At 53.9% G+C, this 57066-nt stretch carries 58 protein-coding genes (1 of these 58 only partly in view); 28 read left to right on the top strand and 30 right to left on the bottom strand.

The genetic code is table 11. The features are described from left to right. The 3 genes from V0288_RS05590 to V0288_RS05580 form a co-directional block, all read left to right on the top strand. Positions 1-584: the 3' portion of an MBL fold metallo-hydrolase gene (locus tag V0288_RS05590; RefSeq protein ID WP_332864051.1), read on the top strand. Its footprint begins 193 nt before the window's first position; the window shows 584 of its 777 coding nt (coding positions 194-777); its start codon lies off the left edge, out of view; it ends in the stop codon at positions 582-584. 206 nt (positions 585-790) lie between these two features. Continuing rightward, positions 791-1087, top strand: a complete 297-nt coding sequence (locus V0288_RS05585) for a YkvA family protein (RefSeq protein WP_332864050.1) — start codon at positions 791-793, stop codon at positions 1085-1087. Positions 1088-1136: 49 nt separating this feature from the next. Then, entirely contained in the window at positions 1137-1376 is a 240-nt protein-coding gene (locus V0288_RS05580; protein ID WP_332864049.1) for a hypothetical protein, read from the top strand. A gap of 22 nt (positions 1377-1398) precedes the next feature. On the opposite strand, the gene V0288_RS05575 is transcribed toward V0288_RS05580, so the two are convergent. The 4 genes from V0288_RS05575 to V0288_RS05560 form a co-directional block, all read right to left on the bottom strand. Next, entirely contained in the window at positions 1399-2214 is an 816-nt protein-coding gene (locus tag V0288_RS05575; RefSeq protein ID WP_332864048.1) for a hypothetical protein, read from the bottom strand. A 5-nt stretch (positions 2215-2219) separates the two neighbouring features. After that, positions 2220-2717, bottom strand: a complete 498-nt coding sequence (locus V0288_RS05570; RefSeq protein WP_332864047.1) for a type IV pilin-like G/H family protein — start codon at positions 2715-2717, stop codon at positions 2220-2222. A 167-nt stretch (positions 2718-2884) separates the two neighbouring features. Next, positions 2885-3424: a type IV pilin protein gene (locus V0288_RS05565; RefSeq protein ID WP_332864046.1), complete on the bottom strand. Its 540-nt coding sequence runs from the start codon at positions 3422-3424 to the stop codon at positions 2885-2887. A gap of 162 nt (positions 3425-3586) precedes the next feature. Beyond that, positions 3587-4759 carry an FtsW/RodA/SpoVE family cell cycle protein gene (locus tag V0288_RS05560; protein WP_422661906.1) on the bottom strand — a complete coding sequence of 391 codons (1173 nt, stop codon included), beginning with the start codon at positions 4757-4759 and terminating at the stop codon, positions 3587-3589. A 465-nt stretch (positions 4760-5224) separates the two neighbouring features. Between V0288_RS05560 and V0288_RS05555 the strand changes: the two genes are divergently transcribed. Beyond that, complete coding sequence (locus V0288_RS05555; protein ID WP_332864045.1) at positions 5225-5659, top strand: hypothetical protein; 435 nt, start codon at positions 5225-5227, stop codon at positions 5657-5659. A 79-nt stretch (positions 5660-5738) separates the two neighbouring features. Here the strand turns inward: V0288_RS05555 and V0288_RS05550 are convergent, their stop codons facing one another. After that, on the bottom strand, positions 5739-6821 hold the full coding sequence (locus tag V0288_RS05550) for an ATP-dependent 6-phosphofructokinase (RefSeq protein WP_332864044.1): 1083 nt from the start codon (positions 6819-6821) through the stop codon (positions 5739-5741). Positions 6822-7059: 238 nt separating this feature from the next. Between V0288_RS05550 and V0288_RS05545 the strand changes: the two genes are divergently transcribed. Together V0288_RS05545 and pnuC are read left to right on the top strand one after the other, a co-directional pair. After that, positions 7060-8088: an AAA family ATPase gene (locus V0288_RS05545; RefSeq protein WP_332864043.1), complete on the top strand. Its 1029-nt coding sequence runs from the start codon at positions 7060-7062 to the stop codon at positions 8086-8088. Positions 8089-8283: 195 nt separating this feature from the next. Next, positions 8284-8928: a nicotinamide riboside transporter PnuC gene (gene pnuC, locus V0288_RS05540; protein WP_332864042.1), complete on the top strand. Its 645-nt coding sequence runs from the start codon at positions 8284-8286 to the stop codon at positions 8926-8928. Between the two features lie 47 nt (positions 8929-8975). Here pnuC and V0288_RS05535 read toward each other — a convergent pair whose 3' ends face one another. Then, complete coding sequence (locus tag V0288_RS05535) at positions 8976-9707, bottom strand: hypothetical protein (RefSeq protein ID WP_332864041.1); 732 nt, start codon at positions 9705-9707, stop codon at positions 8976-8978. Positions 9708-9973: 266 nt separating this feature from the next. On the opposite strand from V0288_RS05535, the gene V0288_RS05530 reads away from it, so the two are divergent. After that, a complete protein-coding gene (locus V0288_RS05530) occupies positions 9974-11548 on the top strand; it encodes a hypothetical protein (protein WP_332864040.1) in 1575 nt (524 codons plus the stop codon). A gap of 12 nt (positions 11549-11560) precedes the next feature. Here the strand turns inward: V0288_RS05530 and V0288_RS05525 are convergent, their stop codons facing one another. From V0288_RS05525 to dnaA, 6 genes are all read right to left on the bottom strand, one after another. Beyond that, positions 11561-12115, bottom strand: coding sequence for a DUF4126 domain-containing protein (locus V0288_RS05525; RefSeq protein ID WP_332864039.1), 555 nt, complete (start codon positions 12113-12115; stop codon positions 11561-11563). Positions 12116-12206: 91 nt separating this feature from the next. After that, positions 12207-13421 (bottom strand): efflux RND transporter periplasmic adaptor subunit, encoded by a 1215-nt coding sequence (locus V0288_RS05520; protein ID WP_332864038.1) that lies wholly within the window; start codon positions 13419-13421, stop codon positions 12207-12209. A gap of 89 nt (positions 13422-13510) precedes the next feature. Continuing rightward, the gene (hisB, locus tag V0288_RS05515; protein WP_332864037.1) at positions 13511-14140 is read right to left on the bottom strand and encodes an imidazoleglycerol-phosphate dehydratase HisB; all 630 of its coding nucleotides are present in this window, start codon (positions 14138-14140) and stop codon (positions 13511-13513) included. 42 nt (positions 14141-14182) lie between these two features. Beyond that, the gene (locus V0288_RS05510; RefSeq protein WP_332864036.1) at positions 14183-15943 is read right to left on the bottom strand and encodes an energy transducer TonB; all 1761 of its coding nucleotides are present in this window, start codon (positions 15941-15943) and stop codon (positions 14183-14185) included. Positions 15944-16200: 257 nt separating this feature from the next. Continuing rightward, a complete protein-coding gene (gene dnaN / locus V0288_RS05505; RefSeq protein ID WP_332864034.1) occupies positions 16201-17349 on the bottom strand; it encodes a DNA polymerase III subunit beta in 1149 nt (382 codons plus the stop codon). Positions 17350-17660: 311 nt separating this feature from the next. Further along, positions 17661-19001: a chromosomal replication initiator protein DnaA gene (gene dnaA / locus V0288_RS05500; RefSeq protein WP_332864033.1), complete on the bottom strand. Its 1341-nt coding sequence runs from the start codon at positions 18999-19001 to the stop codon at positions 17661-17663. Positions 19002-19124: 123 nt separating this feature from the next. Here dnaA and def point away from each other — a divergent pair, with 123 nt between their 5' ends. Further along, positions 19125-19694: a peptide deformylase gene (gene def, locus V0288_RS05495; protein ID WP_332864032.1), complete on the top strand. Its 570-nt coding sequence runs from the start codon at positions 19125-19127 to the stop codon at positions 19692-19694. Positions 19695-19735: 41 nt separating this feature from the next. Here the strand turns inward: def and V0288_RS05490 are convergent, their stop codons facing one another. The 4 genes from V0288_RS05490 to V0288_RS05475 form a co-directional block, all read right to left on the bottom strand. Continuing rightward, positions 19736-20305: a 1,2-dihydroxy-3-keto-5-methylthiopentene dioxygenase gene (locus tag V0288_RS05490; protein WP_332864031.1), complete on the bottom strand. Its 570-nt coding sequence runs from the start codon at positions 20303-20305 to the stop codon at positions 19736-19738. A 67-nt stretch (positions 20306-20372) separates the two neighbouring features. Then, entirely contained in the window at positions 20373-20972 is a 600-nt protein-coding gene (locus tag V0288_RS05485; protein WP_332864030.1) for a chromophore lyase CpcT/CpeT, read from the bottom strand. A gap of 12 nt (positions 20973-20984) precedes the next feature. Continuing rightward, positions 20985-21164: a hypothetical protein gene (locus V0288_RS05480; protein WP_332864029.1), complete on the bottom strand. Its 180-nt coding sequence runs from the start codon at positions 21162-21164 to the stop codon at positions 20985-20987. Positions 21165-21198: 34 nt separating this feature from the next. Beyond that, positions 21199-22443, bottom strand: a complete 1245-nt coding sequence (locus tag V0288_RS05475) for a YcjF family protein (RefSeq protein WP_332864028.1) — start codon at positions 22441-22443, stop codon at positions 21199-21201. A 53-nt stretch (positions 22444-22496) separates the two neighbouring features. On the opposite strand from V0288_RS05475, the gene V0288_RS05470 reads away from it, so the two are divergent. Next, the gene (locus V0288_RS05470; protein WP_332864027.1) at positions 22497-23675 is read left to right on the top strand and encodes a DUF4336 domain-containing protein; all 1179 of its coding nucleotides are present in this window, start codon (positions 22497-22499) and stop codon (positions 23673-23675) included. Positions 23676-23689: 14 nt separating this feature from the next. Here the strand turns inward: V0288_RS05470 and V0288_RS05465 are convergent, their stop codons facing one another. Together V0288_RS05465 and V0288_RS05460 are read right to left on the bottom strand one after the other, a co-directional pair. After that, positions 23690-23938: a hypothetical protein gene (locus tag V0288_RS05465; RefSeq protein WP_332864026.1), complete on the bottom strand. Its 249-nt coding sequence runs from the start codon at positions 23936-23938 to the stop codon at positions 23690-23692. A 2-nt stretch (positions 23939-23940) separates the two neighbouring features. After that, complete coding sequence (locus tag V0288_RS05460) at positions 23941-24348, bottom strand: hypothetical protein (protein ID WP_332864025.1); 408 nt, start codon at positions 24346-24348, stop codon at positions 23941-23943. A 224-nt stretch (positions 24349-24572) separates the two neighbouring features. On the opposite strand from V0288_RS05460, the gene V0288_RS05455 reads away from it, so the two are divergent. Together V0288_RS05455 and V0288_RS05450 are read left to right on the top strand one after the other, a co-directional pair. Beyond that, complete coding sequence (locus V0288_RS05455; RefSeq protein WP_332864024.1) at positions 24573-24761, top strand: NAD(P)H dehydrogenase subunit NdhS; 189 nt, start codon at positions 24573-24575, stop codon at positions 24759-24761. A 74-nt stretch (positions 24762-24835) separates the two neighbouring features. Next, positions 24836-25507 (top strand): HAS-barrel domain-containing protein, encoded by a 672-nt coding sequence (locus tag V0288_RS05450; protein WP_332864023.1) that lies wholly within the window; start codon positions 24836-24838, stop codon positions 25505-25507. A gap of 15 nt (positions 25508-25522) precedes the next feature. Here the strand turns inward: V0288_RS05450 and mnmE are convergent, their stop codons facing one another. After that, the gene (gene mnmE / locus V0288_RS05445; RefSeq protein ID WP_332864022.1) at positions 25523-26893 is read right to left on the bottom strand and encodes a tRNA uridine-5-carboxymethylaminomethyl(34) synthesis GTPase MnmE; all 1371 of its coding nucleotides are present in this window, start codon (positions 26891-26893) and stop codon (positions 25523-25525) included. A gap of 54 nt (positions 26894-26947) precedes the next feature. Here mnmE and V0288_RS05440 point away from each other — a divergent pair, with 54 nt between their 5' ends. The 3 genes from V0288_RS05440 to V0288_RS05430 all read left to right on the top strand — a co-directional run bounded on the left by V0288_RS05440 (position 26948) and on the right by V0288_RS05430 (position 29518). Then, complete coding sequence (locus V0288_RS05440; protein ID WP_332864021.1) at positions 26948-27469, top strand: DUF2062 domain-containing protein; 522 nt, start codon at positions 26948-26950, stop codon at positions 27467-27469. A 106-nt stretch (positions 27470-27575) separates the two neighbouring features. Then, positions 27576-28811 (top strand): DUF4388 domain-containing protein, encoded by a 1236-nt coding sequence (locus tag V0288_RS05435; RefSeq protein ID WP_332864020.1) that lies wholly within the window; start codon positions 27576-27578, stop codon positions 28809-28811. A 266-nt stretch (positions 28812-29077) separates the two neighbouring features. Next, the gene (locus tag V0288_RS05430; protein WP_332864018.1) at positions 29078-29518 is read left to right on the top strand and encodes a hypothetical protein; all 441 of its coding nucleotides are present in this window, start codon (positions 29078-29080) and stop codon (positions 29516-29518) included. On the opposite strand, the gene V0288_RS05425 is transcribed toward V0288_RS05430, so the two are convergent. From V0288_RS05425 to V0288_RS05400, 6 genes are all read right to left on the bottom strand, one after another. After that, complete coding sequence (locus tag V0288_RS05425) at positions 29515-31635, bottom strand: putative bifunctional diguanylate cyclase/phosphodiesterase (protein WP_332864017.1); 2121 nt, start codon at positions 31633-31635, stop codon at positions 29515-29517. The genes V0288_RS05430 and V0288_RS05425 overlap by 4 nt on opposite strands. A 248-nt stretch (positions 31636-31883) precedes the next feature. Beyond that, positions 31884-33428, bottom strand: coding sequence for a bifunctional pantoate--beta-alanine ligase/(d)CMP kinase (locus tag V0288_RS05420; protein ID WP_332864016.1), 1545 nt, complete (start codon positions 33426-33428; stop codon positions 31884-31886). A gap of 81 nt (positions 33429-33509) precedes the next feature. Further along, on the bottom strand, positions 33510-34247 hold the full coding sequence (locus V0288_RS25075; protein ID WP_422661905.1) for a septal ring lytic transglycosylase RlpA family protein: 738 nt from the start codon (positions 34245-34247) through the stop codon (positions 33510-33512). Positions 34248-34813: 566 nt separating this feature from the next. Beyond that, complete coding sequence (locus V0288_RS05410) at positions 34814-35521, bottom strand: phosphate ABC transporter permease (RefSeq protein WP_332864015.1); 708 nt, start codon at positions 35519-35521, stop codon at positions 34814-34816. 247 nt (positions 35522-35768) lie between these two features. Further along, entirely contained in the window at positions 35769-36599 is an 831-nt protein-coding gene (gene dapB, locus V0288_RS05405; protein WP_332864014.1) for a 4-hydroxy-tetrahydrodipicolinate reductase, read from the bottom strand. A gap of 145 nt (positions 36600-36744) precedes the next feature. After that, positions 36745-37872, bottom strand: coding sequence for a THUMP domain-containing class I SAM-dependent RNA methyltransferase (locus tag V0288_RS05400; protein WP_332864013.1), 1128 nt, complete (start codon positions 37870-37872; stop codon positions 36745-36747). Positions 37873-38382: 510 nt separating this feature from the next. Between V0288_RS05400 and V0288_RS05395 the strand changes: the two genes are divergently transcribed. The 3 genes from V0288_RS05395 (at position 38383) to V0288_RS05385 (ending at position 40282) form a co-directional block, all read left to right on the top strand. Beyond that, positions 38383-38922 carry a response regulator gene (locus V0288_RS05395; protein WP_332864012.1) on the top strand — a complete coding sequence of 180 codons (540 nt, stop codon included), beginning with the start codon at positions 38383-38385 and terminating at the stop codon, positions 38920-38922. 110 nt (positions 38923-39032) lie between these two features. Further along, the gene (locus V0288_RS05390) at positions 39033-39215 is read left to right on the top strand and encodes a hypothetical protein (protein ID WP_332864011.1); all 183 of its coding nucleotides are present in this window, start codon (positions 39033-39035) and stop codon (positions 39213-39215) included. Between the two features lie 17 nt (positions 39216-39232). After that, positions 39233-40282, top strand: coding sequence for an AI-2E family transporter (locus tag V0288_RS05385; protein WP_332864010.1), 1050 nt, complete (start codon positions 39233-39235; stop codon positions 40280-40282). A 332-nt stretch (positions 40283-40614) separates the two neighbouring features. Here the strand turns inward: V0288_RS05385 and V0288_RS05380 are convergent, their stop codons facing one another. Continuing rightward, on the bottom strand, positions 40615-42009 hold the full coding sequence (locus tag V0288_RS05380) for a serine/threonine protein kinase (RefSeq protein WP_332864008.1): 1395 nt from the start codon (positions 42007-42009) through the stop codon (positions 40615-40617). Between the two features lie 79 nt (positions 42010-42088). Between V0288_RS05380 and V0288_RS05375 the strand changes: the two genes are divergently transcribed. The 3 genes from V0288_RS05375 to V0288_RS05365 all read left to right on the top strand — a co-directional run bounded on the left by V0288_RS05375 (position 42089) and on the right by V0288_RS05365 (position 45562). Continuing rightward, positions 42089-42925: an SDR family oxidoreductase gene (locus tag V0288_RS05375; RefSeq protein ID WP_332864007.1), complete on the top strand. Its 837-nt coding sequence runs from the start codon at positions 42089-42091 to the stop codon at positions 42923-42925. An 8-nt stretch (positions 42926-42933) separates the two neighbouring features. After that, positions 42934-45267, top strand: a complete 2334-nt coding sequence (locus tag V0288_RS05370) for a glycoside hydrolase family 31 protein (RefSeq protein ID WP_332864006.1) — start codon at positions 42934-42936, stop codon at positions 45265-45267. Between the two features lie 106 nt (positions 45268-45373). Continuing rightward, the gene (locus V0288_RS05365) at positions 45374-45562 is read left to right on the top strand and encodes a hypothetical protein (protein ID WP_332864005.1); all 189 of its coding nucleotides are present in this window, start codon (positions 45374-45376) and stop codon (positions 45560-45562) included. On the opposite strand, the gene V0288_RS05360 is transcribed toward V0288_RS05365, so the two are convergent. Then, positions 45559-46797 carry an FGGY-family carbohydrate kinase gene (locus V0288_RS05360; RefSeq protein WP_332864004.1) on the bottom strand — a complete coding sequence of 413 codons (1239 nt, stop codon included), beginning with the start codon at positions 46795-46797 and terminating at the stop codon, positions 45559-45561. The genes V0288_RS05365 and V0288_RS05360 overlap by 4 nt on opposite strands. Before the next feature lie 622 nt (positions 46798-47419). Between V0288_RS05360 and V0288_RS05355 the strand changes: the two genes are divergently transcribed. The 3 genes from V0288_RS05355 (at position 47420) to V0288_RS05345 (ending at position 50410) form a co-directional block, all read left to right on the top strand. Further along, on the top strand, positions 47420-48547 hold the full coding sequence (locus tag V0288_RS05355) for a DegT/DnrJ/EryC1/StrS family aminotransferase (RefSeq protein WP_332864003.1): 1128 nt from the start codon (positions 47420-47422) through the stop codon (positions 48545-48547). Positions 48548-48892: 345 nt separating this feature from the next. Then, positions 48893-49642 carry a class I SAM-dependent methyltransferase gene (locus tag V0288_RS05350; protein ID WP_332864002.1) on the top strand — a complete coding sequence of 250 codons (750 nt, stop codon included), beginning with the start codon at positions 48893-48895 and terminating at the stop codon, positions 49640-49642. 9 nt (positions 49643-49651) lie between these two features. Then, on the top strand, positions 49652-50410 hold the full coding sequence (locus V0288_RS05345) for a class I SAM-dependent DNA methyltransferase (protein WP_332864001.1): 759 nt from the start codon (positions 49652-49654) through the stop codon (positions 50408-50410). An 83-nt stretch (positions 50411-50493) separates the two neighbouring features. On the opposite strand, the gene V0288_RS05340 is transcribed toward V0288_RS05345, so the two are convergent. After that, positions 50494-52020, bottom strand: a complete 1527-nt coding sequence (locus V0288_RS05340; protein ID WP_332864000.1) for a glycine betaine ABC transporter substrate-binding protein — start codon at positions 52018-52020, stop codon at positions 50494-50496. A 123-nt stretch (positions 52021-52143) separates the two neighbouring features. Here V0288_RS05340 and V0288_RS05335 point away from each other — a divergent pair, with 123 nt between their 5' ends. The 3 genes from V0288_RS05335 to V0288_RS05325 are packed head-to-tail and all read left to right on the top strand — an operon-like array spanning position 52144 to position 54740. Next, positions 52144-53127, top strand: a complete 984-nt coding sequence (locus tag V0288_RS05335; protein ID WP_332863999.1) for a CHAD domain-containing protein — start codon at positions 52144-52146, stop codon at positions 53125-53127. Positions 53128-53160: 33 nt separating this feature from the next. After that, a complete protein-coding gene (locus V0288_RS05330) occupies positions 53161-54594 on the top strand; it encodes a bifunctional orotidine-5'-phosphate decarboxylase/orotate phosphoribosyltransferase (RefSeq protein WP_332863998.1) in 1434 nt (477 codons plus the stop codon). Beyond that, on the top strand, positions 54570-54740 hold the full coding sequence (locus tag V0288_RS05325; RefSeq protein WP_332863997.1) for a hypothetical protein: 171 nt from the start codon (positions 54570-54572) through the stop codon (positions 54738-54740). The genes V0288_RS05330 and V0288_RS05325 overlap by 25 nt, the downstream gene beginning before the upstream one ends. Positions 54741-54879: 139 nt before the next feature. Here V0288_RS05325 and V0288_RS05320 read toward each other — a convergent pair whose 3' ends face one another. Further along, complete coding sequence (locus V0288_RS05320; RefSeq protein WP_332863996.1) at positions 54880-55149, bottom strand: hypothetical protein; 270 nt, start codon at positions 55147-55149, stop codon at positions 54880-54882. Here V0288_RS05320 and V0288_RS05315 point away from each other — a divergent pair. Together V0288_RS05315 and tatA are read left to right on the top strand one after the other, a co-directional pair. After that, positions 55052-55504: a DUF29 domain-containing protein gene (locus tag V0288_RS05315; protein WP_332864102.1), complete on the top strand. Its 453-nt coding sequence runs from the start codon at positions 55052-55054 to the stop codon at positions 55502-55504. The two genes, V0288_RS05320 and V0288_RS05315, sit on opposite strands and share 98 nt — an antisense overlap. Positions 55505-55535: 31 nt before the next feature. After that, on the top strand, positions 55536-55700 hold the full coding sequence (gene tatA, locus V0288_RS05310; RefSeq protein ID WP_422661904.1) for a twin-arginine translocase TatA/TatE family subunit: 165 nt from the start codon (positions 55536-55538) through the stop codon (positions 55698-55700). On the opposite strand, the gene V0288_RS05305 is transcribed toward tatA, so the two are convergent. Continuing rightward, positions 55697-57066 (bottom strand): ShlB/FhaC/HecB family hemolysin secretion/activation protein (locus tag V0288_RS05305; protein ID WP_332863994.1); only part of this gene is annotated, 1370 nt, incomplete at its 5' end. The genes tatA and V0288_RS05305 overlap by 4 nt on opposite strands.

Genomic DNA, 57066 nt, shown 5'->3' with positions numbered 1-57066 from the left:
TCCGTCTCCCGCGGGTCGAGGCGGATCTAGTGCTGATCAGCAGTCAACTCTGGGACGAGGGGGCGGCGGAAAATCTACCGGGTAATCCGAAAGTGTTATTTGAACCCGGCGCTTACGAGATCGATGGTTTCAAGATCCAGGGGATCAGTATCGACCACGATCGACAGGGAGGAAAACGTTTCGGCAAAAACGTCATCTGGCGTTGGTCGCAAGCGGGAATGAATATCGTGCATCTCGGCGGCGCGGCGGCCCCCATCGGGCTGGATCAGAAAATTCTTCTCGGCGTTCCCGATGTCGCCCTGATTCCCGTCGGGGGCGGGCCGAAAAACTATACTCCGGAAGAGGCCAAAGCGGCGATCGAGGTCTTGCAACCGCGGATCGCCATCCCGACGCAGTATTTCACGGGCGCCGCCGATTCCCAGGCCTGCGAACTGGTTTCCGTGGACGAATTTCTCAAGTTAGTCAAGGATAAAAACGTGCGGGTTATCCAGGACGATCGCCTACGGGTGCGAAAAGCGGATCTGCCGAAACAGGGAACCCTGATCCGGGTATTTGACTATCGAAAACTCCTGCAAAAAACCTAGCGATCGGGTCTCGCGCTCTCGGGGGCGATCTTTCCCACCTCACGCGCTAATTCTCTCGGGTTAATCCGGTCGGGTGATTCTCGATCGCTCCCCCCCGAACCGAGCGAATCCGACCGGAAAACCCTACCGAGTCGGGGGAGATCCCTACCGCGCGTTCCGGGGGAAACCTGACAAGATCGAAAGTGAAGTCAACGAGGAACCCCCCCATGCAACCGATCGTCGAATCTTTTTACAACTGGTATAGAGGGAAAATTAGCCATCCTAAATATCGCTGGTTAATCATTCTCGGAACGCTCGCCTATCTTATCAGCCCGATCGATATTTCTCCCGACGTTTTCCCGATTATCGGTTGGATCGACGACGGGATCGTGGTGACTCTTCTGACCACCGAGTTAACGAGACTGGTTCTCGACTATCGTAACCGTCGCAAGGGGGTAACGGACACCAAAACCGAAAAACCCGTCGAGGTCGAGACCGAGGCCGTGGAAGTTCCCCTACCGTAATTTTCTTTCTTCTCGCTCCCACCGTATTGTTATCGCGACCGAACTATCGATGATCACCTTCACCCGTACTTTCGTTCTTCCCGTCGATAATCGGGAGACGGCGATCGAGAAAATCCAACACCTGTATACCGAGGTCATGCCGGTTCGCTCGGGATTTATCGCCTCGAAATTGAAGTTTAGTGACGATCGTTCCCGCGTGGTAGCGATCGCCAACTGGGAGAGCGAGGCGGGATTTATCGCCCTACAAGAAACGGAAGCGTTCCAAGACCTAGCCCGTCAGATCGGTTAGGGAATCTCGATCGATACCGGATCTATTTCCCGCCGGATTTCCCGCCGGAAACGGAATCCTTCGGCGGGATCGCGATGAGTTTATTTCCCTCCACCACTAATTTCCCGCCTAATTTTTCAATATTTTCCGCCGCCAGTTTCCGAGTTTCTTCATTCTGGCTGTTAGCCCAAACGAGCAACCACGCGCCCACCCGCGCCGCGCGACTATCGGGGTTGGTGGACAGAAAATGCACCGTACCGCGGGCGGATTTTTCGATGAAAGAATCGCCCGCGATTTTCGCCCATTCCGCGGCCATTTCATTGGAATGTTTGGCCGCCTCGATATCGCCCATAAATAATAACTCGTCCACGCCTTTATAAAGCCAGACATAGTAAGCGTCCGGAATATCGGGAGTCAGTTTTTTCAGCCCCTCGTTCGTGATAGCGATCGTTCTCTCCGGCTTTCCCGCGTTCACCGAGGAGGCGATAGACATTAACATATAGGCTCGGGTAAATTTGGGATCGTTTTTGACAACCGCTTGGAGAAAATCGGGACTCAGGTTGTAATTGGTTTGTTTGCGAGCGTCCACATCACCGTAATACTGGATAAACTGGAGTAACGCCCAGTTGGCGAGCATATTATCAAAACCGAAAGCGGGCAGATTTTTGAGGAGTTCCACCTGCAACTGTTCGACGCGATTTTCTTTTTGATAATCTCTTTCTAATATTTTCTCGCGGGTGAGCGTCTTGACCTTGGGTTGTTGCAATCCGATGACGAGAATCATCAACGCGCCGATAATACCGATTAATCCGAGAGTTTTGAATAAAGGGGCATCGAGACGCGGTTTAGAATTCAGCATAATCGTTACTTGACTTGAACGCCATTAACACAAGCCAGTACACCAACGGTGTTACTGGTAGCGACATTATCATCTAACGGGTTTTCGTCCTCGCAAACAATCCCCGTATAGGTTCCCAAAGGGGTCTGTCCCGCCGCTCCCGCGTAGTTTTTGATATCGTTATTGAATTCTGCCTCGGCAGTCGCGGTGTACGCGGAGCCAATCGCGTCGGCGGCTCCCACCTGGTTAAGTCTGTAGAACTTGGTCGGTATTTTCGTTGGTAAGTCGGATAGAGTAGCGAAAACCCCGTTTTCATAACGGTAGGCTTGCTGGGCGCGATTGATCGCCCCGAGAGTGTTCCGGGCTTCCGCCTGTCTACCTTTGGCGACCTGCCCGAGTAGTTGGGGTAGGGCGATAGCGGCGAGAATACCGAGGATGATAATTACTACTAATAATTCAATTAAAGTAAAGCCCTCGAATTTTCTTCGTCGAATGCGGTTAAATGTCCGATCGTAACGCTTCATTTGATCCGAGCCTATCTAGTAGGAATGCAACAACGAGCCGACCAAAAATTGGGACGACCCCGAAATCGGAAGCGGAAGGAATGAAAAGTAACCATACTTTTCCCCTTCCGCAAGCTGTAAAATTTATTTTTGTAAGCTAGACCGCTTAAGCTATCCGCGGGAAATGTCTAGTTAACCGCTTTACTGTTAGCCGCGCAAGCCTGAACCACACCGTTAGTTACGGTCGCGTTAACAACGGCGGTCGTGGGATCGTTCGTCTCGCAAATGACGGTAGAGAAAGCACCGGCGGAACTCTGACCGACGGCGGAGGAATAATCCCGAATATCGTTCGTATACGTGGCGATCGAGGTAGCGTTAGTTACAGCGGCTTGAGGAGTTACGGTACCTACGGTATTGGTATCAGGATACGCGTAATATTGACCCGTTACGGAAACCGGCAGTTGGTTGTTCGCGGTAGTGGTCGAGAAATTACCGAAAGAACCACTTTCCAAACGGTAGGCTTGTTGGGCGCGGCTGATCGTACCGAGGTTGTTACGAGCTTCGGCTTGTCTGCCTTTAGCGACCTGACCGAGAAGGTTGGGGAGGGCGATGGCGGCGAGAACCCCGATGATGATGACGACGACGAGCAGTTCGATCAGGGTGAAACCTTTGTCACGATTTTTTTTGTTTAAGGTTTGCAGAAGCTTGTATTGGAATTGAGAGTTCATAGTTTTCTGTCCCGTGGTAGGGGGTTATTTGTTTCCTAGATACAACTTACCCACGTTGACAACAGAACCTATCACCCCGGAAAAAAATTTTTTGAGATTTATTTTTTCCCTCTCCCTCCCCGCCCTAGTTCGCTTAAATCGACAAGTTCAGGTGCTTTCGTCTCAAGCGGTCAGGTTTCGTGGTCTTTTTCGTGTCTTGGGAACGTTTTCCGTCTCGTTGTCCTCTCTAGCGACCCGAATTAGCAGACCGGCGAGGAAAAGACTGGCGAGACTGGAACTGCCCCCGTAACTGAACAGGGGGAACGGTAATCCGGTGGTCGGTAGGGAACCGGTAGCCACGCCCATATTCAGTAGGGCTTGACCGATGAGAACGACCATCGAGCCGAGCGCTACTAACCGTTTCACCCGATGACGGCACAGGATCGTCACGCGTAGGGCGAGGGTCCCGTAGATTAAAAGCATTAATAACAGTAGTATCCCGCCGATAAAACCGAATTCTTCCGAAAAAACGGCGAAAATAAAGTCGGTATCGGGAAAGGGAAGGTAAAATAACTTCTGTTGCGAGAGACCGTAGCCGGTTCCCGTCGGGCCCCCGGAACCGATCGCCAGTAAACTTTGCACTAATTGATATCCATCGCCGCGGGGATCTTCCCAGGGGTTCATAAAGGAGAGAATCCGCCGTCGCTGGTACTCGCGAAAGGTGACGCTAACCACGGCCATCGTCACCCCTAACAGGGCGGTTCCCCCCATGTAGGCGAGGGGCAATCCGGAACCGAGGGCGATTAACCACAGGGTCATGCCGCAGAGAGCGGTGGTACTCAGGTTCGGCTGGAGGAGAATGGCGGCGAGAACCAGCCCGAAAATACCGATCCAGGTGAAACGCTGAGCGATCGAGAGACGATACCAACCGCCGAAAACCGCCGCCCCCTGTAGCACGAGAAACGGTTTCATGAATTCCGACGGTTGTAGGAGAATCGGCCCGAGTTTGATCCAGCGCGTCGCGCCGTTAATGTTCTCTCCCAGGCCGGGGACGAGGGTGAAGAGAATCAATCCCAGGACTAATAACATCATCCAGGGGGCGATCTTGAGGAGATTTTGTAGGGGCGATCGCACGAGAGAGTTAAACACGATCAAGCCCACCCACACCCAGATTACCTGACGGGTAAAGTAGTAGAGTCCATTCCCGAAACGACTATCGGCCAGGGCGTAGGAGGCGGAGAAAAGAACCGCGAGACCGACCAGTAACCAGAATAAAGTCATCCAGCGTAAAAGTCGCGCCTCTACCGGCCAGTTTTTCACGTCGGGGTCGAAAATGGGAAAAAGATATTGCCACACGGAGATTCGAGAAGAAGGGTAGATCTCACAGATTAGCCGAAAAGACCGGCCTCGATCGAGCTTTGTTCCGCGGGCGATCGGGGTCAGAGGAGGCGGGAGGCGGTCGGCAGGAGGCAGGAGGTGGATGTTTAGAGGGATCTCGAACTCCAGCCCGACACTTTTCCCCTAAAACGGGGAGGCTTGTAACCCGTTGGTTTCCGGTCGGGAGATAAGAGAGCGATCGCCCGACCTCCGTGAAAACACGGGCGAGTCTCGGGGGTCCGAGCTAGGATCGGGATAGAGAGGGAAAGAAACGATAGACCTCGAAGCGAGATCGGTTTTCGAGGGTTTAAAAACTTCAAAAACTAGGATTATACAAAATAAATAGGTTTTCTCTTCAGCTTTTAACTTTAAAATTCTTTATTCTTCCTCCTGACTCCTGAATCCTTAATCAAACGACAGTTCTTGAATTCCGGGAGAGATCTTATGAAAAGAATTCTTTCGATCGCTTTACTGTTATCCGCGCTGTTGCCGGCCGGCCGGGTACTCGCGGAAACGGAAATCAGGGTAGATTCGCCGTTATCGAGCGGGGAATCGGCGGGAATCGTGATTATCGGCAACGATGGTTATCGATCGAACGGCTATCGTTGCGGCTATCGGGACGGTTATCACGACCGGAATTATCCGGGCGCGTACAATACCGGGTATCCGGGGAATTATTATCGAAACGGTTACGAACGGGGCGTTTATCGCGGGGGATATAACCCTTACTATCCGGGACGGGATTATCCTCGTGGCTACGGACGGGATGAATATCGACCCTATCCGGGGAATTCTTATCGGAACGATTACGGACGGGGCATTTATCAAAGAGGCGTTCCGCTCAATAACTACAATAACTATCGATTACGGATGAAATAACCCGAATAATACGAATACCCCGCCCGATTCCGACGGGGTATCGTTTAACTATCCTGAACTCGATAAAGCTCGAATCCTCTCAATCTCCCAGACAGATGCCCAAACCCCTGGCCGTTTTGACGAGGGTTTCTTGAGGATCGACGACGCGATAGGTTTTGATGGCTTCCTCGATGGGAACGCTGACTACCTGACGGTTTTGCCAGGCGACCATGCGATCGAATTCCCCTCTCGCGATCAGATCGACCGCGGCGACCCCGAAAGCGGCCCCTAACAGTCGATCCATCGGCGAGGGAATCCCCCCGCGTTGAATATGCCCCAAAAAGGTGACGCGGGTTTCCGCGCCGGTGTCCTTGGCGATCTCTTCCGCGAGATAGCGACCGATCCCCCCGAGACGATCCTCTCCGAGAGCTTTCTTTTCCGACAGTCGATCGCCGGTTTCGGTGCGTACCGCCTCGGAAACGATCACTAGACAGAAATTCTTACCCATATTCTGGCGTTGGCGGATTTTCTCGCAGACTTTTTCCATCTGGTAGGGAATTTCGGGGATCAGAATAATGTCCGCGCCGCCCGCGATCCCGGCCGCGAGAGCGATATGGCCCGCGTCCCGTCCCATTACCTCCAGGATCATCACCCGGTTGTGGCTGGCGGCGGTAAAGTGCAGTCGATCGAGCGCTTCGGTGGCGATATTGGTCGCGGTATCGAAACCGATCGAGACCTCGGTAGCCCCCACGTCGTTATCGATCGTTTTCGGAATACCGACGAGATTTATGCCCCCTTGCTGGGCGATCCGCCGTAAAATGGCTAAACTCCCGTCGCCACCGATACCGATCAAGGCGGATAATCCTAAACTATGATAGCCGTCGATAATTTCTTGAGAGCGATCGACGAGGGTTCCATCGGGCATGGGGAAAGCGAAGGGATCGCCCTTGTTGGTGGTTCCGAGGACGGTTCCCCCCATCACCAGGAGGCGATCGACTCTCTCGGGGTCGAAGACGATCGTTCGCGGGGGACGGGCGATCAATCCGTTGGTCGCCTCTTGAATTCCCACCACCTCCCAGCCGTAAGTTCCCGTCGCGTGATAGACGACCGATCGGATCGCGGCGTTTAACCCCGCGCAGTCCCCCCCGCTGGTCAGCAGGCCAATACGTTTCTTTTCACCCATAGGTTGTCGGCATAGACGTGTAACGTCTTTATATGTAGAGTCAAAATACCCGCCACCGACGGAAATTTAAGGATGTTTCCAGATCGATCCGCGGGGTTGGGGAGATGGGGAATTTTTTCGGGGGAATGGGGAAGGGGAAAAGAGCTTTCTGAATCCTTTCGCCTTTACCTTCCCTCATCTCCTGCCTTCTGCCTTCTGACTCCTGCCTCCGCGAGAAATTGTCGATATCGAGGAAAGTATGTCGTTAAAACGGGGGTTAACGCTGGGGAAATTCGCGCCTTTCCATCGCGGCCATCAGCTAGTTATCGAAACGGCTCTGGCCGAGATGGACGAGGTGATCGCGGTCGTTTACGATTGTCCGGATGTGAGCGAGATTCCCCTGACGGTTCGATCGAACTGGCTGAGAGAAATCTATCCGACGGTAGATGTCATTGAGGCTTGGGACGGCCCGATCGAGGTGGGCAATACCCCAGAAATTCGGCAAAAACAGGAAGATTATATTCTCAGACGGCTCGGATCGCAAAAAATCAGCCATTTTTACTCTAGCGAGTTTTACGGGCGACACATGAGCTTGGCACTGGGCGCGGTAAATCGTCTCGTCGATCCCGATCGCCAAACGGTTCCTATCTCCGGGACGATGATCCGACAAGATCCGGGACGATGGCGCCAGTATTTGCACCCCCGCGTCTATCGGGATCTGATCGCGAATATAGTCTTTCTCGGCGCGCCTTCCACCGGCAAATCGACGATCGCGCGTCGTCTGGCGGAAGAGTACGCTACGGTTTATATGCCGGAGTACGGACGGGAATACTGGGAAAAGTATCAGGTCGATCGACGACTCTCGATCGAGCAATTGGTAGAGATCGCGCGCGGACATCTCGAACGCGAGGAAATTCTCGTACAACAAGCGGATCGTTACCTATTTACCGATACGAACGCGCTGACTACCTATCAATTTTCCCTACACTATCACGATCGGGTCGCCCCGGAATTGGCGAATCTCGCTCTTACAGCGATTTCCCGGTACGATCTGGTTTTCCTGTGCGAGACGGATATCCCTTACGATGATACTTGGGATCGTTCCGGGGAAGTCGATCGAACGATCTTTCAAAAGCGGGTCGTTAGCGATCTCGTTCTTCGGAAAGTACCTTTTTTCCGCTTACGCGGCGATTTAGAAACCAGGGTAGGATTCGTGAAGCGCGTACTATCACGATACCGAAAATACGGGAATCTTTTAGAATTATTCTCATCCGATGCGAATTTCTAGGGATAACAATAGACCTCTTGCACAATTCATTTTCGATGGTCTAAAAACTTCAAAGACTGGAATTGTAGATGATAAATAGGCATTTACTAAAAAAATTACTTATAATCTTCTTTATTCTTCCTCCTGGCTCCTGACTCCTGACTCCTGACTCCCTAACCACAGGACAATTTTTGAATTCCGCGAGAGGTCTTGTGAATGCTGGAATTTTGGAGCGTGAATTCGATCGCTTTCACGGTTTTGGGTTACTCCGTCAGTTATCTCGAACTCGCGGGGACGATTCTCTATCTGGGATCGGTATGGTTGATCGCGAGAGGGAATATTTTAACCTGGCCGGTCGGTATCGCCAGCGTTCTGCTGTATATGGTGCTTTTTTACCAGATCCGCCTGTATTCGGATTTTTTAGAGCAGATTTATTATTTAATCGTCAGTATTTACGGGTGGTGGCGATGGCGCGATCGGGAAAGCGATCGAACGTTAAAAACCCGTTACGGTTCCCCGGTGCGGATTCTGGCGATCGCTACGGGGACGATCGCCGTCTCGATGGTTTGGGGGGCGATAATGAGCCGAATACACCTTTTTCTTCCCGTTATCTTCCCGGAACCCGCGGATTTTCCCTATCTCGACGCGCTGACGACGGGGATGAGTTTTACCGCGATGGCGCTGATGCCGGGGAAATACGTGGAGAGTTGGTATTACTGGATCGTCGTGGATTCGATCGCCATCGGACTCTATCGCGCGAAAGGGGTGATCTTTCTCTCCCTGCTGTACGCGATTTTACTCGTCATGGCGATCGGGGGATTACGAACCTGGAAAAAAGCGACTAGAGCGACGGAGCGTTAATTTTCGCCCGAACAGGGGGGAGAGCGAGAAAAAATAACTCCTTTTTTTTAGCGCTTAACCGAAATTCTCTCGATCGCCGGGAACGATTTTTTCCTTCTTTTCGGAGCGGTTAACGAGCGGTGGAAGACGGCCGCGAAACCGAGAGCGGCGATCGCTCCCACGCTCGAAATCGGTGAGGGTTCGGGAACTTGGATACCGCAGGGATCGCCGACTCCGTAGGGATTGATATATCGGGTATCTCGCGTTAAGTCGGCATCGTAGGTGAAGGTGATGTTTGAATTATTACTAACGTTCGGCCCGTCGTAGAAAAATTGGCTGGCCCCTCCCGCGTAGCAGGAATTCGGGTCGCTCACCGGTTGAGGGCCGGCGATCCCCTGATAGAGAGTTGTCCCCGCTGTGACCAATACCTCCTCTCGGAAGTAGGCGAAATTTTGAAATTGTACGTTGGGAGGGAAAGGATATAGGGCTAATTTGACGATCGCTTCGGAATTAAGATCGAAAAAATCGCTAGTCAGGTAGCGACCTTTATTAACGTTCGGCGAGAGCGGGAAACTGTAATAACGATAGAAGGTAGTATCCTGGGTTAACGTGACGGCCGTGCAATTCGATCCCGCGAAAGAGGCGATAACATCCGCTTGGTTATACGGTCGATCGGTGTAGGATGAACCATCGGCGATCAGACAAGCGGCGCGAGCGGCCGGTTGATCGACGGCGATCGAGAGGGTGGCAAGGGCGATCGAAGCCATTCCACCGCCTAAAAAAGCGAATTTTCGTAACATAATGCCAAATTACGCTTGAATTGTAAATTTCTGTCCGAAATTATAATCAAGCCTTTAACGGGCGGAAGTGTTTTGTTACAAAACTTCGCGTAAAAAGAGCGATCGAACCCGTTTTCAGCCTTTTTACTGGCGAAATTTGGTTGTTTTTGTCGTCGCGCGAGTCGCGGATCTACCGGGGAAACCGCACCCCGCTCCGGACAAGCTACCCGCGCTCGCGAGCCATCGTGGTAAGCTACTCTAGAGAAGAATGCCCCCTCCGGAAATCCATGCCCTCTTCTCCCTATAAAAGTCGGCTATTCAAGCTGATCGTCCGTCGATCGAACCGTTTCAAAGATCGACTCGGACGCGCCACCCGAAGCGCGCGGAATACTCTCTCGCTGGGATTCCAGATCGTCCTGTACCCGATTTACCTCCTCGTACAGAGCGCGAGAAGGATGGGAACCGGTTTAGGGCAAGCGGTACAGAAACAATTATCCCCCGTCGCGGAAACCCCGACGATCGAGATCGATCGCTTTCTCGACACGATCGCCGTCGGGGAAATCAATGTCACCGGCATCGCGACCGATTTGGAGAATCACGAGTTACAGTTGGTAACGGAGAAGGAACGAACGATCCCGATCGCCGATACGTCTTTTCAAGAGAAATTACAGAAACAGATCGTCGCGACGCTCGCGAATTATTATCACGATCGCCGTCAACTCGATCGCTCGAACCGGAAAGCGTTATCCCTCCCCCCTAGCTTTGAAAAAACCAAAGAAAAAGTTCTCCCCCCGATCCGTTGGTTTTGGGAATTGATCCGCTGGGAACAGACCGGGCCGGTCGCGATGACGATCGATCTGTTCGGGGAATCCTCGATCGTTCCCACCCGTCCCCCGATCTCGGTTCCCCCGGAAATTCCCCTTCCCCCGATCGCGATCACCCCGATTATCGAGGCGATCGATCGACGGTTAGCCGAGTTAGAAACCAAATCTCTCACCACGATTCCCGAAGTCAACGGTTCGATCGTTCCCCCGGAAAGCGCGAGTATCGAAACCGTCCCCGAAACCGCGCTACCCGACTCGGAAACATCCCGCGCGTGGCGCTTGTACTGGTTGATTTACGGGGCGATCGATCACTTTTTCAGCGCGTCCGGAAGTTCGATCGGGGACGCTAACGAAACCCTCTCTCTCCCGGAAACCGGCACCGTAACCGTCCGGGAAACCGTCTCCGTCCGACGGGTACAAGACGGCATCGAAACGCGACCGGGAGAAGATCCCTTCTCGATCGCCCGAATTATTCAAGCGGCGATCGATCACTTTTTCGCTCCCGCGACCGTTCCCTCCCTCTCCGCGAGCGATGACGACCCTTGGTTAGAAGTGGACGATCTTTTCGCCAATACCCGACCCTATCCCCGAGAATCGCCAGAAATCACCGAATCGATTCCCGCTCGTCTACCCGACTCGGTTCCTCTGCCGCCGCCCCCTATTAACACGAAACACAAAATAAGTCAAGAATCAAGCCCGAAATCGATACAAAAAGTAACCAAGCCCCGAGCCGAGATCGTCCTGCCGAAAGTGAACCCGACCGATATCGCGCCCGTGGAACCGCCGGAGGAGACGCGACCGGTGCCGTCCTCGCCGAACCGGATCGATCGGATCGCCCCGGATACACCGAGCGAGAGCGAGTCAGAATGGTGGGAAACGCAATATACCCCCGTCGGTTACGAAAAGCACCCCTTAGAGCGGATTTTAGCGTGGTTAGACACGATGATCCTCTGGATCGAGGAACTGATTATCCGGATCTGGCGATGGTTGCAACCGCGACGACGGCGATCGAGAAACCGTCGCGGGGGACGGGATTGACGATCCACTCCCTCACTTCGATCGACCCCGAAGATACCATTTCCGCCAGGCCGTGGAACTGCGAATGACGAGCCAGAGGAGGAAGAGGGCGATCAATCCCCCCTGTTGGGGCGCGCGGAAGGCGAAGAAAACCAACCCGATACAGAGAAGATCCTCGATCGCCGTTACCCAGAGTGGTAGACCGCGCAGACGGAAAAACCAACCTATCTGAACTAATTTGATGGTTAACGCCAATAATCCCCCCAGTAACGCGAGTAACCAGAGGGGGAGTTCGGACGGGCCGATCGCTTTCGCCACGGCAACACTGATCAGCGCGCCGACGATCGGGCTACCGATCAGGGAGAAAACCTGTAACACGCGTTGTCCCAAGAGGTTTTTCGAGGCGAATAACTCGAATAAAGACCAAACGATCAAAATAGTCAGCAAAACCCGCGGGTTAAACCGCGAGAGAAACGGGATATTTTCCCAGAATTCGGTACGGATTAGTCCGATGACCAATAGGGGTAAGGCGACGCGCAAACCGGCCGCCGCCGCCGCCGAAAGTACCGCTAATAGGCCGGTGAGCATAAAGGATGTAACGGTTCGGAAATCGATCGAGAGAGGGCTTCGGATGTGGAGAGAGGACGGTGCAATGGAGAGAACGCGAAATCGGAGGGCTTTACTTCGATAATACACTCACGCGGACTTTCTCCCCGTCTTTGAGGGGTTTACTACTGTTGACGACGAAACGTTCCCCCCGTTCCAGACCGGAGAGGATCTCGGCGCGACCGTCGATAATTTCGCCGACGCGGACCGATCGTTTTTCCACCCGATCGGACGCGGGAGAAAGCACGAAAATCGCCGTTTTTTCACCGTCGCGCGCGATCGAATCCTCCGGGACGATCACCGTCGGCGGCGCGTCGGGAGCGAATGTCACCCGCGCTAACAATCCCCCTTTAATCGTCGCGTCCGGGTTGGGAAGGGTGATCTCGACGGGGATCTGGCGCGCGGTTCCCGTCGCGCTCGGCGAGATCCGGGAGATCCGACCGGTAAAGGTTCGATCGCCGAACGCGTCTAGAGTCAAATTTATCGATCGTCCCTCGCGAATCCTCTGTAAATCGAGTTCCGACACGAGAACGACCACTTTCACCCGCGAGAAATCGCCGATTCTCAATACTTCGCCGCCGGTACTAATTAAATTTCCCGGTTCGCTCGTTCTCTCCAGAACCACGCCGTTTAAGGGAGAGATCAGGACGGCGTAGGATTGTTTCTGACGTTCTTGGGCGATCACCGATTTCTGCGCCGCGATCCGTCCGAGAATCCCCGCGACCACCTGTTCCTCGACTTGAATTCTCGATCGGGCGCTTTTCACGGCTTTTAGGGCGACTTCCGCCGTGGTGCGCGCCGTTTCCGCCTGTTGTAAGGGGATCGCGCCTTCCGCGGCCAACCGGCTAAAGCGATCGGCATCGTTTTTCGCCTGTTGGTACTGTAATTCCAGCCGATCGACCTCGATTTTGGCGTTATTCACCTCGATTCTCGCCCGTCCTAACTCCGCCTCTAGGGAAGCTAGTTGCGCCTGCTGTTGCCGAACCGCGGTGGCGAGGAGGGTATCGTCGAGTCGTCCTAACTCCTGTCCCCGCGTCACTCGATCGCCCGCATCTACCGTAAGGTTTAATAATTGACCCTCGACGCGCGATCGTACCGAGACCGTTTGTAACGGTCGTGTCGTCCCCGTGTAGGACAGGGCGCGGCCGACGGTTCCCGCGGTCGCGGCGGCGACATTGACGGTGGTGGGACGTTGTTTCGGGGGGCCGGATTCGGTTTTCGGGGTGGGGGTACAACCGATCGATACGGTCGCGAACAGGATAATCGGCAGAAGTCTCGCGGGAATCATACGGCGAGCGGGGCGACGATGGGAAGAAATTTCCCTTCTATTGTCACGTTATTTTGCGATTTTTCGCGGGCGCGCGAGGGATCGCTTCCTTACAATACCCCTTTAGAACTGGGGATCGCGTCGGCGCGACGGGGATCGATCTCGATCGCCATGCGGGTCGCGCGCGCGAAGGCTTTAAAGGTAGCCTCGATGATGTGGTGGGAGTTAATGCCGTCTAATTGGCGGATATGTAGGGTCATTTGGCTATGGTTGACCAAAGCGACGAAAAATTCCCGTACTAGCTGGGTGTCGTAGGTTCCGACGCGCTGGGTGGGAATCTGGAGACCGTAACTCAGATGCGGCCGCCCGGAAAAGTCAAGAGCGACCTGAACTAATGCCTCGTCAAGCGGAGCGACAAAATGCCCGAAACGAACGATCCCTTTTTTATCGCCCAGCGCTTTAAAGAGAGCCTGTCCCAAGGTGATGCCCACGTCCTCGTTGGTGTGGTGATCGTCGATCTCGATATCCCCCTTGGCGCGGACATCCAGATCGATCGAGCCGTGACTCGCGATCTGGTGGAGCATATGATCGAGGAAGGGAACGCCCGTATCGGCGTGACAACTGCCCTGCCCGTCGAGATCGATCGATACCTGTACGTCGGTTTCTTTCGTCACGCGACTAATCGAGGCGCGACGGGAACGAGAGGAGAGGGAATCGGCTAGGGAAGGGACGGAAATCATAGAAAGCGCGTTAATACGGATACGTTTATCTTACCGCCTCGATTAACCTTCGGAACCGGGAGACCCCGCGGGCGCGGGTTTAGCCTCGGCCGGGGATTCGGCCGGTTTCGGGGGTTCCGGGGCGGGTTCGACGCTTCGCGGGGCCGCGGCGGGTGCCGGGGGGCCTTCGGGTTCCGGGGCTTTCGTTTCTTGTACCGGGGGAGCGGGTTGAGGCGCTTTCGGTTGTACCACCGCGGGATCGGGTTGCGGCGGTTTCGTTTCTGGTACCGGGGGAGCGGGTTGAGGCGCTTTCGGTTGTACCACCGTCGTCGGGGGTGGGGTCGGGGCCGGCGCTTTCTCGGGATTCTCCGGCCGCGGGTTCACTTCGGGATTCGGGCGCGGGTTCGTCGATCGCTCTCGGGTCGGGGGTTGTACCTCCGGCGCGGGGGGAGCGCTATTCCGGGTTTCGATCGGGTTAGGCTCGTTATCGCGGGGACGGGCGATCGGGGTGCGGCAGACATCGGGAGAGGGGGCGAAACTGACTTTCACCTGATAGATCCGCGAACCGTCGCCGGAGTCGCTAAAACGGGTCGATCGAACTTCCCGCGCCGCCTGTTGGTTCAGGATCGGGAAACCCGCGCTCTTGAGTAACCACGGCTCGCTCACGGGAACCCCCGCGCCGTTAACCGTCACCCCGTAAACCGCCGTTCCCGCGAGTTGTCGGGAACAGGCATCGGCGGGATAACTACCGGTCAGCGCGACGGTAGAGATGCCTTTCTTGCCCCGATCCCGGTTATTCAGTTCATTTAACGCTTCCGGGTTCTGGTTCTTCTGTTCATTTAACCAGGCCACCTGATTTCGCATCGCTTCCTCGTCGGTGGTGTTCGTTTTATCCTCTTGGAGCGATCGCCGGCGTTCTTCCATCTGAGCGAGTAGACCCCGGACGCGTTGGTCGTCGCGAGGGGATTCATTTCCGGTAGCGGGGTTAATCGGCACCGGTTTTCCTAATTGGTTCCGGGCCTGTTCCGAAGCCCGGATCGGGGCCTGTCGAATTCCTGCCGCCGTTAGCGAAGGATCTCCGGAGGGATCGAAACGTAAGTCCCGGTTCGATCGAGGGATGTTCGGATTGTTCCGGTAAAAATTTTCTAGATCGTTCCGGGAGTAATTATCGACGGGAGAAGTATTCGGCGGCAAATTATTCCCGTAGGGATTTTTCCCCGAAACGGTCGGGACGGACGGGGGAGGGGGTAAATTCGGCGAGTAACGCGGTACATTCGGCGTGGAAGGGGTCAGGGGCGGCCGGGAAATGTCGCTCGATCGAAGCCGGGGGATAGACGCGACGGGAGGGTTATACACTCTCAGCGAGGGTAGGGCGGGAGAGGAAGGCAGGGAAGAGTAGGAGGGAGGGAGGGGAGGCAGAGAGGGGGCGGAACGGGCGGAAGGTAGCGAAGGAGGGGGAGAAATGGAGGATATCGGGGGGAGATCGCTATCGAGACTCCCGAGCGGCGGAAGTGCCGGAAGGGGGGACACGGAACTGTCCGCGCCGGGAACCGGGGGAAGTCCGGGAATTTCGGAAGCGCCGGGAAGGTTGCTCGGTGAAGGGTTAAACTCGGGAAGACGCGAGCGCTCGAAAGAGTTGAGTTCGATAACGCCGACGTTTTTCAGGTCTCGCGGCGCGGGATCTCCTTCGGCCGATCGGGCCATATTCGGGACGACGCTGGCGAGCAGTAAACCGTGAATGCCGATCGAGGCGGCGATCGCGAAATTACGGGAGTTTACAAGCTTATTCTGTCCGATTTCGGAATCTAAATAAAAGGATGTCATAACCAACTATCAGTAAGGAGTTCGGTATATAAATATCGGGACAGCGAGCGATCGCTAGAGATCGATCTTTTGCTAGTTACTATAACATTTCTCTCTCGCGGTCAGTCGATCGGGAGAGTGGGGGATGGGGAGATGAGGGGGATGGGGAAGATGAGGGGGATGGGGAAGGGGAAAAGGGAAAAGAGCTTTCTGAATCCTTTCGCCTTGACCCTTTTACCTTTACCCTCCCTCACCTCCCGCCCCCGAAACTTCCGAAACTACTGGCGGATCTGTACCGGCATGACGAGATAGGTCATTTTTAAGCCGCCGAGGGGGGTGAAGATGACCGGTTGGGTGTTGGCGTTGAGTTGCATCTGGATGTCGTTGGCGGGGAGGGCTTTTAAACCGTCCATTAAATATTTGACATTGAAGGCGATATCGCCGCTTTCTCCGGTGATTTCGGCGGCCATCGATTCTTTCGCGCTACCGAGGTCGGGGGATTCGACGGAGAGGGAAAGACGCTCGTTCTCGCCGTCGATGCTGAATTTGACGAGGTTGTTTTTCCCGTCGGCGAGGACGGCGACTAATTCCAGACAACGGATTAACTGTTTACGATCGATGGTCAGCGATCGACTGAAGGATTTGGGGATTAATTGCCCGTAGGCGGGATAGGCTCCGTCTAACTTGCGACTGGTCAATCTCTGTTCGTCTAACTCGAAAATCACTTGCGCGTCATCGACGTGGAGGGTGATCGACTCGGTGTTCGATCGGGCGGCGAGCATTCTTTCCAACTCCCGCAGGGCGCGCGCGGGGATGGTGACGGTAAACCCTTTCGAGGAGGAATCCGCGTCTTCTAGGGGCGTTTGCACCACGGCGAGACGATGCCCGTCGGTGGCGGCGAATTCCAGGCTATCGACGGTTTTCGTCAGGTGTACGCCGGTCAAGACCTGTTTCGTTTCATCGGCGCTGGCGGCGAACAATGCACCTTTTATCCCTTCTGTCAAGGCATCGATCGGTAAGCTAACCGTTTCACCATCGACGACGGTGGGTAATTCCGGGAATTCATCGGCTTTCATGCCCCGGATCTGGAATTGGCCGGAGGCGGTTTTCAGGTAGACGACGGTATGTTCCTCGTCTTCCCCCTCTTCGGAGACGGTGATGGTGATCTCGCCGTCGCCGATTTTGGTGACGATATCGTTGAGGAGTTTAGCGGGTAGGGTGATTTTTCCCCCCTCGCCCACGTCGGCGCGGAAACTCGTCCGGATTCCCAGGCTGAGATCGAAAGCTGTCAGGCTAATTTCTCCTTTTTCCTCGTCCGCGACAAAGAGAACATTTCCTAACACGGGATGGGTGGGACGGTTGGAAACGGCGCGACTGACGAGGGATAGATGGGTATTGAGATCGCTTTGACTGGTGGTGAATTTCATGGATGATCGGATGGTTCTTTTGTATTGCTACTGTGATTGTAAGAGTTTCGGAACGGGTATCGAGGGGATTTTAGATTATAGCCACCAGCCGATCCGGAAATACTTTCAATCTTTTAATCTCGATCGATCTCTCCCGCGCGTACCTGTGGAAAACTTGTGGAGAAACGCGCGATCGAGCGGGCGTTCTCTCCGAAGTACCTCGTTCAAACGGAGTATTTTCAAGGGGTTTACCGGTTTCTTCGCTTCCCGGAAAGACTGTGGAAAACTTTTCAGGAGACCGGAATAAGTGTTCTCCCCGCCTCCCGCCCTCTCTACGGTTGCCGGCCGCGACTGACGAGGTTGATGCGATCGCTGAGTCGGGAGAGAGTTTGGCGTAACTGTCCGTCCTGATGGCGCGCCTGGTTGATCTTATCACAGCTATACAGCACCGTCGTGTGGTCTTTTCCGCCGAATTCCTCGCCGATGCGCGGTAAGCTCAGATCCGTGTGCTGTCGCATCAGATACATCCCGATCTGTCGCGCGTGGCTGATCTCTCGCCTTCGGGAATTGCCCTTGAGATCCTCGATCGAGAGTTTGAATTCCTCGGCGATCACGGTGATAATCACGTCCGGGGAGGTGGCGACTTTCTCCGCGGGGGGACTTAAAACGGGGGCGATGGTTTCCACCGTCATCGGCAATCCGGAGATCGAGATATAGGTGGTGGTGCGAATTAACGCCCCCTCTAGCTCGCGGATGTTCGAGGTATAATTCGCGGCGATATACTCGATAACCTCTCTCGGAAGGCGTAAATTCTCGTATTCCGCCTTTTTTTGCAGGATGGCCATCCGGGTTTCGATGTCGGGGGCCTGGATGTCGGCGATCAAGCCCATCGAGAAACGGGAGATCAACCGATCCTGTAAACTGGGGATCTGTTTGGGCGGTCGATCGGACGCGAGAACGACTTGTTTTCCCGCCTCGTGTAAGGTATTAAAGGTGTGGAAAAATTCCTCTTGGGTGTATTCTTTCCCCTCGATAAATTGTAGGTCGTCTACTAATAAAATATCCGCGCCGCGGTAATGTTCGCGGAAGCTTTCCATACTATCCTGGCGGATTGCGGCGATCAGGTCGTTGGTAAATTGTTCGGTGGAGACGTAAAAAACTTTCGACGCGGGATACAGTTCGAGATGGTAATGCCCGAGCGCCTGCATGAGATGGGTTTTTCCCAATCCCACCCCCCCGCAGAGAAAGAGGGGATTGAATTCCCGTCCGGGAACCTCGGCGACGGCGAGCGCGGCCGCGTGGGCTAACCGGTTGGTCGGCCCGACCACGAAGCGGGAAAAGACGTATTTCGGGTTTAATTGGTTGGTAAATACGGATTCCGAGGGAGAAGTAGGGCGGGGGCCGAGAATGGCGATATTTTCTCCCTGTACCGTGGTCAGTTGAATTTCCACGGGATAACCGACGATATCCTTGACCACTTCCGAAAGCAGGGTCAGGTAATTTTTTTGGAGATGGTTGAGAATGAAAGGATTTTCCGCTTGAATCACGAGGCGATCGTTATGCCAGCCGCCGATCGTCGCCGTACCGAACCATGTATCGAAAGCGGGGCGAGTTAATCGGGTTTGAAGGCGTTCTAAGACGTTTTTCCAGAGTTGTTGGGCGCTGATGTCCACGGGGTATCTCGATAAACAAGCTTGAGTTCGGTAAATTCGGGTAGGGAATGGTATAAGTTTAGCGAGATTTTTCCGATCGGGATAAGATGATTTCAATAGCCTCGCGAAGTTAAAACAAGAATTATGACGGGGATTTTACCGATCGCGCGTTTAGGAAGTCCGATTTTAGAACAAAGGGCGAAGGACATCGAGAAGTTCGCCGATCGATCGTTACAATCGCTGATCGACTCGCTAATCGAGACGGCGAGAGCGTCTAACGGGGTGGGAATCGCCGCGCCGCAGGTTTCCGAGTCTTTACGCCTATTTATCGTCGCTTCCCGTCCGAATCCCCGTTATCCGAACGCGCCGACAATGGAACCGACGGCGATGATTAATCCCCGGATTCTCTCGACGAGCGGGGAAATTGTCAAGGGATGGGAGGGGTGTTTGAGTGTTCCGGGGTTACGGGGTTTTGTCCCCCGACACCGTTCGATCGAGGTAGAATATCTCGATCGCTCTGGGAATGTAATCCGCGCCCGTTTCGACGATTTTATCGCCCGGATTTTCCAACACGAGTCGGATCATCTCGACGGTATCCTATTTCTCGATCGATTGGAATCGGACGCGGATCTATACACGGAAGAGGAATATCAATTCTTAACCCGCGAGGCTTCTGTAACGGAAACCGTGGGGGCGCGAGCCTCGCACCCGTAAATATCGGAGAATTTCAACAGATTTCCCATACTCTCGCGGATTTAAACCGAAAATTCCTGTAATTCTCTCTTTTCCCCCGCGAAACGGATTTCCGTGTCGGTGTATTCGGGAACCCATCCCTCGGTGGAGGTGAAATAACGTACCGCCTTCACCCGTCGCGCGTCGGTGAGATGGAACCAGTGTTCGCTATTGGCGGGAACATTGATATATTCTGCGGGCTGTACGGTTAACTCCGCTTGGGAACCGTCGGGGAAAACGAACCCGAAAACTCCCTCGCCATCGATGATATAGCGTACTTCATCATCGGCGTGGGTATGACAGCGCTCGAATTTGGCGAGTAAGGTGTCGAGATTCGGGATATCGGGATGGAGGACGATTAAATCTCGGGATTGATAATTGTATTTTTCCTGTAATTCCCGAAAATACTGGTCGAGGCTCACTAAAACGGTTTCTTTTTCTTCATCGCTTAACGCCGCTTTAGTTAGTAACTCGCGAGTTTCGGGATTTTCGATCGGCCAGTAATTCAAACTCACGTTCAGCGCGGCCAGTTTTTCGCCGATATCTTCGAGTCGCGTGTAGGTGGTTCCATTTTCTAGACGGAGTACGGCCATCTTATCTGTATCCTTTCTTCAGTAAATCACGTTTTCTATTGTAATATTTCTCTCGATCGGGGGATGTCTACCGATTTCCCCGACGGAATTGATAAAAATTTTCCCCCGCGCCCCAAACCTGGCGGCCGTTCGCGTCGTAGCCCCGATCGCTGGTATCCATACCGTCGGGACGTAGAATGATCGTGTTAGTAATTCTCACCGCGCCTCTCGCGGTTGCCGGACAACCGGCCGGGGGCGTTTCTCCTTTGTAGCCTCCCTCGATCGGCGTTAAAATAACCGTGCAGACATATTCGCCGAGATCCGATGGTCGCACCTGTCTTTCTGTCAAGCTTCTTTTACAAAAATTAATAAAGTTGCCCGCGTTTCGAGGTTTATACGATTTCGACTCGATCGAGCGATCGTCCGTTCCGGGTTTAATTTCGAGGAATCGCTGGCGGTACGGTTGATTTAATTTGTTTAATAAAGCTTGTTCTTGGTATAAATAAACAGAACTCTCGCTATTCGGAAAAGAAACCTCGCAGGTAGTCATCTGTACCTCGGCGATTTTCGGATTCTCCCGCGCTTGCGCGGTGGTATTCATCTCGCCGGCGAGATAGTTCACCACGTTTTGAACGGAGGGGTTAACCGTAGTGGTTTGAACGAGAAGCAGTAGGGCGATCGAGAGCATTTTCGGCGTACTCTAGTTGATTTTACCGCGGGAGATGACCGCGTTCGGCTCGGAAATAAATTCATTGTACAAAACTTCGAGGGGGACGGGGATGGGAAACAGCGATCGATCGTTTTGTAGAGATGGTTGGCGATCGAGATACGGTAAATCGAGTGTTATCGATTTCCATCGACGGGACAAAACGTTTTCCATCTTCGCTCGCGAACTAGAAGGTTTTCCCAAGTTTTCACACCCGTTTAAATCGTTCCCTCGCGGACGCGAAAGCTTCTTTCATCACCGATTGAATCTGTTCGGGATCGGGTTTTTTGCCCCCCATCAGATCGCCGAAATAAACACACGCGCCCTCGCCTAACGCCCAAGTATAGGCCGCGGCCCAGGACGCGGCGATAACACTGCCGAATCCGGGGATAAACTTCACCAATTCCCGGCCGATTACCTGCGCGAGAAATCCCCCGGCGATGGCGCTGACGATGCCCCCGGCCTGCGACGGCGTTAACACCTGCCCGTATAATTTGCCTAAAACGCCCACCATCGACACCTGTAGGGCGGTTAACACGGGCATGGTCGCGAAAGGTAAGGGAACCGCCGCCAGAGTCGCCGCGACGATCGAGTACGCGACTAGATAACGTCGGGCTACGTCGCGGTAGAGATTGCCGAGTCGATCGCCGGTTTCCTTGTCGAGAAGTTGGTGGATGGCGTTGGCTTCCGCGGTGGGGAGTAAATCGGCGAGGGTGTCCCGAAACGCCTCTAAGCCGTAAAAAACGGGGGTATACGCGTCTTCTTCGAGGGTGAAGTCGATAAGGACGGATCGATCGAATAACCCCGCGAACGTTTTTTGCAGTTCCTCGTAAGCCCGTTGGATATCGGGAAAATCGGGCGGGTAATCGGGATGGTTCTCGATTTCGGGCGGATAGATCTCGTGTAAACAAGTTACCGCGAGTAAACAGGGAATTTCGGGATGTTTCTCCCGTAATTGTTTGGCGATCGCTTTCAGGCTGTCGGTGGCGAAATCGTTACTTTTCACCGTGAGGATGAAAACTCGCGCTTTTCCCGTCTTTTCCGCTAGATCCGCGAATAATTCCCCGATTAATGCCTCTGTATCTTGATCCACGTCCCCCAAACCCACCGTATCGGTGAACACCAGCAGGGGAAGATCCTCCGAAGGATAGATGTATCGTTGGGTGTTTCGTGTGTGGGGACGGAAACCCTGACCGACGATCTCCGCGGAAACTCCCGTTAAGGCCCGGACGATCGAACTTTTGCCGGTCTGGGGTTTGCCGATCAATAGCGCTTCGGTCGTCGGTAACTCGGATCGCGCTTTCTCGAGAATTTCCGCGACCTGGCTATCGCTGACGCTGAACCACTGCACGATCGAGTTCGCCAGACGATCGACGGGTAGCCGTTTCGCCACCTCACCCGTCACGCTGTTCCAAGTATTCACGAGGGAATCGATCGGCAATTTGTTATTCATCGGTATCGCGGGGGCTTTATGATAACTACAATGAACGAATTAGCACGGGCTAAATGAACCAGACGGGTGTTCGTCCTCAAGATTTATCCTGGCCTTACTGGCCGATCGTACCACTTTATCCCTATGGCAGGCGGTGGACAATTCGCCGGGAAGTGGTGAAAGATACGATCTGGACGTTCGACCAAATCCAGGGTATTTTCTACGTGGTCGTGCCGATCCGGATGACGGTGATCCGGTTGGAATCCGGGGGATTACTCGTCTACGCGCCGGTCGCCCCCACGAATCAATGTATCGCCCTCGTCCGGGAGTTAGAAGCGCGATACGGCGAGGTCAAGTATATTATCCTCCCCACCATCTCGGGGATCGAACATAAGGTTTTTGTCGGCCCCTTCGCCCGTCGTTTTCCGAGCGCGACCGTTTATGTCGCCCCGGATCAATGGAGTTTTCCCCTCAATCTACCCTCGAGTTGGTTGGGTTTACCGGCGCGACGTACCGAGATTCTGCCGCAAGATGTCGCTACCACACCGTTACATCGGGAATTCGATTACGAGATCCTGAGAGGAATCGATCTCAACGGGCCGGGCTTCTCGGAAGTGGCTTTTTTCCATCGCGCCTCGAATACTTTATTGGTGACGGATTCGATCGTTTCCGTCCCGGAAGATCCGCCGGAAATCGTCCGTGTCGATCCCTATCCGTTGTTGTTTCACGCGAGAGATAGCGCGGACGATCCGATTCTCGATAGCCCGAAAAATCGTCGGAAAGGATGGCAGAGAATTTGTCTTTTCGCCCTGTATTTTCAGCCCCCGGCGTTAGAAGTGCTGCGATGGGGGAAAGTGTTCCGGGAAGCGCGGACGGCGAGCGATCGCTCTCGAAAAGGCTATTTCGGATTATTTCCCTTTCAATGGCGCGCCGGGTGGCGGGATACGTTTGAAACCCTCCGCGGTGGGGGACGTTTATTAGTCGCGCCGATCCTGCAAACGTTAATTTTAAATCGTTCCCCGGAAGTGGTTCTACAATGGGTCGATCGGGTGGCGAGTTGGGAGATAAAACGGGTGATTCCCTGTCATTTCGAGGGTTCGATCGAGACGGATGCGTATCAATTCCGACAGGCTTTTTCCTTTCTGGAGAAAACGGGAAGCACGTTACCGGACGAGGATTTGGAGTGTCTGCGGGGGATCGATCGCTTTTTAATTCGCTGGAATATCACCCCCCCACCGCGGGAGAAATTGTAGGGTGACGTGGCGGGCTATTGTAACAATAACTCGCCTTCGGGGGTTAATTCCCAGCGATCGCGCGGCGATCCCGGTTCTACATACCGTTTCACGAATCCCTGACGGGCGAGATTTTTTAAGACCGTCATCATATCGGGTTCTCTAGGAACCTCTTGGCGAGAAAGCGCGTTAGCGATCTCGTACCAACTCCATTGTCCTTTTCCTTTATCAATTAACTGGAGAAGCACTAATTCTAGTTGGGTTAATTGTATTATCTCTCTCATGATTAATCCTCCACACTGGGATGAAATAAAACACCGAAACCTTCTTTCAAACTATAATCTTCAAGGGTTGCTGTATGAGCGTTATTCCACAGTTCGTAAGCGAGATCGGGATCTGGTGGTTGTCCGGTGGAATACCCTAGTTTTTTATATCTAATGTACTCCCGAAGTTCATGAGTATAAAATCTTAAATCGACCGGTTCTGGTTTCAATCGGCCTTGAGCGATATTTCTCAATCTATCTACCATTCTAATCTCCGCTTGACCGACTGGGTTAAATCGGCGGACGTGCGATTCAACTAAATCAACCCCTCTAGAAGTGATGGTTACTTTCAGATAGGATAATTTAAGAATCTTTCCTCCCGCTCGTGATGGATCGAATAATCTTCCGCTAACCGCTCCTTTTGTTGGCATGATTTGTTACTTGATTTCAGCGATTCTTGATACTCGATCGAACTCGCCGAAAAGAGTTTCGGAACATTTCGTACTTTTGAAGATTCTTGAGCGCACTCTACAATTACCGTCCCTCCCGTGTTTTTTTGATTTTACCAACCGTGAAAACCGGCTGACCGTATATCGATCGAGACTTTTCTGCTAATCTAAGTAAAGTCATTTTCCACCATTCCCGCGAGAAAGCTATGATTCTACCCGGCAGTACCGTTCGCGTCACCAATCCGGACGACACCTATTACAAGTTCGAGGGCATCGTGCAGAGAGTGAGCGATGGAAAAGTCGCCGTCCTGTTCGAGGGGGGAAACTGGGATAAGCTGATCACCTTTAACCTCTCGGAACTCGAAGAAGTCGTCCTCGCGAAAGGCAAAAAATAACCTTTTTTAGCCGTTATAAATGTTCTCGGTGGGTTAGCGAAGCGTAACCCACCCTACGGTCTGCCTCTTGAAAAATGCGTCTTCCCCTACCCCGATTCGATACCGATGGTCGCCATCCCGATCACATCGCCGAGGTGATCGAGACGGCCACGACGGAATTTCTCGCCCAGTGTTTGGAACCGGAGGATTTGAATTTTCCCTTTATGCCCCCGTTCGGTAGTTGGGTGAAAGCCTACGACGAGGAAACGGGGAATAAAGTCTTCGGGATCGTTACTTTCGCGACGACCGCGCCGATCGATTCGGTACACCGGGCGCGGGCTTTGGGGCTATCGCTGGCGGAATTGCGGGAACAACAGCCGCAGATTTTTGCCATGTTGAAGACGGAATTTCGATCGACGATCGTGGGTTTCGAGACTCCCGATTCCCGTAACGGCAACGGTGCGATCGGGGGATATATTTATCAGTACCTCCCTCCCCGTCCCCCGCAGATCCATCAGGCGGTCTATCAATGCGATCCGATCGAGGTGGTAAATTTTAGCGAGCGATTGGATTTTTTACGGATTTTATTACAGGTGAAAAATACGCCGGTGGAAGCCCTCGCGGCCGCGTCTATCCGGGAGATCTATCAATTGCGAAAAGCCGATCGACAGTGGCTGGTGAACGTCGGGAGACAGTTAAGCGTTCTGTTAAAAGATGATTACGATCGACTCCGCTACATCCTGAGTCAGATTCATATCTCGGTTTAAGGCGATCGATTTCTGTCACTTCCCGATACAGAAACGGCTGAAAATGCGATCGAGTACCGATTCCGTCACCTCCTCCCCGGTGATCTCCCCTAACGCGCCGATCGCGGCGCGCAGATCGATCGACCAGAAATCGAGCGGTAAACCCCGTTCGATCGTCTCCCGTACCTGTTCTAAGGACTGTTTCGCGCGGGTTAACGCCGCGGCCTGACGTTGGTTGATCGCCAGATCCAGATTCGCCGCGCTGATTTCATTGCCTCCCGCGCTGTCGAGAATCGCCTTTTCTAGTTTCTCGATCCCCTGATTTCGGGCGGCGGCTAAAGGGACGACCCGTTCTATCTGTCTAGGGTACACCACTCGATCGGCGGGCGCGAGATCGATTTTATTAATGACTAAAATGAGGGGACGTTCGGACACTTGCCGGTAAATCTCCGCGTCGGCTGTCGTCCAACCCTCCGCCGCGGAAACGGTGAATAGCACTAGATCCGCGTCCCGCGCCGCCTGTCGGGAACGCTCCACGCCGATCCGCTCCACCGTGTCACCGGACTCGCGAATTCCCGCCGTATCCAGTACCTGTACGGGAATTCCGCCCACCACTAGCCGCGATTCTACCACGTCCCGCGTCGTGCCGGGTAAATCGGTGACGATCGCCCGATCGCTCCGACTCCACGCGTTCAGTAAACTCGATTTCCCCACGTTGGGACGACCGACGATCGCCACTTTCAAGCCACTCCGGAGCAATTCGCCCCGATCGCTCGTGGCGAGAATCTCTTTTACTTGACAGAAAATCCGATCTATGCTAGAGGAGATCGCGCTTTCATCGAGAGGTGGTAAATCCTCCTCGAAATCGATCCGCGCCTCGATCTCGGCCAGAATATCGAGACAGGTCGATCGCGATTGTCGGATCGGTTCCGCGAGTTTCCCCTGTAATCCGGCGAGGGCGACCCGCGCGGCCTGCACCGAACGCGCCCCGACCAGATCGGCCACGCTCTCGGCCCGGGTCAGGTCGATCCGTCCGTTGAGGAAAGCGCGTAGGGTGAATTCGCCCGGATCGGCTAAGCGCGCCCCGTTTTCCAGACAGAGTTGTAACACCCTCTGCACCGGGATCATGCCCCCGTGACAGTGAAACTCGACCACATCCTCGCGGGTAAAAGAACGCGGGGCGAGCATGAGTAATAGAAGCGCCTCGTCGATCGCCTCGCCGGTGCGCGGGTCGCGAACGTGACCGTAGAGGACGCGGTGACTCTCCCAGGTTTGTCGCGGCGCGTCGAAGAGGGTACGGGCGATGGCGATCGACGAGGCGCCCGACAGACGGACGATGCCGATACTGCCCGTCTCGGGTACGATCGCCGTGGCGATGGCCGCTATCGTATCTGCCGTGTTGAGCATTTCTGATGGACTCCTTGCTAGGATAATAAGCGATATCCGTTATCGATATCGTTTATGGTCGAGAAAACACGCTCGCGCGCGTCGCGCCGTTCCCGGAAAAAACGCGCCGCTCTCGGATTCCCCCGTTTCCTCCGCTACTGGTATTTTCGCCTGACGCGGTTACAGGGACACCCGATCGAGATCGCCCGCGGTCTGGCGGTCGGGGTCTTTTCCGGCTTTTTTCCCTGGTTCGGGTTACAGATCGCCATCGCGATTTTCCTGGCGATCGTCGTTCGCGGCAACAAACTCGCGGCGGCCGCGGCCACCTGGATCAGTAATCCCTTAACCGACGTGCCGATTTTTCTGTTTAACTATAAAGTGGGCGAGTTGATTTTGGGTCGCTGGAATCCCGAGCGCGATCGGACTATCTTCCAGTCTAGCGACAGTTGGCTGGAGCATTGGACGAGTTTGGGAGGAGAGGCGCTCCGGACACTGCTGTTCGGATGTCTCGCGAGCGGGACGATCTGCGCGCTCGTCACCTATTTCGCGAGTTTACACCTACTATCGCGCGCCCGGGATTCCCGTCGATCGAGATGATCGCTCCGCTCGATCACGATCACCCCCGTTGCCGATCGCGATCACAAAATCCCCCCGGAGGTTACGCGATCCTTAAGATGGCTCGAATTGTCTGCAATCCTCCCTCATGGTAGAAACCGTCTTGAAATCGATCGTTCCCCCTCCCTCTCTCAAGCGGCTAGTGTCTTCTAATTCTCCCTTTCCCTACCCCGATCGCGACGAATTTCCCGAGTTTTCCGCTCTCCAACAAGCCGAGCTTTTCAGGAAAACCCGCGAGCGAGAATTTACCGGTCGTTTATTCCTGAGCGATCGGCAGGGAGTCGAGTCGGTCTTGTATTTCTACCTCGGTCGCCTCGTGTACGCCACGGGCGGCTCGCACCCGGTCCGACGCTGGCAGAGATCCCTAACGGTCTACTGTCCCCATATCCTGCAAGATCCCGAAACTTTCCGTCAGGGATTAATGAGCGTTGTCGAGACGGATTCCCCGATTTCCTGGGAATATCAAGTATTAGTGTCCTGGGCGAAACAACGGAAAATCACCCTCGAACAACTGACCGGGATCATCCGCTCCCATATCGAGGAAATTCTCTTCGATCTGACCCGGGCCGGCCGGGTGAGTTGGCGGGGCGAGGCCGAGCGGATGGACGGTTTCGTTCCCCTGACGGTCATCTCCGCCGAGGCGGCGATCGCCAACTCCTGGAAACAATGGCAGGACTGGCAGAACGCGAAACTGGCCGATCGCTCCCCCGACCGGGCGCCGATCGTCCGGGATTTTTCCGAACTGGCCGAACGGGTCGCCCCGTCTACCTTCGAGATCTTCCGGAAAAACTTTACCGGGCAATACAGCCTCCGCGATCTATCGGTTCACCTCGATCAGGATCTGATCGCCCTGACCCGTTCCCTGTTGATGTACGTGCAGTTAGGACTGATCGAACTCGTTTCGATCGATGACTTTCCGGCCCCGATCGATATTTTGCCGCCGGCGCTCTCCCGAGAACCGCGCGCGCTGATGATCGCCTACGGGGACGAAGATCCGCGGGTCTGTCAACGGATGGCGGAAATGATCGCCTCCTCCGGGCATCGTTACCTTACCGTGCGCGACGGACTGCAAGCGATCTCCGTGTTCGTCGAGCGCGAACCCGATCTGATCTGTCTCGGTTCGCGGCTCCTCTACACCGATGGTTACACGATCTGCAAGGCCCTGCGACAACTTTCCGCCTTCCAAAAAACCCCCATCCTGATCTTTAGCGATCGGGTCGGCTTGAGCGATCGGATTCGGGCGAAAATTTCCGGGGCCTCGGAAATTGTCGAGCGTTCCCCCTCTCTGGGAAAATTCCAGCAATTACTCGGCCGGTATTGTTAAGAGATCCCGGAACATTTCCCGATCTTTCCCTCGCGTGCCTTGTCGGGACTATCTTATCGAACCCGACGGCGGGATACGCGAAGCGGGTAGGGTAGAATAGATCGGTAGGGCGCGGGACAATACCTCTCGGTTAAGGATTTCCTGGAGTTTCTCGCCCACGAAATTGCGAGGGTTTCAGTATTCTTGTGAACGAGTGAATGGCGTTATCCGAGAAGTATTGGGGCGCGGGACGGGGTACTACTATCGAGATCTAAAGGGTTATCACATTGGATCATACCTTTCTATTAGAAGCCGGGCGCTGGACGATCGAGGGAACTTGGCTAGAACGAAATCAAATGCCGATCCCGGTCAAAGGTCGTCTCCTGATCGCCTGGGGCAACGATAATTGGTTCAGCATTGTTAGTAAGCTTATTTTTCTCGACGGGGAAAAAGAAGAAATTTCCTTTCAATATCGCGGTCGTCTCGGCAATGAAGAACGGGAGTACAGCTTCGTCCTACAACACAGCGATTTCGGACAGATCGAGGGGGAAGGCTGGATCGGCACCGACACGATCGTGCAACGCTATTGGGTACTCGCCGATCGTCGTCGCAGTGGTTTCGAGACTTTCTATCGGTTAAATCACAATACCTACCACCTGACGGGCGGAACCTTGAACGGTCATTATCTCAGTAGTACGCTCGAAGCGATCCTGGAACGACAACCTTAACGGTGATGGAGAGCGAGATACTGGCGGAACTCCCCCGCGGTCAGCGGCGGGCTGAAGTAATATCCCTGCCCCCGATCGCAACCGATATCGAGAAGAAATTCCATCTGTTCGCGCGTTTCCACCCCCTCGGCGATCGTCCGCAATCCCAATCCCCGGGCCATGGCCACGATCGTTTTCGCCAGGGTTCCGGCCTCCGGTTGCGCGGGAAGGTCGCGGATAAACGAGCGATCGATCTTCAAACAGGTGAACCGGAAATCGCGTAGATAACTCAACGCGGAATACCCCGTCCCGAAATCATCGACACTCAAACCGATCCCCATCTTCCGCAGGCGATCGAGGATCGGCAGGGCCCGCGGCACGTCCTCGATCAGTAACGCCTCGGTCATTTCCAACTCTAGAAACCCCAAATTCAACCCGCTCGCGCCGATCGAGCGGACGAGCTTATCGAGAAAAGCGCTATCGCGCAGTTGACGCGGCGAGAGATTGACCGCCACCGATAACGGGTAGCCCGAGCGGTGCCATCCGGCCGCCTCCCGACAGGCCCCTTCCAAGATCCAGGCGCCGAGACGCTCGATCGATCCCGTTTCTTCGGCGATGGGAATAAACCTCGCCGGGGAAACCCGGCCGTACTCCGGATGATCCCAGCGCATTAACGCTTCCGCCCCGACCGGCCGCCCCGATCGTAACTCGACCACCGGTTGATAGGCGATGGAAATTTCCGAGCGATCGAGCGCGTGCCGGAGGTGATAGGCTAAATTCACCCGGAACATCGCCTTCTCGTTCATATCGGGCGTGTAATACTTAAAACCGTCCCGGCCGTCCCGTTTAATGCCGTACATGGCGATATCGGCGTTCCGCAGGAGGGAACTGATATCCTCGGCATCGTCGGGATATACCGTACAGCCGATACTCGCGGAAATAAACACCTCCTCCCCGGAAAGCTCGAAGGGAATTTCCAGCGAGGAGAGAATCTTCCCGGCGATCGGTTCACAGCGATCGGGCCGGTCCAATTCCGGGAGAATGACGAGAAATTCATCGCCCCCCAACCGGGCCACCGTGTCACTATCGCGCAGACAACCGACGAGACGCGCGGCTACCTCTTGCAGGAGTCGATCGCCGTACTCGTGACCGAGGGTATCGTTGACATCTTTAAAATGATCGAGATCGATAAACAGCAGGCCGACCCGCTGGTTATGCCGTTTCGCCCGGGCGATGGCCTGTTGCAATCGATCGAGCGCCAGAGAGCGATTCGGTAGGTTCGTTAGGGTGTCGTGGTTGGCCTGATAGCAGAGGAGCGCTTCCTGCTGTTTGCGCTCGCTAATATCCTCTTTCACGGCGACGAAATGGGTGGCCCGTCCCGTTTCATCGAGGATCGGCGCGATGGAAACCCTCTCCCAAAATCGCTCGCCGTTTTTTTTCCGGTTGAGAAACTCGCCCGACCACTCCCGGCCGCGGGCGATCGCCTCCTGTAAATCCCGATACAGTTCGCCCGGCATTTCCAGGTACTGCCGATAACCCGCTTCCGCCCCGATCGTTTCCGCCGTCGTGTAACCGGTCAGTTTCTCGTATTTCGAGTTGGCGTACTCGATCCGGCCGCGCGCGTCGGTGATCACGATCGCGGCGGGACTCTGTTCCACGGCTCGATAGAGAATTTTGACGAGTTCTTCCGCTCGCTTGAGATCGGTGATATCCTGAAGAAAGGCGAGATAGGCGGCCCGTCCCTCCCAGGAAAATTCCAGCGCGCGCAAGCTGACCCGTTTCAAACTGCCGTCCGGGTGGGGGATCTCCACCTCGCTAAACTCGTCGATGGCGATCGGGATACCCAGGTTCTCACCGACGAGCGTATCCGCCGGACGACGGAATAACCGTTCCGCGGCGGGGTTCACGAACAGCACCGTCCCGATCGCGTCGAGAATCACTAACCCCTCTCTCGTGTTTTCGAGTAGATAGCGCAGTTGTACCTCGTTCTGATGGGCGGGTTCCCCGAAGCTTTCGTTTCCCGGTCGAACGGCGTTCCCGTTGCCATCCCTCGGAGAATTCTTCCCCCGATCGATCGCGCCCGAATCCAAAAAATCAGCCAGAGAAAAAAAACACGAGCGGGATGGTAAATCGGTCATCGGTTTTCGCGGATCGGGATAGCGCACCTGGATCGAGAGACAGGGAATCGAACCTCGCCCCGCTCGAAAAATTCCGCCGACGGGCGATCCCTCTATTCTTGTCGCCCCCACCCGAGCGGGGGACGGAAAAAAATTCAAAGCGGAGTCGGGCGAACTGACCCGGATGACCATTCCCGACAGGGCTGAGAATCGGTCAGCATATCATGACATCTATCGTAAGGCAGATACTAGAAAGCGTAAAGCGTTCATTACGGAATTTTAATCTTTTCCCGGTATAGGAAAACGATCTTTTCCGTGACCGCCTCGATCGTCAGATGGTCGGTATTCACCTCGATCGCGTCGATCGCTTTCATCAGGGGCGATAAGGGGCGGTTACTATCGAGATGGTCGCGCTCGCGGATTTCTTGTTCCAGTTTTTCCAACGAGATCCCCGATCGGCCCCGTTGTTCGAGATCCTTCCATCTCCGTTTCGCCCGCTCCAGCGGACTCGCGGTGAGAAAAATCTTCAATTCCGCGTCGGGGAAAACGTTCGTGCCGATATCGCGTCCTTCCACGACGATTCCCCCCGATCGCCCGATCTCCCGTTGAAGCCCGACCAATCGTTCGCGTACCGCCTTCATCGCCGCGATCGCCGACACCCGGGCCGCGATCTCCGGTTCGCGGATGGCGCCCGTCACGTCCCGCCCGTTGATTTTTACCGTCGGCTCCCGATCGACACTCGGGGGGGGGAGGAACTCGATCCGCGCTTTGGCGACCGCTTCGGCGATCGCCGCCTCGTCCCCGCTCGCGATCCCCTCCTCCATCACCAACCACGTCACCGCGCGGTACATCGCCCCGGTATCCAGATATAGCAAACCCAACTCTCGGGCGACGCGACGGGTAACGGTAGATTTACCCGCGCCCGCCGGCCCGTCGATGGCGATCGTCGGTTGCCGCCGGCGCAGGAGTAGATTGTCGATCAGGCGCGTGTTTCCCAGATAGCCGGCGATCGCCAACAATCCTTCCCGCTCGATCGTCGACCGGGGATTCAAGGTCAGCGGATCGACCAGATCGACATACTGCTCGTGAAAATCCGGGACGAGGGCGAGGGTTTCCCGGACGGTATCCAGTAACGCCGTCCGGTCGCGCTCGCCGTCTTGGAAACGGGAGAGGGCCGCGCGCAGACCCAGCCAGAGAATCGTCGCCTTTTCTCGTTCCGAGTCCGAGAGATAGCGATTGCGCGAACTTAGAGCCAGTCCCGATTCCTCCCGCACCGTCGGACAGGAACGGATCTCCACGGGAATATTCAGATCCGCTACCAAGCGGCGGATAATCGCGAGTTGTTGCGCGTCCTTCTCGCCGAAATAGGCGATCGACGGTCGGATAATCTGGAAAAGTCGCGTGACGATCGTGGCCACTCCCTCGAAATGGCCGGGACGGAAAGCGCCGCACAGCCGCTCCGTCATGGCGATCGGGGGAACGACCCGAACGATCTCGTCGAGCGAGCGCCCATCGTCGATCCCCATCGTCGCGTTATCCGGGGCGAACATCACTTTCACGCCCAACGCCTCGCAGAGTTGGCGATCGCTCTCCAGCGAGCGGGGATAACGGGAAAGATCTTCGTTCGGGCCGAATTGAAGCGGGTTGACAAAAATACTGACAACGGCCACGTCCGCCTCGGCGACCGCGCGCCGGATCAAGCTTTCGTGACCGCGGTGGAGGGCGCCCATCGTCGGGACGAGGGCGATAGTCCGGTTCGGGCGTAGGCTATCTAGGAAGGTACGCGTACCGGCGATCGTCGTGAATAAACGCACGGATTTCGCTCCTGGGAATTAACGCCCCGATCGATTCCGATCGAGAGGTACGAATATGCACCTTTCCTAGCTTACACTTTGTTAGCGTCCCAGAACCTCTAAAACCACGGGGGCGACTCCCGATTGAAACACGCCGATCGCCCGGGCCGCGCCGGTGGAGAGGTCGATTACCCTACCGCCGCTGAAAGGGCCGCGATCGTTGATCCGTACCACTACCGAACGGCCGTTCCGGGTGTTGGTCACGCGCACCCGCGTCCCGAAGGGAAGATACCGATGGGCCGCGGTGTAACCTCCCGAGTTAAAACGCTCGCCGCTCGCGGTTCTGCGCCCGTGGAACCCGGGCCCGTACCAGGAAGCCATCCCTTGTTTTCTCGCTCGGGTCTGTCCCTTAGTCCCTTGGCTCGCCGAGGGTTTCGCTTGCGGTTTGACCGAATCCCTATTCACGGATTGGGAAGAAGCGGGCGCGGGCTGGTTTCGATCGGGTTGAACGGTCGGCGCGATGGACGATCCGGGAGATGCCGGTTGGCCCGCGGGGACGGTATTTTCTCCGCCCACCGACGGCTCTAAAGTTTTTAGAATTTCGTTACTATGAAAAGTACCCGACTGTGATAACGTGGTAACTGATTGAGCGATCCGAGCTTCCCGCCCGATGGAGATATCCGATCGAACCGATGCTTCGGAGACAGTTTGACGATTTAGGGAATGATTCGTCAGACTGTCGGCTAATCCTTGCTTTTGAGAACCGATGAGAGTGGCGGTAGCCCCTACGAGCGTGAGTAGGGTTAGCTTACTCAGTTGGTTTAACAGTAGTTTTTTCATAGGCTTGCTTACAGTGCGTTAGCAGATTTCTCGGATAAAATCGGGGAATTTGCTAACTTTCCTCTTGGTGTCGAGAAGTGATTTCGTTCACGTTCTGTTCAACCGTATCACGGAAAATTGGTAGGTTATTACGAGAATTCAAATCGTTCCCACAGAGGGAAATCAAAAATTCAAATCAAGGGTTGACAGCCTCGAAAAAGCGGGTTAAGATGTTGGGTTTGGTTTTTTTTGCCGCGCGATCGCTCTCGATCGTCCGGGAATTCACGGAATCGGGACCGCTGTTCGGGAAGGAAAGGGTAGTATTGATGGGACTTGTAGCGATCGCGGGCGAAGCGCGCTCCCGAGCTATAGATACAGATAGTTTCTTTTCCCGCGGTATTCCCGTATACAAAAACCCGAGTTTTTGACGAGAATTTTCAATGAGAGGGTCGGTTCGGATTAAAATTTTTAATCCGGGGTTGACAGAAAGGTGTTTATGGACTGTTATAACCTAGATTGAGCGATTTGATTAGGAATCTTGATGGTTCGGGGCGATCTCGCGCTCGCGGAGAGGATTTGTAGGGGATTTATCGGCGCGTCCGTCGCCGGATAGCCCGATTCGCGGAGCGATCGGGGGTGGGACGGGGTTCCGGTTGGCCGCCCAGTTCCCGGCTAACCTGACGGAAGAGATCGCGACGGAGGTAGGGGTACTCGCCCACCCATCGATCGAGTTGGGGGAGGTAGATATCGGCGATCTTGGTAACTTCGCCCAGATCGGGCGATCGGGAAAGGAACAAGGTTTCCGCGATCATACCGGGACGGATCGACTTGTGAATCCGTTGGAGCGGGGCGCGGACAATCGCGGAAAAGCCGTCCCGATCGCCGATTTCCAAGTTAATACACTTTTCCCGATTCTCGACGATCACCAACTCCCCGCGCGGGTTAACCGTTTCCTCCTCGCCGACTAACTCCTCGGTGACGAAGGCATCCAACACCCGACCGCGCCAGAAGCCGCAGTAGGGAATCCGGCGATAGGTGCTGTTGCGAAGGCTCGCCCAATATACCGGCCCCCACAGCCAATACATCCCGGCGATAATATCGAAGATCAATTTAACCGCGATGCCGCCGGGGCCGAATAACATCCCGATGAGCCAGGCGGCGGTTAGCGCGACGACGGAAATAAAGAGACGTTGCAGGACATCCGGCCATTTTCCCCAGTAACACGCGTATTGAGGCCCGGTGGCGATCGGGGGAATGAGTTGATTGAAGGTTTCGCGGGTAAGGGGGACTAGCATTTTTCGAGAGCGGGGAGGTGGGGAGGTGGGGAGGTGGGGTGATGGACGATTCGATTATAGACAGATTCGGGCGAGTAAATAGAGTAGGGGGAGGTGAGTGAGATGGGAGAGGTGAGGGGATGGGGGAATTTTTTAGGGTAAAGGGCCGCCGGAAAAGGGAAAAGAGCATTCTTAAGCTTTTCACCTTTGCCCTTTACCCTTTCACCTTTTCCCTCCCTCACCTCCCGCCTCTCTTATCCCCGGCGATTTATAGGATTTTCTCCAGTCCGTAGACGAGGGATTTGAGTTCGGTGACTTTGCGGATAGCGAGGAGTACGCCGGGCATATAACAGGAGCGATCGCTCGTATCGTGACGGAGGGTGTAGATCTCGCCGGGAGCGCCGAAGATGACTTCCTGATGGGCGATTAATCCGGGGAGGCGCACGCTATGGATACGGATGTTCTCTCCGATGAGACCGCCTCTAGCGCCGGCGAGGGTTTCTTTTTCGGGGACGAGGGGGGGATTGAAGGGTTTTCCGAACTCGGAGAGCAGTTCCGCGGTTTTGATCGCGGTACCGCTGGGCGCGTCGGCTTTTTGGTTGTGGTGTAGTTCGATGATCTCGACGTGATCGAAGTATCGGGAGGCTTGAATGGCGGCCTGTTGTAGTAGCACCATGCCGATCGAGAAGTTGGGGATAATCAGACAGCCGGTGGAAGCTTTTTCGGCGAATTCCGCTAATTCTTGAATCTGTTCGGGTTTCAGGCCGGTGGTGCCGACGACGGGACGAACCCCGTAGGCGATGGCGCTTCGGGTGTTTTCGTAAACGCCGTCGGGATGGGTGAAATCGACCATCACTCCCTGAACGCGTTCTTGGGTAGCAAGGACGAGGACGCTTTGCAGGTCATCGACGATCGGGACTTCGAGGGGTTCGTAGCCGGCGACTTCTCCCGCGTCCCGGCCGCGGACGGAGAGATCCCGATCGACCGCCCCGACGAGGATCATATCGTTCGATCGGGCCACGGCCTTGATCACTTCCCGTCCCATCTTGCCGGCCGCGCCGTTAACGACAACGGGAATGGGCGATCGATTGTCTGTCATGAAAGGTCTCCTTACGAGTTACGGGGAAAAGTCGGCGGTCATCGATTGACACGTATATATATAATGTATATCCATCGTTCCACCCTCTTCCGTCGTTCTTCGGGGAGCGATCGACCCTCTCTCGTATCCACCGCGCGGCGGGGATTTAATACAACTCGTACTTGAGCAAAGTGCAGGGAATCGAACCGTTAAACAACGGGACGCGGCGGGAGGAACGTAAACCGATCTGTTTGGTGAGTTCCTTATTGCCCGATAGGATGTACGCCGTCCAACCTTTAAATCGCTGTTTCAACACGTCGCCGAAAGTTTTATAGAGAGCGCCCAATTCCGACACGTCGCCCAGACGTTTGCCGTAGGGAGGGTTACAGAGGATGATACCCCGATCGCCCGGCGGTTCGAGCCGATCGATCTCCTCGCGTTGGAACCGGATAAAATTCTCTACCCCGGAGAAGTACGCGTTATCGATCGCCTGTTGTAAGGTCGTTTCGTCCGCGTCGCTCGCGTGGATAATCGAGTTTAACGAGTCTTTTTGACTTTCTTTGGCCTCTTTTACCAGAGATTCCCAGAGATCGGGCTGGAAATCGTTCCATTTCTGAAAACCGAACTCGGAACGGGCTAAACCGGGGGCGATATGTAAGGCTTTTAAGGCGGCCTCGATCGGGATCGTTCCCGAACCGCAGAAGGGATCTAATAAAGGTAGATCGTCCGTCCATCCCGACAATTCCAGCATGGCGGCCGCGAGACTTTCTTTCAGGGGCGCGGTTCCCATCGCGACGTGATAGCCCCGACGGTGCAGACTTCCCCCGGAACTATCGAAACTCACCAGACCCCGATCGCCCTCGATATGAACGTTAATCAACAGATCCGGGCTTTCCGTATCCACGAACGATCGTTCCCCGTCCCGGTCGCGCTGTCGATCGACGATCGCGTTCTTGACGGTGAGCGCGGTGTAACGGGTGTGATTCAGGTGGCGATTGGTTCCCGTACAGTGAACGGCGAAGGTCTGTTCCGGGGTTATATATTCCTCCCAATCGAGCCGCCGGATCTCGCGATGGAGTTCTTCCGCGTCCCGACAGGCGACCTCGACAACGGGAACCAACACCCGAAACAGAATTCGCGACCAGAGATTCACCCGGTAGAGGAGCGCGGTATCCCCGGTGAAATGTACCCCCGTGAATACCGGACGGATATCCCCCGCGCCGAGACTTTCTAGTTCCCGCGCGGCGATCTCTTCTAGTCCTCTGGCGGTCGTGGCGAAATACGATCGAGTCATCCCGTTCCCTCGCGATCTGTCCTCTCTCATTGTCGCACCCGCGGTAGGGAGTGGGGAGAGGAGGGAGGGTGAGGGGATGGGAAAATTTTTCGGGGAAAAGCGTCCCCGGAAAAGGGAAAAGAGCTTTCTTACGCTTTTCCCCCTGACCCTTTCACCTTTTCCCTCCCTCCTCTCCCGCCCCCTCCTTTACCGAATCGGAACTTTTTGTCAACTAATCTTTACAATTTTACATTTCCGAAATTTTTTAGTAAAATAGACTAATAAAGATGATTACCGCAACAAAAGTTGTTTTGGTATCTCTCTTTTGTTTTGCATTGAGTTCTCCTACAATAGCGGCCTCGGACAAGCACCGAGGTTTTTTTTATCCCTGTTAGTTTTTCGCGCTCGCGGGGAATGCTAGAACTGTGATCCGGGAGGTTCGATCGAAAATTATCCGAATCTCGGTGCTTATCGCGATCATCGCCAGCGATCTATACTATAAGTTCACTGTCTCTTTGTAAGGTGTCCATCGTGTCCAGTCATAAAATTCTCGTTATCGATGATAGTAGGGTCATTCGGATGCGGGTCAGGGATATGTTACCGGAGGGTAACGTGGAAATCCTCGAAGCTCGCGATGGACTGGAGGGCTATCATCTTATTCGTTCGGAGAATCCTAACCTGATCATGCTCGATTTCCTCCTGCCGAAAATGAGCGGCTGGGAAGTCTATCAAGAAATCCAGAAAGAAGAACACCTCAAGACGATCCCGCTGGTGTTAATGTCGGGACGGAAAGAGGAAGTGGTCGAGAAATTACCGGAACCGTTCGAGTATTTCTCCTTTATCGAGAAGCCTTTCGAGCAGAAACAACTCCTTCAGGCGATCAAGGAGGCGATGGAAAAGGCGAAGAAACATCCGATCGCGCGTCCGACGGTCACGCCGGCCGGGAAGGGCCGGCCGACCGACGAGATCGAGGCTCTCAAGGCGGAGGTCGCGCGACTGCGATCGGATCTGGACCTGACGAGAAAACAACTGTCCCAGCTTGTCGCTTTCATCAAGAAAAAGTTACTGTAAACGCTTTTGTTCCCTTCTCCTCCACCGTGGCAGTCGTTCCGAGCGCTGTCACGTTTTTATGTATCCCCGAATCTCGATAGTATAGAAATACCCCCTCCCGAACTGTTAGCATGATCGATCGAGCGAGTTTTCTCGGCAAAATTCTGATTCTTTCGGCGGCGATTTCCGTCGCCATCAAATATCTCGCCCCCTTTCTCCCGGTTTCTCCTACCCCGTTGAACGCGATCTGCCTCGTCCTCGCGCCGTTTACCGTCCTGACGATCGCTCTCTGGCGGCGATCGTTTCCATCCTAAATTCACTCCCGAATTCCATGACTCTCGGTAACGCGATCGGTTTGGTGATCCTGGTGATCGGTCTGTTCGTTCTCTGGAACATCCGACAGATCCTGCTGTTAGCGTTTATGGCGATCGTGCTGGCAAACGTTCTCAACCTTCTCGTGACCTGGTTACAGCACCACCGTCTGAAACGCTCGATCGCCCTTTTCGCGACGACCGCCGCTCTCCTGCTCGGTGTGATCGGGATTTTCGGGGGGATCGTTCCCGCGCTGGCCGGACAGTTCCGAGAGTTGATGGCGCTACTGCCGCGGGGGATCGAGAAATTGTGGGGTCAACTCCAAACCCTGGGCGATCGTCTCGATCCCTCGATTCTCGACACTTTCCCCGATCTCAATACCCTCCTCTCCCAACTACAACCCCTGCTCAACCAGATCGCGGGACGGGGATTAAGCGTGTTTTACGGCTCGCTCGGGGTTCTCCTGAGCTTATTGCTGATTCTCGCGCTCGCGTTGATGGTTCTCGCCGATCCCGCTCCCTATCTGCTGGCGTTTATCCGGCTCTTTCCCGCGTTCTACCGTCCCCGCGTCCGATCGATCCTGAAACAGTGCGATCGGGATCTGAAAGCCTGGCTCAAGGGGATTGTCTTTCACATGACGATCGCTACCGTCGCGAGTTGGCTCGGCCTGTCGCTGATCGGCATCCCCCTCGCCTTCTCGCAAGCGGTTCTGGCGGGATTTTTCACCTTTATCCCCAATCTCGGCCCGCTTTTAAGTCTGATCCCGCCTTTTACCATCGCTCTCCTCGAAGATCCCTGGAAACCGTGGGCGGTATTATTCCTCTATCTTTGGATATATCTTTTAATCCAGTATTTCGATCGTCATCCCCCGTTACCGATTCTCTCGGTGCGGGAACTGGATCTGTTTCCCGCGTTTCTCCTGCTGGCGCAGTTGTTTTTCGCGTCTTTATTCGGTTTTCTCGGGCTATTTCTCGCGGTTCCCCTGTCCCTGGTCGGTCGCGTCTGGTTAAGGGAAGCGGTGATCGAGGATATTCTCGATCGCTGGAATTGGTTCGATCGGGAGGAATAACCGTTGGCGGCGATTTCGCCGCGCGACTAATCTTAGTGACCCATATCCTTCTCCAGATTAATAACGCTCGAAAGTTTTCCGGAGGGGATGTGAGTCGCCTGGAAAAGTTGAGTAAACCCTCGCTCGGTTGTCCGAAGGATTTTACTCGGGAAAAGTCGGGGTTTCTAGGGCGAGGTAGAATATATTTCTTGGTTTGATTGGTTTCGAGGGAGAAGGATTTCGTTAGTTTACGGACTAGCTTCGACGTGGGGAAACCTTCGCTTTCGGGAGCGGGGAGGGGAAGAGGAAGTGGGGATCGATCGAACGATTCCGGTAATCGCGATAATGACAGATTACTTCGGGGAGATCGGCATCCCTAACCACTCGCTTAACTCGGCCGCTAACCAGTCGAGTTCCGGTTTCGTGAGATAATCTTTAAACTGACTACTGAGCTTAAATTCTTTCGTTCCGGCCCAGATGGTTAACGCGGGGGGAATGTGAACCCGATCGCCGTCGGAATCTCTCGTGTAGGAACTATCCGATCGCAGAATCCGATCGATATTTTCCCGATTCATTTTGATTCGATAGGGAAGATCGATACCGAATATTCGATGGCGGAGGGAAATTTCTCGCGGGTCGATCGACAGGATCGCGTACCCCTGTAGACTATACAGAATAGTCGCGATCATTCCTAACCCTACTACCCAGAAAGGTAGGGAAAATAACAGGAAAAATAAGTTAATTCCGAAGGGAATCATCGCCGCTCCCCCCGACCAAAGCAAGAGAAAAGAATTCCAACCGACCGCGAAAGTTCCGATAAAAATTAACTTCGGCGTGAAACCTTCCGGGGGAAGAATAATCTGAAACTGTTCGCTACTTTTTTTCAGAACGATACGACTACCCGCGGGTTTTTGAATTTTGGACGAAACCTCGATCTCGTGGAGGGTATTTAAAGCGTCTAACGCTTCCTTCGCCGAGGAGAAACGTTTCTCTAAAGTCGGTTCGATCGCCTTCCCGATCCACCGACTGAAAGCCGGACTTACATTCACCAGATTTTCAAACTGAATTTTTCCGTCTTTTTGCGGTAGATCCGCGGGTTGGATTCCCGTGGCTAAATAGAGTATTGTCGCGCCTAAACTGTAGAGATCCGACGCGGGAACGGACCGTCCCCCGAACTGTTCGGGAGGCATATAACCGTAGGTTCCGACAATGGTAATCGTGGCCTGTTCCTGACGCGCGATATTCTGTACCGATCCGAAATCGATCAGATAGACATTGCCGATACTGTGGCCCGATCGATCCTTAACTAGAATATTACTCGGCTTAATATCCCGATGGACGATCGGCGGGTTCAAACCGTGTAAATAGATTAAAATTCCCAGTAGCGATTTCGTGAACTCCTGTAAATCCGCCTCGCTGAATTTTCTCCCTTCCTCCACCTGTTCTTTTAAAGATTTCGCCTCGATATAACTCTGCACGAGGGCGAATCCTTTATACGTGTCCGTATCCACCTCGAAATAATCGAGATATTCGGGGATCGATCGACAGTCGAGATGTTGTAACGTTTCCGCTTCCCGTTCAAATAATTTCAGATCCGTCCACTCGAAATCGGGACTGAAAATTAAAACTTTCACGACGACTAAACTATCGCTTTGTAGATCGCGCGCGAGAAAAGTGCGTCGTCCCGCTTGCTTGCCTAACTGCTCTTGAATCTGGTATCGATCGCCGATAACTTGTCCTGGCATCATAACGACACGGTTTCTCTACTCTTACTACCACGCTAAATTACATCTCCGGAAACCGCAAGAGTCTCGCTATCGGTAGAGGTTGAAAAGAGCGATCGACGGGATACTAAAAAGTAGACGAGTCGGGGGGGAAATCATGGCGGTAACGGAACGAGTGGCGGTGATTACCGGGGGAGGTTCGGGAATCGGTCGCGCGAGCGCTCTATTATTGGCGAGAGAGGGCATGAAAATCGCGACGATCGATCGAGATTTCGAGGAGAATCTGGAAACGGTAGCGAAAATCAAAGAGGACGGGGGAGACGCGTTCGCGCTCCTCGCGGAGATCTCGCGGCCGGGGGAAATGTCCCAGGCTTTCGCGGAGATCGATTCGCGTTGGGGACGGGTGGACGTGGTTTTCGCCAACGCGGGGATTAACGGCGTTTGGGCGAGTATAGAGGATCTAACGCCCGAAGATTGGGATAATACTCTAGAAATAAATCTAAAAAGCACGTTTATAACCGTAAAATATGCCGTTCCCTATCTCAAACGTCAGGGAGGCTCGATTATCGTCACTTCCTCGGTGAACGGAACCCGAGTTTTTAGCAATACGGGCGCGACCGCTTACGCGTGTAGTAAAGCGGGACAGGTCGCTTTCACGAAAATGATGGCGGTAGAACTCGCGCGGTATAAAATCCGGGTGAATGTCATCTGCCCCGGTTCGATCGACACGAATATCGACGAAAATACGGAACAGATAAATCTAGAAGCGATCGAGATCCCCGTCGAGTATCCGGAAGGAAATATCCCGTTAACGGGGAAAAAGCCCGCCAGTCCCTTTCAAGTCGCCCATCTCGTCCATTTTCTAGCCTCTCCCGCCTCCAGCCACATCACCGGGACGGAAATCTGGATCGATGGCGCGGAATCGTTATTACAAGGCTAGAGGAAACTATGCCGCAATATTTCGGACAGTTACCGACGATCGAACCTTCCTGGAAAGCGATCCCTCCCGTTACTTCGGTGGAGACAGACGATCGCCAGATTACCCTTCTCTGTGGCGATACCCGTCTAAAAGTGACGATTTTGGCGGAAAATCTCGTTCGGGTGCGTTTCGCGCCGACGGGCGAGTTTTTACCCCGTCGCTCGTGGGCTGTCACTCGCGATGACGCGGAATGGGAAACAATCCCCTTTACCTTCGAGGAAAGTCTGGAAGTATTTTGCCTACATACCGAACAGATAAGCGTTCATATCTGGAAAAACCCGGTTAAAATCGAGTTTTTCGACGGGCAAGGTCGCCCTTTCGCCCGCGATCGGGAGGGGGGACTGGCATGGCGCGCCGGATCGGTGGCGGGATGGAAAGTCATCGAACCGGAGGAACATTTTTACGGGTTCGGGGAACGGACGGGATTGCTCGATCGATTGGGTTCGATCGCCACGAATTGGACGGTGGACGCGGTGGATTACGACACGCTCACCGACGAGATGTATCAGGCGATCCCGTTCTTTATCGCGCTCCGTCCCTCTCTCTGTTACGGGCTTTTTCTCAATAGTACCTACTGGAGTCGCTTCGATCTCGGAGTCCGGGAAATGGGTTACTGGCGAATGGAAACCCATAGTCCGGAACTCGATTACTATCTTATCTACGGGCGAGATCCCGCTGAGGTCACGCGAACTTACGCGGAGTTGACGGGAAAAATGCCCTTACCTCCCCGGTGGGCGTTGGGATACCATCAATCGCGCTGGGGCTACGATTCCGAGGATCTGGTTCGAGCGATCGCCCGCGAGTTTCGCGACCGACAAATTCCCTGTGACGCGATTCACCTAGATATCGACTATATGCACGGTTTTCGGGTGTTTACGTGGAGTCAGAAGCGTTTTCCCGACCCGCACCGGTTAATAAACGAGATTAGACAACAGGGCTTTAAAATTATCACGATCGTCGATCCGGGGATTAAATACGAACCGGAAGCGGATTACGCCGTTTTTGACGAGGCACTGCAACAGGATTATTTAATCCGTAAACCGGAGGGACAGCTATTTCACGGCTACGTTTGGCCCGATAAGGCGGTTTTTCCCGATTTTGTCGATCCCGATGTCCGCGATTGGTGGGGAAATTGGCATCGCGTGTTAACGGACGCGGGAGTGTCGGGAATCTGGAACGATATGAACGAACCCTCGCTTTCCGATCGACCCTTCGGGGATAAGGGTCAAAAAATCTGGTTTCCTCTCGATACCTGTCAGGGAAGTCCGAAAGAACGGGCGAATCACGCGGAAACTCATAATCTCTACGGTTTACTGATGGCGAGGGCGAGTTTCGAGGCGATGGAACGACAGAGAGAGAACGAGCGATCGTTTATTTTAACTCGATCGGGTTACGCCGGAATCCAGCGCTGGTCATCGGTTTGGTTGGGCGATAATCAAGCGACGTGGGAACATCTGGAACAGTCGTTACCCATGCTCTGCAATATGGGCTTATCCGGTGTCGCGTTCGTCGGTTGCGACGTGGGAGGGTTCGCGGGTAACACCACCGCGGAACTTTTCACCCGATGGATGCAATCGGGCATTCTCTACCCTCTCGCGCGCGCGCATTCCGCGATGGGAACCATACGTCGCGAACCGTGGGTATACGGGGAAGAAGTCGAGGCTATCTGCCGAAAATATATCGAACTGCGCTATCGATTGATTCCCTATCTCTACACGCTGTTCCAAGAAGCGGCCACGACCGGTGCGCCGATTCTCCGTCCCCTGTTGTATCACTACCCCGATAACCCGAAAGTCTACGAATTACACAATCAGGTGATGTTGGGTTCGTCTATTATGGCCGCGCCGATTTGTCGTCCGGGGGGGGAAGCTCGATCGGTCTATCTTCCCGAGGGGATCTGGTACGATTGGTGGACGGGGGAACGATTGGAGGGAGGACGCTATATTCTCGCGCTCGCCCCGTTGGATGTAATGCCTCTCTACGCGAGAGAAGGCGCGATCATCCCTCTCTATCCCGTCTGTCAGCATTTAGACGAGATCCCCGCGTCTATGACGGTAAGAATTTATCCCGGAACCGGAGAGTTCACGCTATACGAGGATGATGGACATAGTTTCGATTATCGTCGGGGAATTTATTCGACAACGCGCTATTCTGTATCCACGCGGGGGGAAGAAGTGGTAATCGAGGTTTCCGATCGCTGTGGCGAGTATAATCCGGGGGAGCGCGAGATCTCGATCGAGGTCATCGGCAAGGGAGAACACCGTTTTCTCGATGACGGGACAGCGAAACAATGGACGTTTTAACGAGGGGTTCGCGGGTAAGACGGGAAGGTTATCGGTGGTTAACGAGATGATGTAAGGATAAAATCAAAGTGATAAGCCATAATATCGCTAAAATCGGTAAATTTATATGAATTCCCGACCAAAGCTAGAAGAAGTTAAATCCCTAGTCGATCGACTGCCGATTCCAGAGCGCGTCGCCCTTTTAGAAGACTTAACGGAAAAATTACAGGCTTTAGGCTGGATAAAACTGGCAGAAACGGGGTTTTCGGAATGGAACGATCCGGAAGAGGATATTTACGATGTCCACTCCTTTTAAATCGATTCCCTCGCTAATAACGCGCTCCCGTAGGCCGCTTCTGTCTGTTTCGATAGCAGGACGGGAACCCCGAGACGACGCTCGCGAATCTTACCCCACGCGGGATTTTTCGCCCCACCCCCGGCGGTATAGACGCGCTGGAGAGGACTCGCGCCGAGTTCCCGTAACCTTTGATAGCCTAACGCCTCGATTCTGGCGATACTTTCTAATAATCCGTGTAAAAACTCGATATCGTCGTCCGGACGCGGTTCCAGTCGCGGCGCTAAAAGGGGATCGTTAATCGGGAATCGATCGCCCGGCCGGAGTAGGGGATAATAATCGAGGGTACTCTCGCGATCGGGGTCGATTTCTAGACTATATCTCGCTAAATCTCCATCGCTGAAAAACTGACGCAGTACCGCGCCCCCGGTATTCGACGCGCCCCCCGTCAACCATAAATCCCCGAGGCGATGACTATAGATGCCGTATTTCGCCGAATCCACGCGGGTATCGCTTAAAAGCTTAATAACCAGCGTGGAACCGAGAGAAGTTACCGCGTCACCCACGGAACGCGCGCCGCTGGCTAAAAACGCCGCGATACTGTCCGTGGTTCCCGTACATACCCGACAGTCGGCGTTCAGTCCGAAACGAAGGGCGATCTCGGCGGTGACTGTACCGATAACGGTTCCGGGGGCGAGGACTTGGGGAAGTAGGGTAAAAAAGGGTAAATTTTGCAGGAAGTCGGGATAACATAGATTTTCCACGTCATAGCCCAGTTTTAGCGCGTTATGGTAATCGCTGATCCCCGGTTTTCCGTGGAGGAGGAAGGCTAACCAGTCCGCTTGATGGAGAAAGTAGGCCGCGCGCGGGAAGGACGGACGATCGGCATACCAGAATAGTTTGGCTAAACTCGATGTAGAACTGATAACGGGATGATCCGCGGGCGCGATTTCCCGAATTCTGTCTAAAACGGCGTTTCCCCGAGTATCGTTGTAGAAAATCGGTTCCTCGATCGAGTTGCCGGACGCGTCGCACAGTAACACCGTCGAGGAAGTGCCGTCGATGGCGATCGCCTCTATCTCCAGGCGGAGCGATCGGGGTAAACTCTCCAATAACGCGAATAGTATCTCTTTCCAGCGATCCGCGCCGGTATCGGTAAAAGGAAGGGAAATTTCGGTGCGAAGCGTCTCGTTATCGTCGATCGCTATCGCCCGCGCCCCGGACGTACCGAAATCGATCCCTAGAAATAAACCCATCGCGTATATCTCCCATCGCCGCTCCCCCTACAGTGTAGGGCAATTCCCGTCGCCGACACGCTCGATCGAACGCGGGTTCGGGGAATCTCTCGAAAAAACGGGCGGGAGTTACCGGCTTTTTCCCCGCGAGAATATCCGCTCACTCCCGACCTTTCGGAGCCTCGCGGTACGTTGATCGACAGACGCGAGAACGCGGGAATCGATGAAAGACGGATTCGGGGATAGAATTTATAATTATAATTCGATCTTATCTCTTTCTAGGAAAACTTGGACAAAACCACTAGCTAACATCGAAAAATTGGACGGGCGATTCTTTCTCTCGGTTTTCAAGATCGTCAACAATCGCTTATAAAGAGCTTTTTCGTCCAAAATCGACCCGCATCTCTTGCGAGAATCTAGAAAAATTAGGAAAAATTATTCATAAAAAATTAGACAGATTTTTTGTTTTATGCTTTAACAAATGATGTTGACAAAAAAAGTGAGATTGTCGTATCGTTAGACGTGTCGTTACCACCAATATAGAGGATTTCAAAAGAATAAAATTTACCCTAAAAAGGATGCTATCAAGATAAATCAAGAGGGAATTTCACGATCGGATCGAGCGAAGATACGGAGAGAAACTATGGACACGAGCAAGGGAACCGATCGAGTCGATCGCCCGGTTTCAGAAGACGAAGAGCGAGAAAATAGGAGTCAAGCGCTCGGCGCCTGGCTCTCGTCCGAGGGGCCCTTCGTCCTGCGATTGGAAACCGAATTCGCCGCTCGGGTCGGTCGAGATCACGCGATCGCGGTGCGGGACGGTTCCACGGCTCTCGATCTGGCGATCGCCTCGCTCGGTATCGGCCGGGATGATGAAGTGATCCTACCGACCTTCACGAGCGTGACCACCGCGACGGCGATCGCTAGAACCGGGGCGATCCTGGTGTTTATCGATAGCGATCCGCTCACCTGGAATCTAGACGTGAACCGGATCGAGGCGAAAATCACCCCGAAAACCCGGGCGATTCTCGTCACCCACACCTACGGTTGGCCCGTCGAGATGACTCCCGTGTTACAACTGGCGGAAAAATACGGTTTATGGACGATCGAGGACGCGGCCGAACTGCACGGTCAAACCTATCGGGGTCAACCCTGCGGTAGTTTCGGCGATATCGCGACCTTTTGCTTCTATCGCGATCGACTCGTGACCCCCGGCGAGGGAGGAATCATCGTGACCGATAACGCGACCCTGGCCGAGCGCTGTCGCCAGTTACGGGATCTGTCGGCTCGATCGGCGGCCGTCCTGTCCGGGGAAGAAACCGATAGGAATCCGCGGATGAACAACTTTCAAGCCGCCCTCGGATTCGCTCACCTAGAACGGTTAGAAGAATTTATCGCCCGAAAACGCCGGATCGGAGAGCTTTACATGGAACTACTGGCCGATGTTCCCGGTTTACAACTTCCGATTTCCAGCACCGATCGAGCGGAGAATTTATATAGCGTTTACGGTTTGGTTTTACTGGACGGTGTACCTTTGGACGCGCGAGAGATGACGCGACAATTGGTCGAACGCGGCATCGAGACCCGACCCTTTTTCTATCCCGTACACGAACAACCCGAGTTTCGAGAAAAGAGTGGATCGCCGGGCGAAACTTTTCCCGTGGCCGAAAGGCTCTACCGTCGGGGATTCAAGATTCCTAGCGGCACCACTTTAAAAGACGAACAGATCGTCAAGGTCGCGACGGCAATCCAACAGATTTTATCTAGCTAGAAATGCGAGCGGGACGGGAATCGCTATCCACGCTCACCCTCGCGAAGAAAGTAGAGAGATTCCCCTCGTTTCTCCCGCGCGAAGTTTATCTCGATCGAGGGGGGATCGATCGGACAAAATCGACCCGATCGCCCCGGAGAAAGCGAACGCCCCTGGTGCCGATCTCGTTAGAAAAAAAACGATTTCCCGAAATCGATCGCTATACTTTAGCGCGGCAATGAACACGCCAAGATTTTTTATCACGCTCATTTTGGCTCGATACTCTCGCGCGAAACTCGAAAAAAGATAGCCGAGATCGCGAGTTGATTACCTTGTACACCACCCCAAAAACGGGAAGATTTCCAGATGAAAATTACCCTAAACTCCTACGTCAATAAAATGATCCGAGGATTTTCCCTACCGATCGCTCCCTTGAAAACCCCGTCTGTATATCGATACAAACCGAGAAATATTTCCGCTCGGGAAACCATCGACATGGCATCGAAAAAAGGAATATCCGTGAGCGACTATGTAGAAACGCTCTGGAACCAGAAAAGCCACGCGAAGACGATCGTGAACCGTTTCCAAAAACTCGGAATGTTCGATAACAAGATTACCACCGTTCTAGAGATCGGAACGGGAACGGGGATTCACGCGGAGAAGATTATCCAACTCTGTCAACCCGAACGGTACGAAAGTTACGAGACCGATCGAGATTGGGCCGACTGGTTGGCGCGACAGTATAACCTGATCTCTCGGAACGCGGATGGACGTTCCCTGGACGATTCGGCGGATTATTCGATCGATCTCGTTTTCGCCCATGGTGTATTTATTTATATCCCTTTTTTAACCGTTTGCCAATATTTCCAGGAGATCGTTCGAGTGACTAAAGAGGGGGGATATGTCGCGTTCGATATTTTTTCCGAAGAATGTTTCGACGATGAAACTTTAAGAGCGTGGATCGATAGCAATTATGATATTCCTTATTTCTTACGGAAAAATTATGTTTTAGAGTTTTTCCGTCAGTCGGGATTCAAGCTAGTGGAAGAGTTTTTTAACGACCACTTCGACGTGGGGAGATCCAAATATCTAGTTTTTCAAAAAACTCGTTTGTAAAATAAGGGAATGTTGCTGATGTTCACCGTGGATACCGTGAATAATTTCGCTCGTTACCACGATCTGCTGTGTCAAGATAAAGATTATACGGGGGAAGCGCGATTTATCCGTACCCTCCTACGGAAATACTCGCCGAACGCTCGATCGATCCTAGAAGTAAACTGCGGAACCGGTTATCGATCGCTCCTTCTCGCGGAATCGGGATACGAGAGAATTCACGGCATCGATCGCGACGCGGAAAGAATCGATCGGGGCAGGGAACGTTTACAGGCCGTTCCTTTAGAAATCGCCCGTAAATTGCGGTTCGATCGCTCGGTTACTGTCCGATTCGAGGAGAGATTCGACGTGGCGTTCTCCCTATTTCACGCGATAAACTATCCGCTAAAAATGGGAAGTTTACAGGCGATTTTCACCGCGGTTAAAAAACATCTATCTCCCGAGGGGACGTTCGTTTTCGATTGTTGGTACGGGCCGCCCGTTCTCGCGGATTTACCCGCGGTACGCGTGAAACGTTTAGAGGTCGAAGAAATTCTCCTCGATCGCGCGACGGGTTTCGGGGATAGCCTCGATCGAGAATTCACCCGCTATCAGATCGAGAATGCCCTAGAAGAACTACAAAACATCCATCCGACGCGATACTGGTTCGAGCGGGAACTCGAAGATCTGTTCGATCGAACCGGACTACAATTAATCGATCGCGCCCTCTGGATGCACGAGAACATCGCGGGATTCGATACTTGGGGGATCTATTTTATCGGCAAAGTTTAAGAGGCAGGAGTCAGGAGGCAGGAGAATATTAAAAATAGCCTTTTCCCTTTTCCCCGAAAACTTCCCCATCTCCCCCTCCCAAATTATCTCGCTAAAAATCCCCTCACTACTTCCTCGACGGGACGCTTACGACCATCCACTTCATAGTTCAATTTCTGCATGGTCGAAGCGCTAATGTTACCTTCCATTTTTTGTAATACCCGCCGTAGTCGCGGGTATTTTTCTAGGCTTTTCCGGTTAAAAATAGGGATCGCCTCGTAGGGGGGAAAATAACGCTTATCGTCCTCTAAAATCACCAGATCCAACACCGGGATCACGCCATCGGTAGAATTTCCCGCCACCAGATCCACCTGTTTTTCGGCGAGAGCGCGGTAGAGTAAACCGAGATCCAGCGATTTCGGGGGACTCGCGAACCGTAACCCGTAAGTCTTCGCCAATCCCGGAAAACCATCCTCCCGTTCCAAAAATTCGTAGCCGAAACCCGCGCGCCAGTCGGGAGTATATTTCGCCACTTCCGAGAGGGTTTTCAGGTGGTAGCGTCGCGCGTCATCGCCGCGGATAACGATGGCGAAAGTGTTTTCAAAACCCAGTCCGGGGAATACCTCTAGATCGAATTTCTCCCGATAGGTGTCGCGTAGTTTTTGGAAAACGATTTTCGGATCGGCGATCGGTTTTTCCTGGAGGATTCCCGTGAAAGCGGTTCCCGAATACTCGATATAACCGTCGATTTTGCCCGCTTTTACCGCCTCGTGACAGATAAACGTCCCGCCGAGGTTGAACTGCCGCTCGACTTTTAACCCCGTTTCCCGCTCGATCGATTGTGCCAGGATCTCCCCTAAAATGACGCTTTCCGTGAAATTTTTCGAGCCGATCGTTACCGTTCCCCCCGGCGACGCGTGAAATAGCAAAGTCAACAGGAAAGAAAGCAGGGCTAAACCGACTAAACCGAGTCCCCATCGCCGTTTCGAGGGCATTTTCAGCCGGTTCGGGGGCGTTAACGCTTTTTCTAGCCAACCGAGTCCCCAATCGGCGAGAAGGGCTAAAAACGCGGCGGGAATCGCGCCCGCTAGGATTAATTGATTATTTACCGTGGAAATGCCGCGGAATATAAACACTCCCAAGCCCCCGCCCCCGATAGCGGCGGCGATCGTGGCGATCCCGATCGAGAGTACCGTCGCGATCCGCACCCCCGCGAGAATCACCCCCGTCGCGAGGGGAAGTTCCACGTAGCGCAGGATCTGCCAGTCCGTCATCCCCAGGGAAACCGCCGATTCTTTCAGTTGGCGATCGACTTTAGAAATACCGATATAGGTATTCTGAACGAGGGGGAGTAATGTATAGAGAGTTAAAGCTACAATCGCGGGAATTTTGCCGATACCGCCCAGAAAAGGAACGGAAATCAGGAATCCGAACAGGGCGAGACTGGGAATCGTCTGGAGGGTATTAACGATCGCGAGAATCGGTTTCGCTAGGTTCGGTTGACGGGTGATGAGAATTCCCGACGGGATACCGATAGCGCTACCGATAGCCATCGCCATCCCGGTGAGCAGGAGATGTTCGATCGTCCGAAAACCGATCTCGGAAGCGTTATTCAGCCAGAATTCGAGCATGGGAGAGGGGAGCGGGGATAGCGGAACGGGAATTTATTGCCTAGAATCAATAGGGAAGATGAAATTTTATCTTACTTTAAAAATTCACCGAAAACGACCTGATCACTTGGGCAGAGGGAAACCATGAAGGGAGAATTCGAGCGCGGGGCGAAAACCCTGGCGGATTGGGCTTACGTGGCGATCGAGAAACATTTTCAGAAAATTCTCCAACACGAAGCCGGGGTTTTACGGGATGAAGATCCGGAAGAACTGCACCAGATGCGCGTGGGAACGAGACGTTTACGCGCTACCTTAACCGGGTTCGCTCCCGCGCTCGAACTGTCCAAGGCGACTCGCCCCGAACGGGTGGGAAAAATCGCTAGAGTTCTCGGACAATTACGGGATCTAGATGTTTTAAAAGAAGCCCTAACCACCCACTACGAAACCGTTTTACCGAAAAAAGAACAGAAGTCGCTCAAAGAAGCCTTGAAGGTTCTCGAAAGCCGTAGGGAGAGGATTTTTGAAGAAGTATCCACCCTTTTAAAATCCCCGAGTTACGATACTTTCGTTCGCGGTTTTAAAAACTGGTTAGAAAAGCCCACCTATCAACCGATCGGTCATCTGGCGATCGAGATCGTTTTACCCGATTTACTCCTGCCCCAATCGAGCCGTTTTCTCCTCCACGAAGGTTGGTCGATCGGGGTGAATTTAACGGGAGAGGAAAACGAGATCGATCGAACTCCCGAAGCGATCGATCGATTGCTCGAAAAAGAAGGAATTCTCCTGCACGAGTTACGCAAGGAAGCCAAACGTTCCCGCTATAATATGGAGCTATTCACTCGCTTTTATGGCGGACAATATAAAAAACATCTCGAAGAGATTAAAAAAATTCAAGAAATTCTCGGCGAGATCCAGGACTGTCATATTCTCTCGGAATTTCTCGCGGGAGTCTTCCCTAAATCTCTAGCGAGAGAAATGCCGACTCTATTAGAAATCTTTCAAAAAAACCGCTATCAGAAATGGTTAGAATGGCGACCCTTACAGAGAAAGTATCTCGACGCGAATACGCGCAAGAGTCTCCACGAGGCGATCTTGTATCCTGTTTTCGATAAAACCGAGATAAACTGATAGATTAACCACTCTCCTTAACCCGAAAACGAGATGAATTTTTACCGGAAACTCCAAGACTCGATCGAGCGCTCGAATAGTTTACTGATCGTCGGTTTAGATCCGAACCCGGAGATGATGCCCGCGGTTCGGGGGAACTCGATCGAGGCGTTGGAAAACTGGTTACAATGGATCGTCTCGGAAACCCGAGAGCTCGTCTGCGCGTACAAACCCACCCTCGGATTCTACGAGATTCTCGGCGCGGCCGGCTGGGAATTACTAACGCGAACGATCGAGAAAATACCGAGGGATATCCCCGTGATCCTCGACGCGAAACACGGCGATCTCAACACCAGTACCCTGTTCGCCAAAACCATTTTTGAAAGATGGAACGTGGACGCGGTAACGCTCAATCCCTACCCCGGACAGGATCACGTCGCGCCGTTTCTCGTCTATAGCGATCGGGGCGCGTTCATTCTCTGTCATACTTCCAATCAGGGCGCTTTTAACCTACAGGAATATCCCGATCCCGCGAATCCCTATTACTTGCAAGTGGTACGGGAAGCGAGAACCTGGGGAACTCCCGAACAGGTATTTTTAGAAGTAGGAACCACCAAACCGGAAGTCTTAACCCGAATTCGAGATATCGCCCCGGAAAGACTGATCCTTCTCCGCAGTCTCTGGGAAGATAGAAGCCAGTTCACGAGGTTAATCGGCGCGGGATTAACCGCGAGTGGGGACGGTTTATTAATTCCCCTGCCGCAAGATATTTTAAAAGAAACCGATCTGGGCGATCGAGCGCGCGCGATCCGCGATGAGATTAACGTGATTCGAGCGGAAAAAAGCCGGGAAAACACCCGCGAGGATCTCTGGACTCCTAATGTTTGTCTCCTACAACAACATCCCCATCAGGATTTAATTTTGGAACTCTTCGACATCGGTTGTCTGATGTTCGGGGAATATGTGCAAGCGTCCGGGGAAACCTTTTCCTACTATATCGATCTGCGACGGATTATCTCCAACCCGCGGGTATTCGGACAGGTGATCGAATCCTACGGGGAAATTTTAAAAAATCTTACTTTCGATAGAATCGCGGGAATTCCCTACGGTTCCCTCCCGACCGCGACCGGACTCTCCTTACTGCTCGATCGCCCGATGATTTTCCCCCGTAAAGAAGTGAAAGCCCACGGCACGCGAAGATTGATCGAGGGCAATTTTCAGGCTGGGGAAACCGTCGTCGTCGTCGATGATATCCTGATTTCCGGCAAAAGTGCCATCGAGGGAGCGGGAAAACTAGAATCCGCCGGATTACACGTTCAAGATATCGTCGTCTTCATCGATCACGGCAAAGGAGTCAAGGACAAACTCCGCGAGAGAGGTTATCACGCGTATTCCGTCCTCACCCTGTCGGAAATCACCGAAACCCTCTACGAAGCCGGCCGGATCACCGGGGAACAGTACGGGTGTTTTATCGAGCGTTCTTGTTAGCGGGGTCAGGAGTCAGGAGACAGGAGTCAGGAGACGGGAGACAGGAGACAGGAGACAGGAGTCAGGAGTCAGGAGTCAGGAGCCAGGAGGTAGAATACAGAATAATCCGGGCGAAAATTCTACCTCTAACCGAGTTACCCGTTTAAATTTCAATTCTTCTCGATTTTATTCTCTCAAAATATAGATCGGTAATGAAGAAGCCCCGCGATTTTTTGATACCGCGAGATATTCGGGAAGACTCGATCGCCCTGAACAACCATTCCCGTAAAGCGAAAAAGTTGAAAATCAAGTCTTTATCCTGAAAATTCTCTCCTGTCTCCTGTCTCCTGTCTCCTGTCTCCTGTCTCCGTCTCCCGTCTCCTGTCTCCGTCTCCCGTCTCCTGACTCCTGTCTCCCTAACCACACGACAATTTTTGCATTCCACGAGAGATCTAGGGTAGCCGAATCCCGAAGCGCGATCGATCGAACTTTATACGAGAGAGACTTCGCTCTCTGGTTACAGAGTACCGCGCGGGCGATCGCGGAGCGCCGTTTTGACGCGGTAGATTGGGACAATTTGCTCGAAGAATTGGATTCTACGCGAAAAAGCGAGAGAAAAGAACTAAAAAGCCGCTTAATTCTCCTGATCGAACACCTTCTCAAGCTTTTATACTGGAACGCGGAGAGAGAGGATAATGCTAGAGGTTGGTACGGCACGATCGTCGAACAGCGAAGACAGATTCAGCTATGTCTCGAAGATAGTCCCCCTCTCCGGCCGTTTTTCCAGGAAGTTTTCCCCGATTGTTACCGCAACGCGCTAGAGGATACGCGGAGAAAGTACCGACTCTCCCCCGACATTTTTCCCGAGTCCGCTCCCTTTACCCTAGAAGAAGCGATCGATCCCGACTTCCCGCCGGATGCGCCGGGGTAAAATGAGAGGCGAAGCATTCAAGAGAGCGAGTATGTTCGGACTGGGTTGGCCGGAAGTGGCGATTATCGGGGTTGTCGTCCTACTGATCTTCGGGCCGAAAAAAATCCCCGAGATCGGTGCCACGCTGGGAAAAACCCTTCGAGGTTTTAAAGAAGAAGTCAAAGCCGAGCGCGACGAAACGAACGAGGATACTTAAAACGGACTAATAATCACGGAAAAGGAAAACCCGCTATTTTGCCAGGTCTCGTCAAGGGAACCCCGGCGGATCAGCGGGTAGCCCCAATCCACGCGGGCGTTCACGTATTTTCCCCACTGCCAGTTCAAACCGAGTCCCACCGACACGATCGCCCCCGGATCGGGATTCTCCACCCCGTAAGCGTTCCAGGCGATGCCCGAATCCAGGAAGGGAACAAGCTGGACTAATTGCTGTTGTCGGGGGGCGCGGAAAATCGGCAGACGGAACTCCGCGGACGCGAAAGCCCCGTTATCGCTTAATAAATAATTCTGCTGGTAGCCGCGGACACTGTAGAGTCCCCCCAGTGCGAACTGTTCCAGGGAAACCACGGAATCGTTAGCGATCTGGAGATTACCCCGGAAGATAAAAAGGGTATCCGGGGCGAATTGATGCACCCACTGCCCCTGACCTCGCCAGAGGAAATAATCCGGTTTCGGGGCGTTGGCGTTAACCGAACTATCGAAAGGAGTCGTCGCGCCGAAAATATCTAACCCGAAACTGAACTCCGATCGCAAGAACACCACGTCCTGCCGGCCGCGCCCCGTCCATTCCTGGAAAAAGCGCAGGGCGGAAACACTCGTTACCCCGTCATTATCGGTTCCGTAGGCGACGAACGGCCGCCCCCCGAGAAACCAACCCTGACTTCTCTGGTATTCAAAAGTAGCCCCGAACGCGAGTTCCCCGTCCGGACTCCGAGTGACCGGCTGACGGTAGGAAAGAACCGCGTCCTGATAGTCCGAGGCGATATCCAACCGGTCCAGGGGGGACTGGATCACGTCGCTAGACACGTTCCGGTACTCGATGCCGATCGTGCCGTCGTGGGCGTTGACCGGTAGCGTGTAGGAAATATCCCAATCGTTACTCCCGTCGGTATTCAGATACCAGGCCCGGACTCGATCGCCGTTCCCGGTCAGATTTCCCTCCTCGATCTGTACCCCCCGGCGGAAACCGCCCACCGCGGGCGATCGACCGTTATCGAGAATCACCGAACCCGTCAACGTGTCGGCCACCTCCACCGTCACATCGAGGAGATTCGTCCCCGGTCGCGTCCCGGCGGCTAACTCGGCGGAAAGTCGGGAAATGACGGGATCGAGCCGGAGAACCTGTAGCGCTTCCAGCAGACGGTTAAGATTGAGCGGTTTTCCCGTGGCGATGGCGATCCGACCCCGGACATACGCGGGGTTGAGTCTTCCCCGTACCGTGACCCGGATATCCTCCAGACTGCCCTCGACAATTTTAATTTTCACCGTACCGTTCTCGATCGTCTGCGGGGGGATAAACGCGCCCGAGGTGATGTAGCCGTTATCCACGTACAGCTTGGTAATCG

It is taken from the genome of Pannus brasiliensis CCIBt3594, from assembly GCF_036688125.1.
Lineage (GTDB): Bacteria > Cyanobacteriota > Cyanobacteriia > Cyanobacteriales > Microcystaceae > Pannus > Pannus brasiliensis.
Note: the sequence above shows the minus strand (reverse complement) of the source record. Positions and strands in the feature narration are given on the sequence as shown.

Coding starts and splice junctions, on each gene's coding strand:
- V0288_RS05585 (WP_332864050.1), top strand. CDS start 791: ATGCAACCGATCGTCGAATCTTTTTACAACTGGTATAGAGGGAAAATT.
- V0288_RS05580 (WP_332864049.1), top strand. CDS start 1,137: ATGATCACCTTCACCCGTACTTTCGTTCTTCCCGTCGATAATCGGGAG.
- V0288_RS05575 (WP_332864048.1), bottom strand. CDS start 2,214: ATGCTGAATTCTAAACCGCGTCTCGATGCCCCTTTATTCAAAACTCTC.
- V0288_RS05570 (WP_332864047.1), bottom strand. CDS start 2,717: ATGAAGCGTTACGATCGGACATTTAACCGCATTCGACGAAGAAAATTC.
- V0288_RS05565 (WP_332864046.1), bottom strand. CDS start 3,424: ATGAACTCTCAATTCCAATACAAGCTTCTGCAAACCTTAAACAAAAAA.
- V0288_RS05555 (WP_332864045.1), top strand. CDS start 5,225: ATGAAAAGAATTCTTTCGATCGCTTTACTGTTATCCGCGCTGTTGCCG.
- V0288_RS05550 (WP_332864044.1), bottom strand. CDS start 6,821: ATGGGTGAAAAGAAACGTATTGGCCTGCTGACCAGCGGGGGGGACTGC.
- V0288_RS05545 (WP_332864043.1), top strand. CDS start 7,060: ATGTCGTTAAAACGGGGGTTAACGCTGGGGAAATTCGCGCCTTTCCAT.
- pnuC (WP_332864042.1), top strand. CDS start 8,284: ATGCTGGAATTTTGGAGCGTGAATTCGATCGCTTTCACGGTTTTGGGT.
- V0288_RS05535 (WP_332864041.1), bottom strand. CDS start 9,707: ATGTTACGAAAATTCGCTTTTTTAGGCGGTGGAATGGCTTCGATCGCC.
- V0288_RS05530 (WP_332864040.1), top strand. CDS start 9,974: ATGCCCTCTTCTCCCTATAAAAGTCGGCTATTCAAGCTGATCGTCCGT.
- V0288_RS05525 (WP_332864039.1), bottom strand. CDS start 12,115: ATGCTCACCGGCCTATTAGCGGTACTTTCGGCGGCGGCGGCGGCCGGT.
- V0288_RS05520 (WP_332864038.1), bottom strand. CDS start 13,421: ATGATTCCCGCGAGACTTCTGCCGATTATCCTGTTCGCGACCGTATCG.
- hisB (WP_332864037.1), bottom strand. CDS start 14,140: ATGATTTCCGTCCCTTCCCTAGCCGATTCCCTCTCCTCTCGTTCCCGT.
- V0288_RS05510 (WP_332864036.1), bottom strand. CDS start 15,943: ATGACATCCTTTTATTTAGATTCCGAAATCGGACAGAATAAGCTTGTA.
- dnaN (WP_332864034.1), bottom strand. CDS start 17,349: ATGAAATTCACCACCAGTCAAAGCGATCTCAATACCCATCTATCCCTC.
- def (WP_332864032.1), top strand. CDS start 19,125: ATGACGGGGATTTTACCGATCGCGCGTTTAGGAAGTCCGATTTTAGAA.
- V0288_RS05490 (WP_332864031.1), bottom strand. CDS start 20,305: ATGGCCGTACTCCGTCTAGAAAATGGAACCACCTACACGCGACTCGAA.
- V0288_RS05485 (WP_332864030.1), bottom strand. CDS start 20,972: ATGCTCTCGATCGCCCTACTGCTTCTCGTTCAAACCACTACGGTTAAC.
- V0288_RS05480 (WP_332864029.1), bottom strand. CDS start 21,164: ATGGAAAACGTTTTGTCCCGTCGATGGAAATCGATAACACTCGATTTA.
- V0288_RS05475 (WP_332864028.1), bottom strand. CDS start 22,443: ATGAATAACAAATTGCCGATCGATTCCCTCGTGAATACTTGGAACAGC.
- V0288_RS05470 (WP_332864027.1), top strand. CDS start 22,497: ATGAACCAGACGGGTGTTCGTCCTCAAGATTTATCCTGGCCTTACTGG.
- V0288_RS05465 (WP_332864026.1), bottom strand. CDS start 23,938: ATGAGAGAGATAATACAATTAACCCAACTAGAATTAGTGCTTCTCCAG.
- V0288_RS05460 (WP_332864025.1), bottom strand. CDS start 24,348: ATGCCAACAAAAGGAGCGGTTAGCGGAAGATTATTCGATCCATCACGA.
- V0288_RS05455 (WP_332864024.1), top strand. CDS start 24,573: ATGATTCTACCCGGCAGTACCGTTCGCGTCACCAATCCGGACGACACC.
- V0288_RS05450 (WP_332864023.1), top strand. CDS start 24,836: ATGCGTCTTCCCCTACCCCGATTCGATACCGATGGTCGCCATCCCGAT.
- mnmE (WP_332864022.1), bottom strand. CDS start 26,893: ATGCTCAACACGGCAGATACGATAGCGGCCATCGCCACGGCGATCGTA.
- V0288_RS05440 (WP_332864021.1), top strand. CDS start 26,948: ATGGTCGAGAAAACACGCTCGCGCGCGTCGCGCCGTTCCCGGAAAAAA.
- V0288_RS05435 (WP_332864020.1), top strand. CDS start 27,576: ATGGTAGAAACCGTCTTGAAATCGATCGTTCCCCCTCCCTCTCTCAAG.
- V0288_RS05425 (WP_332864017.1), bottom strand. CDS start 31,635: ATGACCGATTTACCATCCCGCTCGTGTTTTTTTTCTCTGGCTGATTTT.
- V0288_RS25075 (WP_422661905.1), bottom strand. CDS start 34,247: ATGAAAAAACTACTGTTAAACCAACTGAGTAAGCTAACCCTACTCACG.
- V0288_RS05410 (WP_332864015.1), bottom strand. CDS start 35,521: ATGCTAGTCCCCCTTACCCGCGAAACCTTCAATCAACTCATTCCCCCG.
- dapB (WP_332864014.1), bottom strand. CDS start 36,599: ATGACAGACAATCGATCGCCCATTCCCGTTGTCGTTAACGGCGCGGCC.
- V0288_RS05400 (WP_332864013.1), bottom strand. CDS start 37,872: ATGACTCGATCGTATTTCGCCACGACCGCCAGAGGACTAGAAGAGATC.
- V0288_RS05390 (WP_332864011.1), top strand. CDS start 39,033: ATGATCGATCGAGCGAGTTTTCTCGGCAAAATTCTGATTCTTTCGGCG.
- V0288_RS05385 (WP_332864010.1), top strand. CDS start 39,233: ATGACTCTCGGTAACGCGATCGGTTTGGTGATCCTGGTGATCGGTCTG.
- V0288_RS05380 (WP_332864008.1), bottom strand. CDS start 42,009: ATGATGCCAGGACAAGTTATCGGCGATCGATACCAGATTCAAGAGCAG.
- V0288_RS05370 (WP_332864006.1), top strand. CDS start 42,934: ATGCCGCAATATTTCGGACAGTTACCGACGATCGAACCTTCCTGGAAA.
- V0288_RS05365 (WP_332864005.1), top strand. CDS start 45,374: ATGAATTCCCGACCAAAGCTAGAAGAAGTTAAATCCCTAGTCGATCGA.
- V0288_RS05360 (WP_332864004.1), bottom strand. CDS start 46,797: ATGGGTTTATTTCTAGGGATCGATTTCGGTACGTCCGGGGCGCGGGCG.
- V0288_RS05355 (WP_332864003.1), top strand. CDS start 47,420: ATGGACACGAGCAAGGGAACCGATCGAGTCGATCGCCCGGTTTCAGAA.
- V0288_RS05350 (WP_332864002.1), top strand. CDS start 48,893: ATGAAAATTACCCTAAACTCCTACGTCAATAAAATGATCCGAGGATTT.
- V0288_RS05345 (WP_332864001.1), top strand. CDS start 49,652: ATGTTGCTGATGTTCACCGTGGATACCGTGAATAATTTCGCTCGTTAC.
- V0288_RS05340 (WP_332864000.1), bottom strand. CDS start 52,020: ATGCTCGAATTCTGGCTGAATAACGCTTCCGAGATCGGTTTTCGGACG.
- V0288_RS05335 (WP_332863999.1), top strand. CDS start 52,144: ATGAAGGGAGAATTCGAGCGCGGGGCGAAAACCCTGGCGGATTGGGCT.
- V0288_RS05330 (WP_332863998.1), top strand. CDS start 53,161: ATGAATTTTTACCGGAAACTCCAAGACTCGATCGAGCGCTCGAATAGT.
- tatA (WP_422661904.1), top strand. CDS start 55,536: ATGTTCGGACTGGGTTGGCCGGAAGTGGCGATTATCGGGGTTGTCGTC.